Raw genomic sequence first — 57,671 nt, forward strand, 5'->3', positions numbered from 1 at the left:
TAAAAAGATCAACCAGCTGAGGGTCAAAGTGTTTTCCTGCTTGTTGTTGCATATGCTCTAGTGTTTGCTCAATGCTCCACGGCTCTTTATAAGGACGTTTTGATGTAAGTGCATCAAATACATCAGCAATCGTTACAATCCGCCCCTCAATAGAGATTTCCTCGCCTTTCAATCTATTAGGATAACCTGTGCCATCCCATTTTTCATGATGTTCAATAGCCAATACATGGGCAAGTTGCAATAAGGGGGAAGGTGAGTCGGCCAATATTTTAGCCCCTATAGCGGCATGCTCTTTCATGTGTGCAAATTCGTCGGGGGTTAATTTGCCAGGTTTTAACAGTATCGAATCAGGAATACCTATTTTTCCGACATCGTGCATTGGCGCAGCTTGGCGTAATAATTCTGCGTGTTGTTCATTCATTCCCAGTGCTAAAGCAAGTACTTTGCTGTATTGGCTCATTCGTGCAATATGCTCACCCGTATCGGTATCTTTGTACTCTGCCGCGCGACCCAATCGCTCAACTAAATCTACATGTGCTTGTTTTAGTTGTTCGGCTTGTACTAAAGAAAGATGAGTTTTTACCCTTGCCTTAACAATCGCAGGGCTAATAGGTTTGGTTATATAGTCAACCGCACCTAGCGAAAACCCTTCCGATTCATCTTGTTCTAGCGTGAGGGCAGTGACAAAAATGACCGGAATGTGTGCGGTTTTAGGATTAGCTTTTAAAATTTTGCACACTTCAAAGCCATTCATATCTGGCATCATTACATCAAGTAAAATGAGTTTTGGCGGATCGTTTTCTATTAATTGCAATGCCACAGCCCCCGATTTAGCAAACGATAAACGGTAGTTACTCGCTAAGACCTCGCGCATTACTTTTAAATTTGCAGGTTCATCATCGACGATTAATATTCGCGCCTGACTTATCGATTGATCCATCGTCATCCTCAGAAGATCTAGTTATTGAGTGTTGTTAATAATGCGTTGAGCTGTGTTTGTGCATTATCAAATTCAAAGTCATTAAACTGCTCATAAATATTCAAAATAGCAGCTTTGTATTGTTCGGGTGTTATTCTTTCAATATAACTTAATAACGTATCATCCAACTCTGCTCGTTTAGCTTGGCTGAGTAAAAGCGTTAATTGGTGAATAAATTCAGCATCTGACACGGTTTCTTTTTGTAATTCATTCTCTTTAAAAGCAATGTGTAAGTGTGATAATTCATCTGCTAGCTGCTGCCACTCTTGCTGACATTTTAATATGCACTGAGTATAACGTGTTATATCACGTTGTTTTTCAGCTTGCGCAATTAAGTAAGATAAATTATTGAGCGCTAAATTACCGGCAAGACCTTTTAAATTATGCAAAATATGAGCATGATGTTTATCGTTTAGCTTAGTGGCCGCCAAGGTTTGCATACTATTTTGATGCTGAGCTAAAAAGAGTACAACCTCTTTGAGATGTTTCTCTTTGCTGCCCCACATTTTTTCACCTTTATTAAAATCTATACGAAGTTTTGAATCTATTGGATCGTTAGTTACTAACTGGCTGATAGTAAGCCCAAGCACCCGCGCTATTTCTTGGTTGAGTTGGTTTATGTCAACGGGTTTCGTTGTAAAACCATTCATACCCGCTTGTTTGGCTGTTAGCTTATCTTGCTGCAGCACACTGGCCGTTAAGGCAATTATTGGCGTGTGCTTTAGTTGTTTTTGCTGCTCTAAAGAGCGAATTGATGCTGTGGCACTGATCCCATCACATTTAGGCATATGAATATCCATTAAGATAATATCAAAGCGATGCTGATTAAACATGTCAATGGCCTCAAAACCATTATTTGCTTTACTTACCTGATGGCCTGCTTGGGAAAGCATAATTGTGAGTAGTTCGATATTTTGTTCAATATCATCCACCACTAAGATTTTTAATGGGGGTAAGCTAAATGCGTTTTTACTAATGGCTTGCACCTGACTTTTTTCGCCTGGCTCAAGCCCAACAGTAAAGGAAAAGCAGCTACCTTGACCAAGGGTACTTTGTGCGTATATTTTGCCACCCATTAATTCAACCAGCTGCTTACTAATTGTTGTGCCAAGCCCTGTGCCACCAAATCGGCGTGTTGTGGTGGCATCTGCTTGCTCGAAGGGTTTAAAAATAGCCTCAAGGCGACCTTTTTCGATACCTATACCGCTGTCTTGTACTTCAAATAAAATGGGTTGATTGGGTTTATGAGTAACCGAAAGAGTAACATGGCCTTGCTCAGTAAACTTTATCGCATTGCCGATTAAATTGGTTAGCACTTGGCGTAAACGCGTATCATCACCAAAATAAAATGGATTTACATTGTCAGCTATTTTTAAAATGAGCTGTAAGTCTTTGCGTTTTGCATCAAGCCAAAATGTCGACACAATATTATCAAGCAATTCTTGCAAGTTAAAATGTACTTTTTGAATTTCGAGTTTACCTTTCTCTAGCTTTGCTGAGTCAAGGATATCGTTGAGTAAATGCAATAAAGAACGCGCAGCGTTATTAACGGTAATAATTTGTTTTTGTTGCTCTTTATTAAGCGGACTATCCATTAAAATATCACTAAAGCCAATAATTGCATTCATGGGGGTACGTATCTCATGGCTCATATTTGCCATAAAAGACTGTTTAGCTTGCGCGGCTGCTTCAGCCTCGTATTTGGCTTGCTTTAAGCTTTGCTCATATTCACGGCGCTTAGTTATATCAACTAAAACGCCATCAATCCAGCGTGTATCATTTTTAGAGTTAGTGATAATGCTTGCTTGATCGAGTACCCAAATAATATTGCCGTTGCGATGGCGAATGCGGTACTCAATTGAGTATTGACTGGTCGATGCAACTGCTTGATCAATGGCTAAAGAAATCGCTGCTTCATCTTCTTTAACAATAAGCTCGGCAAAGGTAATACGCTGCTCAGTAAATTCTTCAGCGCGATAACCCGTTAGTTCATAGACGCTAGGGCTGATAAACAACATACTCCAGTGTTCATCTAACAAGCAGCGAAATACCACACCGGGCATATTGTTCATCAAGGTACGGTATTGTCGCTCTTTTTCAATTAAGCTTTGTTGTAACGCTCTTTGTTCAGTTAAATCGGTAATAAAGCCCACAAACAATGTTTCAGTTTGTAATTGCTTTACTTCACCAATCCCCAAGCGAATTGGAAATTGATGACCATTTTTATGTTTTGCCCACACATCGCGATTAACACCAATAACACGTTTTACCTCATGGTTTGTTGTATTTTTTAAAAAAGCATCGTGTTGATTCGCAATATCATCAGCCATTAATATTTTTACATTCTGGCCAATGACCTCATTATCTTGCCAGCCAAAAATTGTTTCTGCGGCTTTATTAAAGCTCAAAATAGTGCCTTTAATATTGATAGTAACGATGCCGTCAATGGCAGTTGATAAAATAGCATCAAGGCGAGACTCTTCAGCTGATTTTTTCCCCAACAGCATTCTGTAACGGATCATGCCATTGATGATCACAACCACCGCTGTTAATAAAAGCGTGGCGAACGACACACTAATAGCAATAAAGGTTAGATGTGATTGGTTTGTTTGCTCGTTAATTATCGGGCTTGTTGCAATAAATCGCGTAGCGGCCATGCCCATAAAATGCATACCAGCCACGGCAAGGCCAAGAATAAGGGCACAAATAATACGATTATGCATAGGCGTTAATTTTTTAAAGTGTGCTGGTAAATGAAAACGTGCATAAAGACTTATAAAAGACAGCAGCACTGCAACAACAATTGAAGCGCCAAACCATATTAGATCATAACGAAGTAAAGGACTTAATTGCATCGCGGCCATACCGCTGTAATGCATGGTACCAACACCCGCGCCAAATAAAAGAGAGCTTAGAATTAAATTGATAATACGAGGGTGAGAGCTATATGTTTTCAAACAAGAAAAAGCAATGGTACATGCCAGTAAAGCCGGTATAAACGACACAAAAGTGAGTGTGGGGTCGTATTCAATTGTAGTGCACAAAGAAAATGCGAGCATTGCAATAAAGTGCATGCTCCAGATCCCTCCGGCAAGGACTAAGGCTGCGGTTATATTGGCTAACTTTCGATAAGATTTAAAATGTGTATTATTTGCTAAATCGAGAACGTGCAAAGAAAAATAAGCTGCAAAAATTGCGGTGAGTATAGATAGTGTCACTAAACTTGGGTCGTATACACCATTAATAATTAGGCTTGGATCTGGTTCGTTTATAAAAAAATTAGCTAACATCAATCATTCACATAATAACTCTTAAATTCAGTCTAATATAAAATACATTAATAATCACAAGGTATTGAGTTATAAATAACAAAAGTAACGTAAGTGTTTTAAGCTCTAAACCATACTATTTATTGAGTAGCACTAAATGCATTGTTATTAAAATGGCATTTAGTGGGGATTATTTATAGATTAGCCGTTATGGTACAAGGTAAAATAAAACCCAGTGGTTAATTATAAATAGGCAGCATTCATTGTTGGATTACACTTTAAAGCGTAGTAAGCGAAGAAAAACAGTGGCTATCAAAGTCGCACAACGTGAGCTTACGGTATATGCGCCCCATTTTGTAACGAAAACACAAATTAATGAATGGCTGTTAAGTAAACAGGACTGGATTGATGCTCAGTTACATAAGCAACAAATTCAAGCCGATACACGACAGTTTCCACTCAAAACCCAGAGTATTAAATTATTTAATGAAGCTGTTAATGTGCAATTTGAAAACGCAGCACGCACTCAATGGCAGCAGCACAATGAAAGCCAAACGCTGTTACTGAGTATTTCTTCACGTGTAAAGCATCAAACGCAAATGTATCAAAGTTTGCTAGAGCAGTTTTTGCATGAGAAATTAGAAAGTTATATTGAAATGCGAGTTAACGATTATTGTCAGCTGATGGGTGAAAAGCTACCGAGTAATATTCGTATTCAATTGTATAAACGTCGCTGGGGTAGTTGTAATCGCAGGCGTGAACTAACCTTCAACTTACACTTGGCAAGTGCACCGACATGGGTCATTGACTACGTGATTGTTCATGAATTAGCACATTTAAAATATTTAAATCACAGCGCTCAATTTTGGCAACGTGTGGGATTATTTTATTCAGATTATAAACAAGCAAGTAACTGGTTAAACAATCATGGTATGAGTTTACAGTGGGTATTTGAATAAAAAGAAATAATGTAGAGAAGAGAAGTGGTGGAGGGAGCTGGATTCGAACCAGCGAAGGCTGAGCCGTCAGATTTACAGTCTGATCCCTTTGGCCGCTCGGGAACCCCTCCACACTAACTGTTATTGCATTTGGCCTCACTTAACTTAGCCTAAGAAAAGTGGTGGAGGGAGCTGGATTCGAACCAGCGAAGGCTGAGCCGTCAGATTTACAGTCTGATCCCTTTGGCCGCTCGGGAACCCCTCCAATGCAACGCGGCAGATAATAGCAAACTTCTTATTTAAGTAAAGAAAAAAGCTAAAGAAAATTCAAATTTAGCCGATAAATACTTATTAATTAGTTAAATAGGCTAAAGTCTATGCAGATTGGTGATTTGTTAATCACGGAGAGCCAGTTAAAAACGAGGCTTAACGAAAGTGTGCACGAAAACCGCCGAGGCGAGTTTGCACTTTTATTAGCAATGCTCTCTCACGATGCACTCGATTTTAGTGAATTCCACCTACCCAAAAGTGACACTAAGCATTATCAAGCTGATGAAGATGCTTTGCGTAAACAATTTGGCGCAGGTCCAAAGCAGCCATTAGCGCCAGATACCTTTAATATGTTAATTGGTAAAAATAACACAGAGCTTTTAGCAAAAATGGGAAGCGCTGTAGGGATGAGTGATATAAAGTTAACTCAGTGCTTAAAGCCTGAGCCATTTAATATTCGTGATGATAAAAACCACATTCCACTGACTGTCATTGATAACTGCGAACTAGCAGTCCGTCGACGAATTCAAAATACCAACACCGAGCTATCAAACCCTCAAATGGATGCGGTGGCATTTTATGATGATTTACAAAATGAAGCTATCCACCAGCCATTACATTTGTTTAGTGCCTAATTATATGTGTTCAATTGCTGCTTTATACATGCCATTTGATTGTAATAAACTGTGTTTATAGTAGAAAGTAACTATTGATTTTATAGATGCTTTATTTTAATAACTGATTTAATATAAAAAAAGCATCCAAAATTTAAATGCAATTGCTATAATGGCGCAAATGGTATGACATTAAATGCCATTATCATTAAACCAAGGTAATTAGGAACGTAATGAAGAAAACATTCACGCTGAATCATGAGAAAATCAAATACCCTCGTATGGTTGATGCTGCAAAGCATGAAGTGAAAAAATATTTGAAAAGAGAACGTAATAAAACTTTACCTGTTGATGCCGACTACTGGGCATTTGATTGTAAGTTTGGTAACACGGTTGAAGAAGCCCAAGTGGTTCACGTTGCTGAAATTAACAATCACATCAGTGAAATTGAAAAGCAAGGTTTAACTTCTTTTTACTTAGAGATTTTAGCAAGACCTGCACAGCGTCAAGATTTCGATGAAGATGATGGCGAGTAAAACGCTAATTTGCGTTTAGTGTAGTTTTGAAAATGGGCCTTGTGGCCCATTTTTTGTAGCTGTTATTTATACACTATGACACTTTTTATACTTTTTATTACTGCCGCAAGGGCACGTATCATTGCGTTTTACTTTAATATCGGCAACCGGTGTAATCTCACCATCAAGGTATCGCCATTGTCCATCTTCTTTAATAAACCTTGAATTTTCTGCCAACTCGCAATATAAATCTTGATAAAAGTAGTGAGCTTTAAATGTAACAAACCCTGTTTCATCATTATAACCAGAGTCTAATATGGTTAAGTTTATAAAACGGCAACTATTTGCAAAATCTTTAATTTCTGAAATTGAGTTTTCAGCTTGTTTTTCTTTTGAATAACTTTCACGAACAAAAACCGCGTTTTTAACAGCATAAGCACTGTAGCGTGCACGCATAAGTTGCTCTGGTGTGTGTGGCTGTTTGGTTTTTAAATGAAAAGGCTCGCAGCAATCAGCATAAGGTTGCTGACTGCCACAAAAACATAATAGGGCGTTAGAAGTCATGATAAATGTACTGTGTATTAAAACGCTAGTTTATCAAGCTTATTGCGTAAGTGAAATCTCAGAATGAGCGCTTTTTTTGCTAAAGCAATACAACTTAGTGCGCGTATGGCTCAAGTTTAATGATAACTGCGACAGTTGTTGGTTATTTATTATGTCAGTCCAGGTGATCACCGCGGCAAAATTTCCATTGTGAAGTGCAGAATTTAAAACATACTCTAAATTAACTAAATGTTTTTGACGAATAACCAGTAATTTACTGGTATCAATTGAGCATGAATCAAGTAGCGCTTTGCTCGGTACGTTATCTGGTGCTATTAACAGTGTCCATGCGTTTAGGCTGTTGTATTGGTGTAATACTTTTAATAATTCAAACGTTGCTGAAATTTCATCTTCAATTTGTACAACGTTAACACAATCTGATTGGTCATCTTGCTGGTAACTTTTAACTGTTCTTACGGTAATTGGCTGTAACATAATCTTCTCACTCACTGGGTTTTTATACAGTACATTCATACAGTAGTTTATACAGTTGTTTGGTGCAAGTGTTTTTTTGTACAGTTATTCATCTTAAAACGCGACAGTTACTATAAATATATAAATAATCTATATATAACAATGGTTTAATTTTTATTGAAAGTTAATGCCCACAGAATTAATTTTAAGGCTGGGAACAAATAACGACAGATGAGCAGGGGGTATACAGTAGTTTAAATTAATTAAGCGTGCTTGTTTTGGCTATAAATGCTTAATTAATTTACAGATGAAATGAGTTGCTGGGCAGTGAAATTATTTTTCGCTACTAGGAGGGATCAAATGTGAGAATTGTAACTGGTGAATTTGTTCATACAGGCTGGCTGCGTAGCATTGAGCATCTTTAAGTCGTTTGGTACTAATATGTTTTCGTATATCGCTCATTGCTTTTATGGCAGGTTCATAGCCTTGACTACCGGCTAAGCTAAGCCACGCAGCACCATGAAATACACTTTGCGGCACACCTTGTCCTTTTATAAAAAACAGCCCTAAATAAAACTGCGCGCGATAATTTCCTGCCATTGCTGCCAAACGCATCCATTTTGCGGCTAAGGCGCCTTGTTCATTTTTAAGGTAATAAAGGGCTTTATTTAATGTGTCTTGATCGGTGTTTTTAGAGCTCGCAGGGAGATTTGCATCGCTTGGTTGCGTTACAAAAGAAAGAATGTTGTCTAATTGTTGCTCTAAGTCTTGGCCACTTGGTGTCGTTTTGATCATGCTACTTCGTTTGTTATTTTAATCACTTAGCTAGTTTAGTATATAGCAAGGTAAAATGTCCTGTAAAAAGTTATTTTTATGCTAAAATCTCGCCACTTTTTACAACCATAAGTTTATTATGCTCGAAGCCTTATTCAAAATCCGTGCAAATGATTCTTCGGTTCGCCGTGAATGTATTGCCGGTATGACTACATTTATTACGATGGTTTATATCGTATTCGTTAACCCAGCTATGCTTGCTGAAGCGGGTATGGACCAAGGTGCTGCCTTTGTTGCCACCTGTATTGCAGCTGCAATAGGGTGTTTTATTATGGGTTTGTGGGCCAATTACCCACTGGCATTGGCACCGGGTATGGGATTAAATGCATTTTTTACCTATGGTGTTGTATTAGGTATGGGTTATAGCTGGCAAGCTGCGTTGGGTGCGGTATTTATGTCAGGGTGTATATTTTTAATTCTAAGCTTATTTAAGGTGCGAGAGTGGATTATTAATGCAATCCCTCTGGTGCTCAAGCAAGCAATAGCAACGGGTATTGGCGCATTTTTAGCTCTCATCGCACTTAAAAGCGCCGGTATTATTGTATCAAGTCCTGCAACACTGGTGCAGTTGGGTGATATTACCTCGCCTGGTCCTTTATTGGCTATTTTCAGCTTTTTTGTTATTGCTGCACTGCTTTATCGCGATTTTAAAAGTGGCGTACTGATCAGTATTTTACTAGTCACCGCGATTGCTGTGTCTATGGGGTTAGTGGAGTATCATGGTGTTATTGCAATGCCACCTTCTATCATGCCGACCTTTATGCAACTGGACTTTAGTGCCGCGTTTGAACTGTCGATGTTGAGTGTTATTTTTGCGTTTTTATTCGTTGATTTGTTTGATACCTCAGGCACGTTAGTTGCGGTAACTCAGAAAGCTGGTTTAGCAGATAAAAACGGTAATATGCCGCGTTTAGGTCGTGCATTAAGCGCCGACAGCACAGCTACCATTGCAGGTGCAATGCTCGGTACTTCAACAACCACGTCATACATTGAGTCTGTTGCAGGTGTATCTGTTGGTGGTCGAACTGGTTTGACCGCTGTGGTTGTGGGTTGCTGCTTTTTACTGATGATGTTTTTTGCGCCTTTAGCTCAAATGGTGCCTGCATACGCAACCGCGGGAGCTATTTTATATGTATCTGTATTGATGCTACAAAACTTAAAGTTTGTAAATTGGGACGACATGACTGATGCAATTCCGGTGAGTGTTGTATTATTAATGACACCGCTGACTTTCTCAATTGCACACGGTATTGCACTTGGTTTTATTTCTTATACGGCGGTAAAAGTGCTGTGTGGCAAAAAAGATCAGGTAAGCATTAGTGTTTGGATTTTAACGGCCTTGTTTATTGTTAAGTTCGCATTTTTATCTTAATGCAGGCAGCTTGTTAGAATATGTATATGTTCTAGTATGTAAACACAAAGTGGGGCAAAATCCTATTCAAAAAAAAGCCCATGCAACTGCATGGGCTTTTTATTTAGAAAGGATGTTACCATTTCTTTTTAGGTGCAAATAATACGTCTAAATCATCTTGCTCTTGTTCGTTCTTTTTCTTCAATGATGTAGCATTTGATGCCTTGAGTTCATTACTTATCGTTTCAAGGTAGCCTTCAACTTCAGCCCGTTTTGCAGTAATGTAATCGTCATTAAATGAAACACTGTTAAGTGTGGAAGCTGCTTTTTCAAAGTACTGCCTTGCAGAGCCTATCATTCCAGCTGTTTGTGCTGCTAGACCACGTTTTATCTGGCTTTCAATGTTGATTCTTAGTTGTAGCTTTTCAAGGCGTTTGTCTTCTGCAATAAACGCTTGGCTGTCTACTTTGCCTTTATTATGCTCAGAACGAATAATAGTACGGAGCTTTTTTATACCCTGTATTAGTGATATCAGTTGCTTGTCATTACCTGGTAAAACAAAATCATCTGAACCGTCTTGAGTTGGGTTTTGTAGTCGCTCTTTTGCTTCTTTTAAGCGGTTTTTTAGTCCACTACCTCCGCTTGAAATAGGCACCATTTGACTGAGCGCATCATGAATTCGTCGTTGTAATATTCGCTGAGTTGCCTCTGAAAGTGGAATGTTGGCGCTATTCATTAATGCTTCTTCGGTTTCTTCAATGATTGCTTTTTGTTTTGTTAACTCTTTGCGTCGTTCAGCTTCTTGTTTTTCTTTGTGTTGCTGAACAGCACTAACCAATAGTGCAATGACTATAAGTGCAACAATTAATACAATTATAATGGAAACGATCATGTTATAATTCTCAAGTTCTTAACCTTATTATCTAATCTTACATTAAATATATAAAAGGTGGGAAACTTTGCTCAGATTAACTGAAAAAAGCGTCACCATAAAGCGTTTAAATCTTAATATGTTATGTTTCGATTGCTGATAATCATTGCTACCTCAAGTGTATTTATTGTGTTAACCTGAAATTTCAATATATTAATTGTTACATTGTGTAACCTTAATCAGCCTTTTATATAGCTACCTATAGTTAGGGTGCGTTTTTATCTGTCAATGTGAATTATAACGAAACTACATAGCCATGAAATTACAACAACTTAGATATATCGTAGAAGTTCAAAATCATAAATTAAATGTTTCAGCTACGGCTGAGAGTTTATTTACCTCCCAGCCTGGTATTTCTAAGCAAGTGCGTATGTTAGAAGATGAGCTCGGTGTACAAATTTTTGGCCGCAGTGGTAAGCATTTAACTCATGTTACAGGCGCTGGCGAAGAAATCATTAACATATCACGCGAAATACTCTCAAAAGTTGAGGGTATTAAAGCGGTTGCGAATGAACATACGCTGCCCGATCAAGGCAAACTTAATATTGCGACTACGCATACACAAGCACGCTATGCGTTACCAAGTGTAATTAAAGGCTTTACTCAAAAATACCCAGCAGTGTCACTACATATGCACCAAGGTACGCCTCAGCAAATATCGGATGCAGCTGCGCGCGGTGATGCAGATTTTGCGATTGCTACTGAAGCACTGCACTTATATTCAGATTTAGTTATGTTGCCTTGTTATCACTGGAATCGCAGTATTGTGGTTGCTAAAGATCATCCACTTGCGAAAAAAGCCGATAACTTAACGGTGGCAGATATAGCGCAGTATCCATTGATCACTTATGTATTTGGTTTTACTGGTCGCTCAGAGCTTGATAAAGCATTTAACGCCTACGGACTTGAGCCACATATTGTATTTACTGCCACCGATGCTGATGTTATTAAAACGTATGTGCGTTTAGGACTAGGTGTGGGTGTGGTTGCATCTATGGCAATTGATCAGGTAAACGACAGCGACTTAGTGTGCATTGATGCTAGCCATTTATTTGAGGCGAGCACGACTAAAATTGGCTTTAGAAAGGGCAGTTTTTTACGCACCTACATGTATGACTTTATCGAACGTTTTGCACCGCATTTAACTAAAGAGCGAGTAGAGCGTGCGAGTTTACTGCGTAATCAAGAAGATGTTGATAAGTTATTTGCTGATATTGAATTGCCGGTTAAGTAACCGCCATAAACAGCAATGAAAAGCCGCTTAGTTTTGCAACTAAGCGGCTTTTTTTGTGCTATGTAATTAACCTGAACTGTGGATAATAAATCCATCTCAAGCAGCTATTTTCAGCGCTAACTGCGTTGAATTTACTTGCAATAGGCGAGCTATTGACGCGTAATTTCGCCTTGTTTTCACTAAAAATCTCTAGCTAGAGAAAATAAACATAAATATCATTTTGATTCAATATGTTAGTAAATCTCTTAACCAGAGTTCAGGTTAATTAGCACTCGATAATATTAACGGCCAGTCCACCGCGAGCGGTTTCTTTGTATTTTGTTTTCATATCGTTACCCGTATCGAGCATGGTTTTTATTACTTTATCCAGCGATACTTTTTGCTCACCACTACCGCGAATAGCCAGGCGCGACGCATTAATTGCTTTAATAGCGCCCATTGCATTACGTTCAATACAGGGGACTTGCACTAAGCCGCCAACAGGGTCACAGGTTAACCCTAAGTTATGTTCCATGCCAATTTCAGCGGCATTTTCTACGTGTACAACGTTACCACCAACAATTTCAGTAAGTGCGCCTGCGGCCATTGAACAAGCAACACCGACTTCGCCTTGGCAACCCACTTCTGCACCAGAAATAGAGGCATTCTTTTTATATAAAATGCCTATTGCAGCGGCAGTTAATAAGTAGCGGGTAGCAATATCACGGTCTACTTCTTTAATAAAAGTATGATAATACATTAATACTGCAGGTAAAATTCCGGCTGCGCCATTTGTGGGGGCAGTTACTACACGTCCTCCTGCTGCATTTTCTTCGTTTACAGCTAATGCGAATAAATCAACCCAGTCCATGGCGCGCAGCGGGTCGTTACTCACTTCTACATTAAGCTTTAAATATAAGCTTGGCGCACGGCGTTTTACTTTTAATCCGCCAGGTAAAATACCTTCGGTGCGCATACCTCGCTCAATACAGGCTTTCATTACTTGCCAAATATTAAATAGCTCATCTTTAATGGCTTCTTCACTGCGTAACGTTTTTTCGTTTTTCATCATTAACGTTGATACGCTGTAACCCGACTCTTTACACATTTCGAGTAATTCTTTAGCCGTTCCAAACGGGAACGGGGCAGGGTTTTCTTCACGAATATCTAAGGCCGCTTGTTTTTCTTTTTCAAACTCTTCATCCGAAACAATAAATCCGCCACCAATAGAGTAGTAAACTTTGCTATATACTTTTTCGCCATTGTTATAGGCAATAATTTCCATTGCGTTGGAATGTTTAGGGAGTGTCTTTCTGCGATGAAAAACAATCGCGCCCTGCTTAGGGAATTTAGCTTTGTGAGTTTGGTTTAGGTAAATAACCTGTTCTTTTTCAATTTTAGCGAGTATGTCATCCACTAAATCGGCATCAATGGTTTCAGGATCATACCCTGCTAAGCCAAGTATCACTGCTTTACCAGAGCCGTGGCCAACACCTGTTTGGCCAAGCGAGCCGTAAAGCTCTACTTTTACATCGGTCACATTTGCTAATAGTTGTTGTTCATCTAGGTCATTAACAAATAAGCGTGATGCACGCATTGGGCCAACGGTATGTGACGATGAAGGGCCAATACCAATGCTAAACATATCAAATGCACTGATCATAATGTGTGTCTCTACTTAGTTTTCTCAGCATTCAGCTGTTCTTTGAACGGTCGACTATAATAACGTGGAAATGCAAGTGTGTAACCCTTATTAGCAAAGATTTAAACTGGTATGGCGAGTTGTTTTGTAAAGTTTTTAATAATGCTGGCTGTGGCACCCCACAAAAGCCCGTGAGGAGTGATAAAGCCATTTAAAGTTAGGGCTCTTCCATTACGTTCAAAGGGGATTGGTTGCCAATTAGCTTCGTTGTTCAGCGCTTTTATAGAGAGTAAAAAGCTGGCTTGTACTTCGTTATGATCGTTCTCCCATACCGTTTCTTTTTTAATTAAGCCCACAAAAGGACGTATAGTAAATCCAGTAAGGGTAGAGTATTCCGGCAGCTGGCCTAAAACTTGAACATTATGCGGGGCAATGTTTAGTTCCTCGTGTAATTCACGCAGTGCCGTGGTCCGCAGGTTAACATCATTAATTTCAAATTTACCACCTGGTAAACAAATCTCCCCAGGGTGGTGATGTAAATAGGTTGGCCGCTTACACAATAAAACATGTGCTTCATTATCTATATCAATCAAAGGTAGCATCACTGCACTGGCGCGCTTTTTTTTATTATCTTTGAGCTGATCCACAGTTAAACTGCGGTTTAATTGAAAACGAGCCGAAATGGTTTCACTATTCAAAGCGACCCTCATTTAATATAGGGAGTATTTTATTAACTTTATCGTAAGTTTCTTGATATTCCAATTCGACTTTTGAATCAGCAACAATGCCACCGCCAGCCCAGCAGTGTATTTGTTGTTGATGTGTAACTAAAGTTCTAATAGTAATACTGGTATCCATATTACCGCAGGCGCTAATATAGCCAATAGAACCACAATAAATGCTGCGTCTGTGCGGCTCCAGCTCTTCTATTATTTCCATTGCGCGCACTTTTGGTGCCCCGGTAATGGACCCTCCAGGGAATGCAGCTTCAAGTTGATCGACTGCTGTTTTTCCTTCATCAAGGATGGATGTAACTGTACTTACCAAATGGTGTACTGCCGGAAAGCTTTCAATAGCAAATAAAGAAGGTACAACAACAGAGCCCGATTTTGCGACTTTACCTAAATCATTTCGTAGCAGGTCTACTATCATTACATTTTCAGCGCGGTCTTTACTTGAATTTGCCAGTAAGGTCGCTTGTTTTGCATCCTCAAGGGCATCTTCTTTGCGAGGTAAAGTCCCTTTAATGGGTTTTGTTTCTACTTTATTGTCGTGTACTGCAATAAAACGCTCGGGTGAGATTGATAAAATAGCGCCCTGAGGATGATTAATAAAACTAGAAAAAGGCGCTTTATTAGCCTGAGTTAATTTAACATAGGCGCTCCAAGGCGAGCCTTGGTAATGTGCGCTAAAACGCTGCGCTAAGTTAATTTGATAGCAGTCACCACTTTTTAGGTATTCTTCAATCGCGGCAAACTTTTCGCTATAGCTAGTCTGACTCATATTTGACTGCCACGGTGATGTAAGCGAAAAGCTCTCGTTTTTAGGTGGTTGCGCTAAATATTGCTGATATAGCCAAAGGCGGTCTGCATTGGGCTGCGAAACATAAAACCACGTGCGCAGTTGTTTATCGTAAATCAGTGCATCAAGGTAAAGTCCAACCGCCATTTGCGGTAAATTTATGTCGTGTAAAGCGCTGCTTGGTAGTTGCTCTATAGTACGGCCTAAGTCATAGCCAAAATAACCCAGCCAGCCACCATTAAAAGGTAAGTTGTTGGCGGCTTTAGTGCTGTCTAACTTCGCCAGTTCATTATTCATTATTTCAAAGCAGCTTTTTATGTTTGGCTGGTTATTAAAAACGCTTTGATTATTTTCGACTTCAAGGGTGCTCTGGGGGGCAATCGCAATAATGTCAAAACGACTGTTTATGTGATCACTATCACCCGAATCTAATAAAATGGCGTAAGGCAAATGAGCAAAATGCGAAAATACCTCAATACAATTTTGTGATATGGCTAATTCAACACAATTTTTTTTATTGTTTAGCATTTACTACCCCTATAAGAACTGGCTCCAAACGGGCTGGGAGGGTATCATAAGTCAAATTTATTTGGCAGCGTTTAGTGAGCGCTGTAGTTGAAAACAGTTCGAACCACCGTCACGGGTTTGATATCGCTTACGTACTGCGTGAGTAACAACAACTTAAGGAACCACTATGAGTACAATACGTCAGCAAGACTTTATTGATAGCATTGAAGATGCCTTGCAATATATCTCGTTTTACCATCCTCTTGATTTTGTTCAAGCACTAGAGAAAGCGTATAACAAAGAACAAAGTAAAGCCGCTAAAGATGCGATTGCGCAAATTTTAATTAACTCGCGTATGTCGGCAGAAGGTAAGCGCCCACTGTGTCAAGATACCGGGATCATTACTTGTTTCGTAAAAGTAGGGATGGATGTTAATTGGGATAAAACCGACTTAACAGTACAACAAATGGTTGATGAAGGAACGCGTCGTGCGTACTTAAATCCAGATAACCCTTTACGTGCATCGATTGTTGCAGATCCTGCGGGAACACGTAAAAACACTAAAGATAATACGCCATCAGTGGTTCACATTGACTTAGTTGCAGGCGATAAAGTCGAAGTGATGGTCGCTGCTAAGGGCGGCGGCTCAGAAAACAAAAGTAAAATGGTGATGTTAAACCCATCTGACGATGTGGCTGAGTGGGTAGAAAAAACGCTACCAACAATGGGGGCGGGTTGGTGTCCACCTGGCATGCTAGGTATAGGTATTGGTGGCACGGCAGAAAAAGCAGCGGTAATGGCCAAAGAGTCATTAATGGATCCGGTTGATATCCATGAGCTAATTGAGCGCGGCGCAGAAACAACAGAAGAAAAACTACGTTTAGAAATTTTTGAACGTGCGAATAAATTAGGTATTGGTGCGCAAGGCCTTGGCGGTTTAACCACGGTTGTTGATATTAAAATTAAAACAGCGCCTACTCACGCAGCTTCAAAGCCAGTGGTTATGATCCCAAATTGTGCTGCTACGCGCCACGTTCACTTTACCCTTGATGGTTCAGGCCCTGCGAATTTAAAAGCACCTAAATTAGAAGATTGGCCAGAAGTGACTTTCGAAGTAGGTGAGGGTACACGCCGTGTTAATTTAGATACTCTTACTAAAGAAGACACTAAAGAATGGAAAATGGGTGAAACCGTTTTACTCTCAGGTACTATTTTAACGGGTCGAGATGCTGCTCATAAACGTCTTCAGGATATGATCAACTCAGGGGAAGGTTTACCTGAAGGTGTTGATTTTGATAACAAGTTTATTTACTACGTTGGCCCTGTGGATGCAGTAGGCGATGAAGCAGTAGGTCCAGCGGGTCCTACAACGGCAACACGTATGGATAAATTTACCGATATGATGTTAGAAAAAACCGGCATCGTGGGTATGATTGGTAAAGCTGAACGAGGCCCAGCAACGGTTGAGTCTATTAAAAAGCACCAGTCAGTGTATTTGATGGCCGTAGGCGGTGCGGCTTACTTAGTATCTAAAGCAATCAAAAAAGCACGTGTTGTTGCCTTTGAAGATTTAGGTATGGAAGCTATCTACGAATTTGAAGTAGAAGATATGCCAGTAACAGTTGCCGTAGACAGTGAAGGAGCGAATGCACACACCCAAGGCCCTGCTATTTGGAAGGCAAAAATTGAAGAGCTAGACAGCAAAATGAAGTAAATTTTTACTTAAAAAGCAATCATATAAGCGAGCACTGTGTGCTCGCTTTTTTATTTACTTTTATATTTGCAAAGACTTATACACCTCATACCAGTTTATACTGCATAGGCAATTAGTGTATAAGTCACTGTATTTTAAGGTGTAGTGTACTTTTTTAGGGTGTATGATTAAGTTTACAAATAATTGCATGGTGACGTTCACGTAAGCGTAAACTTTAATTGCAATGGTGTTTTTAGCTTTAATACTTAATCAGATGGTTATTTTTGGATTTTTTATGCTTACTTTTAACGATAAGTCGTTTTATATTTCACTTTGACGGGCTTTATCTGGTTTATCTACTCATAGTATGGCGAACCATTAACTGACGTGATAAAGTCTCGGCAATTTGTAGCGTGCTTGCCCAAAAGGGCCCATTATTTTCGGAGTATTTAAAGTGGTTGTATTTAATCAAGTTGAATTTGATAACCATGAACAAGTGGTTTTTTGTTCAGACAAAGCGTCTGGTTTGAAAGCCATTATTGCGGTACATAACACAAACTTAGGCCCTGCGGTAGGCGGTTGTAGAATGTGGGATTATGTTAACGATGAAGATGCAGTATATGATGTGCTGCGTTTATCAAAAGGGATGACCTATAAAAATGCCGTAGCAGGCTTGCCATTTGGTGGTGGTAAATCGGTTATTATTGGTAATGCCAAAGAAATCAAATCTGAGCAGTTATTTCGCGCATTTGGTCGCCAGTTAGAGCGACTAAATGGTAGCTACTACTCAGCAGAAGATGTAAACATTACCTGTGATGATGTGGCGTTAATGAACAAAGAAACAAATTACGTGCTAGGTCTTGAAGGAAAAAGTGGTAACCCTTCGCCGTTTACAGCCTATGGTACGTTTTTGGGTATGAAAGCAGCGCTTAACCATCAACGCGGTATTCAAGACTTTTCTGGTATTAAAGTTGCGGTGCAAGGTTTAGGTGCAGTAGCTTATGGATTATGTAAACATTTGTTTGAAGCTGGTGCTGAGTTATTTGTTACCGATATTAATCAAGCTGCAGTAGAACGTGTAGTAAATGATTTTGGCGCAACTGCAGTTGGTATTGATGAAATATACGACCTAGATGTGGATGTTTATGCACCCTGTGCATTAGGTGCCACTATTAATGACACAACAATCCCACGCTTAAAAGCAACGATAGTAGCAGGCTGTGCAAACAATCAACTTGCTGAATCACGCCATGGTGAAATTTTACGTGAAAAAGGTATTTTATATGCGCCTGATTATGTAATAAATGCAGGTGGTATTATTAACGTTTATTACGAAACTGCACCAGAGGGTTACAGTAAAGAGGCTTCTAATAAACACGTAGAAAGAATTTACGATACACTGAGTGAAATTTTTACCCGTAGTGAAAAAGAGCAAAAATCAACCCATTTAATTGCCGATGAACTGGCACAAGAAATTATTGAAAACGGACTTTAAGTTTCCACTCGATTTAAAATAGGAGCGAAATACGCTCCTTTTTTATACCTTATATAAGACTTTAGTATAACTACACTCAAAGCGTTATTTTAGTTAATGCGAATATAGATAAAGCACGGTAAAATTTAGTTTTACACTTTATCTATATTTTATGTCCTCTACTGATTTTTCTATTACCCCTCTTGATTTTGAGCAATGGCCTCGAAAGCAACACTTTGAGTTATTTCAGCAGTTCACTCAGCCTTATTTTAATGTGTGCGTACAACTGAATGCGAAAAAGTTATATATCGCCTGTAAACAAGCTAATATTGCTTTTTTTCATGGTTATATTTATTGCTTATTAAAAGTTTGTCATAAGTATGAGCCGATGATGCTGCGTATTATTAACCAAAAACCTTGTTACTTAAGTGCTACGCGGGCAAGTGTAGTCGAGCTTGCCGATGACGAGTCGTTTCGCTTTAGTTATTTTAAATTATACGAGTCGTTAAATGAATTTGCCCGTGAGGCGAAAGCTATTAGCAATGCCACAAAATTAAACCCACTGTTTTCTGATGCGTTTGCAGCAACTGAAGGGCAAGCAGATTTAATTCATGTTTCTGTATTACCTTGGTTAAACTTTAGCAGCTTTTCACATGCATTTACCCACGGTCAAAGTAATGGTATTCCTAAATTTGTGTTTGGCCAATACAATACTGAGACAGGTAAAATGCCGCTCGCTATTGATGTTCATCATGCGTTGTTGGATGGGCTTCATGTCGCTAAATTTGTAAAGCAATTGCAGTATACATTTAATAATTTAAGTAATAATAATTAATTAAAAAGTTGTAAGTTTTATGTTATTATTTACCAGCAGTGCTTTTAACTTAAATTGTCGCTCTAAACTTACCCAAATATAAAAATTAATAATTAATAATTATAAAGGCAATATCTGATGAATCGCTTAGTGATTTTATGTATTTTGTTGGTGATTTTTTCTGTTGACGCACAACAGCAGACTCGTTTGCCGTTACGTGATTATTTTTTTGAAACCTGGAATACACGTACGGGTCTTCCTCACAATAGCATTAATAGCCTTGCACAAACACAAGATGGATATCTATGGGTGGGTACTTGGGAAGGACTTGCCCGCTTCAATGGCCGAGAGTTTAAGTTATTTACTCGCTCCGAAATTATTGACTTGCCTGACTCAGGCGTACGTGCGCTAACCCCAACATCTGATGGCGGTTTACTTATTGCGGGAGCGCGCGGCGGTATTAGCTTATATCAACATCGCCAATGGGACACGCAACCACCTGCCCAAGCGATGGTTAATCATATATTTAAAAGTAAAAATGATAACTTGTGGCTAGCGCTTGAGAATGATGGTGTGTTTTATCGTTCAGCTAGTAGCACTCAAGACATCCCAATAATACAAAATGTCAGTGCGTATCGAATCATTGAAGACCCCAAGGGGGTTATATGGGCGGCGACCAGTGATGGCCTGTATAAAATAGTCAACTACAAACCCACTTTGATGACGCCACAACAAGGGGTACCAGATGCTCCCGTATATACCTTATTAATCACCCGTGAAGGTCGACTCATTATAGGAAGTGAAAGAGGGGCACGAATCCTTAATGGTGGGCTATTTGAATCGCCTCACCCACAACTCGAGGCGGAATCTATTTCCAGTTTGTTAGAAGATGATCATGGGGATCTGTGGTTTGGCACCATTAATAAAGGTGTTTTTAGGCTTAGCGTCGATGGTTTAGAGCAATTAGATGCTAAAAATGCTTTACCCGCTAACCGTATTCTTTCTTTGTTACAAGACAGAGAAAATAGTATTTGGGTAGGCACCAATGCTGGTGTATTTAGGTTAAGAGAAGCGCCGTTTTCATCGTGGGGCAAAAAGCGAGGCTTATCTAGCGATTATGTGCGTACGGTATTGTCACATTCTGATGGCAGTTTATGGATAGGCGGAAGCACGGGTTTAGATCGGCTGCACAATAATCAGATCAGCCATATTAAAGGCACTAAACAAGGCTCGCCATATTCAATACTAAGCTTACTAGAGCAAAACCAAGGTGATGTCTGGGTAGGCACATACACCTCGGGTGTTTTAAAAGTGGTTAATAACGAACTCGTACCTTATTTAAACCGTGATAATGGCTTAGGTAGTAATGAAGTAAGATCTTTACTTTTTGATTCAAAAAATCGCTTATGGATAGGCTCGGCCATGGGGCTGACACGCGTTAATACCGATGGTAGCTTAAACCAATTTACTAATGAAAAAGAGCTGCCGAGTGGGTTTATTTTAGCCTTGAGTGAAGACAACTCAGCTAATATTTGGGTAGGAACCGGTAATGGGGTCGTGGTTTATGACACTCAAACTGACGTGTTTAATCCTGTTGAGTTTCCTGCTGAATTTGCCGCCCAATATGCGTTTGGCTTTTACATTGATGATAAATACACGTGGATGGCTACCGATCGTGGCTTAGTCCGTTATCAGCATTCAAACGCAAAGATGACTATTTTAGGGCGTGAATTAGGTTTACCCGTTGATAAGCTTTTTCAAATTGTGCCGTTTAAAGACTCACTTTGGCTATCAAGTAACCGTGGCATTATTGAAGTCAATTATAAGCAGGTAAATGAGCTGCTTGATTCAAAATCTAACAATAGAGGTACGCTCGCCTTTCAATTATACGATGAGGCTGATGGCATGCACAGTGCACAAGCAAATGGCGGTTCAACCCCCTCTGCAACCGCTCATTCAGATGGCACAATTTGGTTTGCTACCGCAAAAGGGGTGAGTACAGTAAAACTGGAACGCTTAAAAGAAGCCACTAAAATAGCGTTACCAACGATTGTTGAAAGCTTTTCTGTTGATGGTAAACCAACGTCCTTACCTATAGACGGTGAAACTATTATTTTACCACCAGGAGTGACGCGCTTGTCATTTCAATACGCGGGACTGAGCTTTATTATGCCGCAGCGATTAAACTTTCAAACAAAATTGGAAGGCTTTAATAACGAATGGGTCAACCGTCAAAACATAGCGACTGCTGAATACACTAACTTACCTGCGGGCAAGTATTCTTTTGCTGTACGTGCAGCCTATCCAAATACTGATTGGCAGCAAAATCACAAAGTCGTTAACTTTGAAATTCAATCGCACTTTTGGCAAAAAACAAGCTTTAAGTTGTTTATGTTTTTTCTTTTTGTGGTGGTGATATATAGCGCTTATCGCTACCGCTTATATCGTTATAAACAAGTTGAAAAGGAATTAACGAGTCGAGTGGTGAAGCAAACGCAAGCACTGCAAGAGCAAGCCAGTGCCTTTGCGTATCAAGCCACACACGATCAGCTTACTGATTTACCGAATCGCCGCGCATTTGATGGCTGGCTGGCGGATAACTTTTCAGACTTTAAAGCATGTAAAAAATCACTTGCTATCGCTATTATGGATATTGATCACTTTAAACGGATTAACGATGGTTGGTCACACCTCATAGGTGATCAGGTTATATGTGAAATAGCTAACATTCTTAAAGCGCACTGCGAAGGTGAGCAAGAGGTAGCTCGCTGGGGTGGCGAAGAGTTTACTTTTGTGTTTCCCGATACGAGTGCAGTGCAGGCCCAAGAAATGTGCGAGAAGTTACGCAAATGTATTGAAAATAAAAACTTTTCAAATATCGCAGAAGGCCTCAGCGTAACCGTGAGTTTTGGTGTTTCTGACTCTGGTGATGTTGATGATTATGACCGATTATTATCACGGGCCGACCAAGCTTTGTATAAGGCAAAAAACAATGGTCGAAATCGAACTGAAGTGATGTGATTGAAAAACAGCCTCACTGCACCCATTACTATTTTAATAATACGGGCGCAGCATTTTAGCGTTAAAGCTAAATGGTTTGATTTAGGACGACCCAATGATAAATGGGCTATTAATTTTTGTTTTAATTGTATTTATTATAATGTTTTGGCGCTGGCCTGATATTCAAAATGCCGTGTGGCACCGTAAATACAGTGGTTTATTATTAAGCGAGCAACAACATACGTTGTTACTGCGTGCTATGCCCATATACAACAAAATGACCGATGCAGAGCGAGCAAAGTTAGCATCCCATATTGTGTGGTTTTTAAATGAAAAGCGTTTTGTTGGCTGCGATGGGTTGCAACTAACGGAGGCAATGAAACTCATTATTGCCGCCGATGCCTGCTTGCTGGTGCTTAACAAGCCTTGGCCTTTGTATAAAAACGTAAAAGAAATTTTACTCTACCCCAGCGCGTATTACGCGCCCCAATCAAGCCGCGATAACGCAGGCCTTGTCAGTTTTCATAATACAGTAAGGCAAGGTGAATCGTGGCCGGGGGGAACATTGGTGCTTAGCTGGCATGATGTGCTTGAGGGCAACCGCTTACCCAGTGATGGGCATAACTTAGTGTTTCATGAATTTGCACATCAACTTGATCAAGAAACCGGTAAAACCACCGGCACGCCACTACTTGCATCACAGGCAAAATACCAACAATGGGGCAGAGTATTTAGCCGAGCGTTTTCGCAGTTAAAAACCCATGTTGCTTATAGTATGCCGCATGTAATACATAGCTATGGAGCCACCAATGAGGCTGAGTTTTTTGCGGTGATCACCGAAACATTTTTAGAAAAGCCTGCCGATTTACGCCGTGAAGACCCTGAAATTTACCATTTGCTAGTGGATTTTTATCAATTTGATCCTATTGTTTGGCACTGATTTTATGCACTTCATCCTATTACGCTGGTAACTTGCTGGCGTTTTTGTTGCAATCATGTAATAGATCAACACACAGCAACAATAATAAGTGAGATAAGCATGAAAAAAATGCTGCAAACAGCACTCGCGTTATCAGTTTCATTGGCATTAGGCCACGCACACGCAGAGCAAACGGATGAAAAAAAATGGCAAGTTGATTCACCTAAAGGGCAATTTGTTGATGCATCTATTAGTGTAGAGCAAGGCACATGGATGAATGTCGATATAAGTCCTGACGGAGAAACCTTAGTATTTGATTTACTGGGCGATATTTACACCATGCCAATGAGTGGTGGTAAAGCGACTAAAATAACCTCAGACATTGCATGGCAAATGCAGCCGCGCTTTAGCCCAGATGGCAAGCACATTGCTTTTACATCAGATCAAGGCGGTGGTGACAATATTTGGATAATGGATGTTAACGGCGAAAACCAAACCGCCGTCACTGACGAAACATTTAGATTACTCAATAGCCCTGCGTGGAGCCCTGATGGTGATTATTTAGTTGCACGTAAGCATTTTACCGCCAGTCGCTCGCTAGGTGCGGGTGAAGTTTGGCTTTATCACAAAGCCGGCGGTAAAGGGGTGCAACTGACTAAACGTGAAAACGATCAAAAAGATTTAGGTGAACCCATGTTTTCACCGGATGGTCGGTATGTTTATTTTTCTCACGATGCAACCCCAGGTAAAACTTTTCATTATTCAAAAGATTCTGTTGCCGGTATTTATAAAATTAAACGTTATGACCGTGAAACAGGCGACATAGAAACCATTATAAGTGGCATGGGCGGGGCAATAAGACCGACGCCGTCGCCAGATGGTAAAAAACTAGCGTACATAAAGCGTGATGACTTTCAAACCAGCCTGTACTTATATGATTTAACCAGTGGTGAGCATACTAAGCTATACGATAAGCTAGAGCGCGATATGCAAGAAACGTGGGCGATTCATGGCGTATATCCGACTATTGCGTGGACCCCAGATAACGAAGAGCTGGTATTTTGGGCTGGTGGCACCCTTCATAAACTTAATGTAGATAATAAATCAGTCAGCGATATTGCATTTAAAGTAGACACTACGAAAAAAATTCAAAAAGCAGTGCGTTTTACTCAAAATATCGACACTGATGAGTTTGATGTAAAAATGCTGCGTAATGTGCAAATTAGCCCTGACGGTGAAACCGCACTTTTTGAAGCATTGGGCTATATTTACATGCGCGACTTAGAATCAGGAAAAATAAAGCGCTTAACTAAGCAAACCGATCATTATGAGTTATTCCCGCAGTATTCTCGTGATGGCAAAAACATTGTCTACACCACGTGGGATGATAACGAACAAGGCACCGTGCGTGTCGTCTCTGCACGCAGTGGTCGGGGAGACACTATTACACAAGAGCCGGGAAAATACGTAGAGCCAACATTTAGTCCAGACGGCAAAACCGTGGTGTATCGTAAAGCCAGCGGCGGCAACATTTTAAACCCTAAGTGGTCACTGCATCCTGGGGTATACAGTGTTAGTGCTAAAGGCGGAAAAAGTGAGCTCATTTCTAAAAGTGGCTATCAACCTCAGTTTGGCAGTGCCAACGATCGTGTTTATATTATGAGCCCATGGCCTAAGCCGACATTAAGTGTGGTAGAGCTTGAAAGTAAAAAAGTACGTAAACTGTATGAATCAGAGCACGCCACTGAATTTAGAGTCTCTCCTGATGGTGAGTATTTAGCTTTTGCTGAGCGCTTTAAAGTATTTGTTACTCCATTTGTAGAGCGCGGCAAAACGATAAATATTGGGCCCAAAGACAGTCAATTTCCAATTGAGCAGCTATCTGTACGCGCCGGTGAAAACATTAGCTGGAGTGCAAACAGCAATAAACTGTATTGGACACTGGGGCCTGAGCTTTACCATGCCAGTTTAGAGGGGATGTTTGCGATTAATAAAGCGGATGATAAAGACGTTAAAGTAAAAAGCGGTACTAACATCGGCTTTAGTAAAAAAATGGCTGAACCTCAGGGCATGATTGCATTAACTGGCGCTAAAATTATTACCATGGAGGGTGAAAAGGTCATTGAAAATGGCGTTATTGTTACCGATGGCAAACATATCAAAGCCATTGGCACTGCTGCTGATGTGAGCATTCCTAAGGGAGCAAAGGTCATTGATGTAACAGGTAAAACAATTATGCCAGGCATTGTAGATGCCCATGCTCATGGCTCACAAGCCAGTGATGAAATTATCCCGCAGCAAAATTGGAAAAACTTAGCAGGTCTTGCGCTGGGTGTTACTACTATTCATGACCCATCAAACGATACCACTGAAATATTTACCGCGAGTGAAATGCAAAAAGCGGGGATGATCGTTGGTCCGCGTATTTTCTCTACCGGTACTATTTTATACGGTGCGAATATGCCTGGGTATACCTCGCATATTGACTCATTAGATGATGCTAAATTTCATTTAGAGCGTCTTAAAAAAGTGGGTGCGTTTAGTGTTAAATCTTATAACCAACCGCGCAGAGAGCAGCGTCAGCAAGTTATAGAAGCAGGGCGAATGCTTGAAATGATGGTAGTCCCTGAAGGGGGGTCATTATTACAACATAACTTGAGCATGGTAGTCGATGGTCATACAGGTATTGAACATTCAATTCCTGTTGAACATATTTATGACGATATTAAGCAGCTATGGTCACAAAGTGATGTAGGTTACACACCTACATTGGTGGTTGCCTATGGCGGTATTTGGGGTGAAAACTACTGGTATGATAAAACGGACGTATGGAATCATCCACGTTTAAGTAAATTTGTGCCTAAAAACCAATTATTACCGCGCTCAATGCGCCGAGTTAAAGCGCCCGATCATCACTATAATCACTTTAACAATGCTCGCGTAGCGGCTGAGTTACAAGATTTAGGTGTACTTGTTAATTTGGGTGCGCATGGCCAACGTGAGGGGTTAGGTGCGCATTGGGAAATGTGGATGTTTGCCCAAGGCGGCATGACGCCACTGGAAGCAATTAGAGCATCGACACTCGATCCGGCAAAATATTTAGGCCTAGATAAAAATGTGGGTTCATTAGAGGTCGGTAAACTGGCAGATTTAATGGTTATTGATGGCGACCCACTGAAAAACATTCGTGATTCAGACAAAATTGATTACACCATGATCAACGGCCGTTTGTTCGACGCAGCCACCATGAACGAAGTAGGCAAAAAACAGCGTGAACCATTATTTTTTGAATAATGTAGCCATTTTTTAGTTAATAAGCGGCTATTTAGCCGCTTTTTTAATACTGTATTTACCTATTTAACTAACTGCTGCTACTATCGCTTTTAAAATATTATCACTAGGTGGAGTCACTGTTACATCATGCATCACCCTCGCTCTACATATATAACCTTCCTTTAAAATAAGTAAGTGTTGCGTGGCTTCAATTGCTTTTTCTCTATTGTGAGCAAATTCAGGTGTTTCTAAAAGAGCTGATAGTATGATCTCAAAGTTCGCTTGCTTGTGCTGTTTGCAAAGTTTGGCAATAGGGTCGTTCTCTATAGGGTACTCAGCTGCAGTATTAATAAAAAACAGCCATTAAAACACCCTAACTCTGAAATCTCATTATTAATCCACTTTTTCAGTCCGGCAAAAATTGTCTGTGCGACTAACATAGCACTAGGTTGTATACATATTTTTTTAAGCCAAGCGTTAAAGCAGATGTCACGTGCGACTAAACAAGCACAAATAAGCGCGTCTTTGCTTTCAAAGTGCTTATATAAGTTTTTTCTGCAATGCCCGATACAGCTAAAATTTCATTAATACCAACAGCGTGTATACCCTTTTTATAAAAAAGACTCAGCGCCGTACTGATTATTTGTTGTTGTTTATCCATGATATTCCAAATTTGAGCAGGCAATATGCATAGTGAGGAAATAAAGTCGGTATTAATCGCAGGTGTTTTTTCTACTTTTGTTTTGGGGTTTTTGGCGTGGCTAAATTATATGGGTGATTACGGTATTTGGTTAATGGCGCCATTCGGCGCAACAGCTGTACTTGTTTTTGGTATACCGCAGAGCCCGTTAGCTATGCCAAAAAAGTAATAGGGGGACATATGCTGACCGCAATGATTGGGGTTGTTTTTAGCTGATAGTGCGATTGTGGTTGGGCTGGCTGTGGGTATTACTATAACATTAATGATAATCACAAAAACTATTCACCCGGTTGCCGGCGCAACCCTATCTTAATTATTGAGTCTGGCCAAAGTTGGGATTTTTTAATAATGCCAGTACTGGCAGGAACTGTATTTATAGTTTTGTCTGGCTTTGTTGCGAGGTAGTTTATTCAATACTTGATGGATAATAAATATAAAAAAACCGCTTAACGCGGTTTCTTTTATACAAAGCACTCAGCAGATCAAACGACACCGCGAGGTAGGCGGCAATCGTGATCTTTGCGAGCAAGCTCAACTATCCAAAGCTCTTCTGCTGTGTAGCCTTCTTCGTTTTGTGTGATCACGGTGAAAGGCGCTTTTTTCTGTGCTTTTACAGGAGCAGCTTTTTTAGTTTTTTTAGCAGGTGCTTTTACTGCAGCTTTTTTTGTAGACTTACCAGAGCTTAATTCTTTAGTCAGCTCTGCTACATCAGCTAGGCGCATGTTCTTGCCGCCATCAATGCTATACCAGCCAGGTTTAGTTGTTATTTCAGGTTTTTTACCGTTGGCAGCTTCATATGCAGCTTCAAAGGCAGATAACACTTCTGTTTTGTCTAGTTTGCTCATCAGAGACCCAATACGTTGTTTACACAGATAAAGAAGAGGTATTTATACCTATTTTAGAACTGTTTTTCAATTTTTTGCGATTTTCCTTTCATTTTTAGCGCATAACCGCCAAAATTTGTACAAAATTCAGTGCAAAGTAAGGTAAGTAGTATGCAACGTAGAGAATTTAATCAATTATTAAACACCCTGTTAAAGCCAGAAACCATTAACGATTTTTGTCCAAACGGGCTTCAGGTAGAAGGTAAAGATGAGATACGTACCATAGTAACGGGTGTAACGGCAAGCCAAGCACTTATTGATGCCGCGATTGAAAATAATGCCGATGCCATTTTGGTACACCATGGCTATTTTTGGAAAGGCGAGTCACAACCTATCACTGGCATGAAAAAACGTCGTGTGGCTGCGCTTTTAGCTAACGACATCAATTTATTTGCCTATCATTTGCCGTTAGATATTCACCCTGAAATGGGTAATAACGCACAGCTGGCGCAATTGCTCGATATTGAAATTGAAGCAGGCCTTGAGCCAACTAACAACAGTGTAGCGATGAGAGGGCGTTTAAAAACGCCGCTAACGGGCAGTGAATTTGCTAAAAAAATAAGCCAAGTGCTTAAGCGCGAGCCACTAACGAGTTTAGTACGTACTGATAAAATTGAAACCATCGCTTTGTGTACTGGTGGCGGGCAAGGGTATATCGACTTAGCAGCCGAGCATGGTATTGATGCTTACATAACCGGTGAGGCATCAGAGCAAACCATACACAGCTCACGCGAGCAAAATATCGACTTTTTTGCCGCAGGTCATCACGCCACCGAGCGCTACGGTATAAAAGCATTAGGCGAATATCTTGCTAAGCAACATGGCTTTGACGTGACATTTATTGACATAGACAATCCTGTGTAAACACCTAGCTTAAAAGTAATTTTATAAATAACCTACTTGTAACGTATTTCGGGTAGGTTATTTAAATCTAGTGTTCTAAATAGCTAATTTAGCAAACAATAATAAGCCAGTATGTTGATTTTTTATATACCCGCATACCCTTTTATCTTTTTGTGAGTTAATTATTTTTGGTTTTATGCATCCCAAAAATTGAATAAACGTAATAGATATAAACCTACGCTTAAAATCATAATTACATCCATTCTTATATTGCAAAAAACACAGATCTTTCGCTGTACTTACCTCGTTTAAATTACAATGTTACTTTACTTGCTACTAAGGTAGTTACTTTAAAGGAATGAAATGGAAGGGGTATTAGCTTTAATTGAGCAGTACGGGTTGTTGGTTTATCTGTTACTTTTTGGTTATTGTGTGTTAAAAAGTGGTTGGCTACCTTTGTTCGCAGGCTATGCTGCACATACTGGCGCACTATATGTTGGTTTTGTTGCTTTGGTTACTTGGTCGATTATTTAAAACAGCCAGTGAGCGCCATGGCACAGCCTACATTTTTATATCGTTATCCTAAAGGATTACGCACGATTGGTGCCCTTCCCGTAGGGCTTACAGCAATTAGTTGGCGCCGTTTTAGTGTGTTAAATGGATGCTCTACACTGCTATGGGTTATTGTTTTAGTCGGTGGAGGCTACATTTTCGGTGCTACTTTTGATGCTTTAGGTGTTGAGAATTTAACAGCAATAAGTCTGCTACTTCTTTGCGTATTTTTAGTGACACTGTACCGGCTTTGGAATAAAACAGCTGAGGTTAAAACCCTCTAAAAATAACAAAACACCCAACGCTACTATAAACGAATATTCAGTTTGATTTTTTCATAACCCCCTGTGTAAACGCAAATAATTGCGGTTTTTTAGGGGGAGTTTATGCAGCGTAATAAGCGTTAACTTAATTAAAGTGCTTCAGGGTTAATTGTACGGCGTACATTTATCCACGCATTGCCAATAACTTCATGAGCATACTGGGTGACTACTAGTAGTGCTTTTGCATTGGGTATGAGTTGTTTATACCAAGGGAAAGTGGCAAAGTTGTGGTAATCGGTTGCGGCAGGGATAACGTTAATGCCTTGCGCATTAAATAAATTTTTTGCTCTGGGCATATGGCTTACTGAGGTGACTAAAGCGACCTTGTAATCAACGAGTTTTGAGGCTAAAAGTTTTGCCTCTTGGGCGGTATCCATTGCGTTTGGATTTTGCACAATACGATTTTTATTAATACCTAAGCTAATTGCGGTTTTATACATTAACGCGCTGTTGGTGACTTTTTCATAGCCCCCACCTGAAACAATCAGTTGCGCATGGGGATAAATGTTAGCAAGTCTCATTCCTTCCACCAAACGGGTTAACGCACAATTACCTAACTGACTGTTAGCACTCAATGCAGGGTTGGGGTTTATGTCACAGCCAAGCACCACAATTTTATCTATATTGGGGTGTTTAAGATAATTAAATGCAAATGAGGTTGGTTGGCTATTTTTAATCAGTAAGTTGGCCACCAAAGGGGTGCTGGCAAGTAGCAAAGTTACAAGGCTCATTAAAGATAAAGCGATTGCGACCTTTCGTTGTTTGAGCGCAAAAATAAGTAATATTAGGCTTACTAAACCCAACAAAGGTAACGGCATGAGCAAGCCGCCTAGTATTTTTTTTAGTTCAAACATAATGAGCAACATGGTTAAGTATATTTATTAGCATGTTACTCATAAGTTTAAGGTTTATCGACCGTTATTTAATTTACAGGTGTTTAAAAAGTGACGATAAACTGGATTATCTTTCATATCTTTTTTCATCGCTAAGTACATTGGACGCGTTAAACCAAGCGCGCCCAGTGGAATTGACTTAATTAACCCTTGGCTTTCATACGGGGTTACTAACCAATCGGGTAAGGCGGCCACACCCATACCTGCACTGACTAATTGAAATATAAGTAAACCTTGATCAACCGTTTTTAGCGTGCCGTCAAAACGCGCATTTTGGATGAAATGCTTAAATATATCCTGGCGCTCACGCGGAATAGGGTAAGAAATAATAGTTTCGCTTTTCAAATCAAGCGCAGTTACATAGGCTTTTTTCGCTAAGTCGTGATCTGGTGCCACAATCAGTTTCAGCTTAAAGTCAAACAAATGGGCGTATTCAAGTTTGTCAGGGTCGCGAATATCTGATGTAAGCACGAGATCTAATTCATCATTTAATAAGTCTGGGATAGCGTCGTAACTAAAGCCACGCTCGTAATCAATTTTTATATCAGGCCAAAAGTTATTAAATTCTTTAATGGTAGGCAATAACCAATGAAAACAGGCATGACATTCAACACTTAAACGCAGCTGCGAAATAGGCTGGTTTAGACTTTCTTTGAGTCGGCACTTGGTGGCTTCTAATTTAGGTAATATGTCGTGTGCTAATTCAAGTAATAACATACCTTGAGGTGTAAATCGGACTGGTTGAGTTTTACGCTCAAACAACTGGCAGTCTAATTTGTTTTCTAAATCTTTGATTTGATGTGATAAAGCTGACTGAGTTAAAAATAGTTCGCGGGCTGTATTGACGAGAGAACCCGTTTCCTTAAGGGTAGCAATTGTTTTTAAGTGTTTAATGTCAATCATCTTTAATAAATCTCATAGATATGGTGAGTATAGCTCAGATTCATTACATACTACGCCTTTATAAAAACCGTTTCAACGTCTGGACGGCTATAAAGTTGCACTTTAGTGTGTTTTTTACTGCGAATATTAAGTTTTTTAACTTTGCTGAGTAAAATAGTGTTTAATCTTTTATATGTTGTTGAATTTGTCTCATGTTTATTTGAGTTTTTTATTAATGATTTTTGTCCTGGTAACAGATAACTTTATTGTTATGTAACTCTCTAAAATAAGTAGGTTATAGCGCGACATTAATATTTAACCTGAACTCTGGATAATAAATCTATCTCAAGCAGCTATTTACAGCGCTAACTACGTTGAATTTACTTGCAATAGACGAGCTATTGACGCGTAATTTCGCCTTGTTTTCACTGGAAATCTCTGGCTAGAGAAAATAAATATAAATATCAATTTTGATTCAATACGTTAGTAAATCTCTTAACCAAAGTTCAGGTTATTTAGATGTTTCATAGCGAGGTTAAAATGTTAATTAAAATTTACGGCGAAGGGTTTGGCAGGCAAAAGCTCAGTAAACGCAACTCGGATTCAAAGGATACACGATTGAAAAAAGCAGCGAATGCAGGGATTTAATGATTAGCCGCTACTCATTGGCGCACATTAATACTAATTCGTATACGTCTTTAAATAATATAACGTATTAAAGCATTCTCTAATGGCGTTAAAGATTTTACTGAGAACAATGTGACATAAAACTAATTATAAGGTTTTCTACTGGTTAAATAGACCCTTACTTAAGTAAGTAGTTATAAGGCAGAGTGTAAAAAGCTGTAAAGTGACGTCGCATGAGTTAGTGTTGGCAAAATAAGTCATATAGCATTCAACAGAACAGCCAGCTAATGGGCTGGCAAAAGCGTGTAAGAAATTACTGTGATTTTTAAAAGCCAGCAACCCTGGCTTATTAATTAAAGAGGGCTATGTATTAGTAAAATAGCTTCTTTTGCTGTAACAGGTTTAGACTTTAAAAAGCCTTGGCCATAATCACATTGGGTTTTTTGCAAAATAGCGAGTTGTTCAGGGCTTTCTATCCCTTCTGCTATAACAATAAGATCTAATGAAATGGCTAAGGTTAAAATAGCATCAATCAATGGATTGGCCGTGGTTTTTAAATTATCGATAAAGCTTTTATCAATTTTAAGGACATGAATAGGCAGTTGATGCAAGTAACCAAGGGCAGAGTAACCGGTGCCAAAGTCATCTAAACAGAGCAATACTTTTAAAGGCGACAATCCTTGAATAATTTGTGTTGCTAACTCTAAATTTTCAATCAATCCCGATTCGGTTATTTCTAGACATAATGAGCCTAAAGGTAGTTGATGTTTTTTGTAGATCGCGTGAAGCTGATCTACAAACTCTAAACTTGCGAAGTGGCGAGATGAAACATTAACCGTAACGCGTAAAAAACGATGCCCTTGTTGTTGCCATAAAGCGATATGCTGTGCTGCAAGGTCGAGCAAATGCAAATCTAAATTGATAATCTGCCCCGTTTTTTCTGCAATGGGGATAAAGTCACCTGGCGATACAAACCCTTCTCGTGGGTGATGCCAACGTACTAAAGCTTCAAACCCCATAACGTCACTGCTAGTAATGTTAAAAATAGGCTGAAAATACAGTTCAAACTCATTATGCTCAATACCGTGTTGTAAATCATTTTCAAGGTCGGCATGTGTTTTTAACTTGTTACGCATGACATTATTAAAAAACTTAACTTGGCCACGCCCTGATGATTTTGCTTCGTACATAGCCGCGTCTGATTGCTGTAATAAAACAAATGCTTCATCGTTTACATTATTGCTAAATGCAATGCCAATACTGGTAGAGGGTTGCAGTAAATGACCATCAATATCAATGGGATCTGACAGGGCGGTTTTTATTCGAGCGAGGGCATCGTTTACTTGGTCACGATGACTGAGATTTTCCATAAAAATAGCAAACTCATCGCCACCTAAGCGAGAAAAGGTATCAGTATTGCGAATGGTTTGAGTAATCAATTTACAAATAGCAATTAAAAAATGGTCACCTACTTCATGGCCTAACGAATCATTAATACTTTTGAAGCGATCGAAATCAAGGTAGAGCAGAGCATGAAAAGTACCTTTTTTTGCACGATTCAAGCGTAAAATTGCATGCTTCATTCTTTCTATTAGTAACGAACGATTGGCAAGCCCTGTTAGTTCATCATGCAGTGCTTTGTGCTCGAGTTCTTGGCGGGCTAAATGCCTGTCTATAACCATACTTATTTGTCGGCTCACATACGTCAACAGCGAGCTATCATGTTCGTTGTAGTAATGTTGCTTGTCATAGCTTTGTACGACAATAACGCCACTCATGCGCTCATTAACTTTATATGGCACACCAAGCCAAGAGTCTGCTAGTTCACCGACCAATTTAAAGTGGCCTTGCTCTATATAGTGTCGGTATTGCTCTTTATTAAGCAGTAAAGGGCGCTCGTTAATTAATAAATAGTAAGAGGCTGTTTCTTTTAACTGATCTTTTGAAATAATTTTATGTGTGTTTGTTTGTACACCGCCTTCAACGGTATAGACAAAATCTAGAACATCTTCTTTTTTATCATACAAAGCAATAAAAAAGTTACTTGCATTAAGAAGGCTATCAATAATCACATGCAGCGATTTAAAAAAGGTATCTAAATTTTGTGCTTTATAGGTTAAGTTAGCTATTTGCAGTAGGCTACTTTCTAATTTTTGCGCATTATTAAGTTGCCGAACGGTATCTTGCAAGCTGTTGACAGTATTCACTTGATTTATTTTTGCGCTTAGTAAGTGGGCAACGGTAGTTAAAATTTCTAAATGTGAACTGGTAAAGTAATTTTTTATTGGGTGTTCACAGTCAATTACGCCGAGTACTTTATCTTTATATATTAAAGGCACACACAGCTCTGATTGTGCAGGGCGCTCATCAGCAATGTAGCGGCTGTCTTTAGTTACATCGCCTATTATTAACGCTTGCCCAGTTGATGCAGCATAGCCCGTTATCCCCTCATTAAAGCGGATTAACTTTCGTTCTGACTGGTAACTAGTGTGTTCGCTTTCAATACCCATAGACGCCACTTGATTTAGCGTAGATTGGCTGTCATCGGCTAAATAAATCACGCAGTCGACAAATCCAAGTCGATTAACAACTTGTGTAGTGACATAACTAAAAAGCGCTTCTAACGTATTCAGTTGCAATAAACTTGAGGAGAACTGATTTATTATACTCAATTGATCCGTTTTAGTTTCGAGCGCTTTAGTAGTATCGATAATGTTCGACATAGGCAACGAAGGTAGGCCTTATAATTATTAAAGATACATACGTTAACCTAATATTAACCTTTCTACAAAATAAAACGACAAATGAGAAGCGTGAAGTGTAAAGTTTACTTTATATATAGTATCTAAGGATTATTTTTAATAAGGTCTTTACTCGAAAACCCCATATGCCTATGATCAGTTAACTTAAGCATTAGGATTTTACGATGACGAGCAAAATGACAACTTTAACGATTACTAGACCCGATGATTGGCATGTACATTTACGCGACGGGGATCAGCTAAAAGATACAGTACGTGATATCAGTCGTTATATGGGCCGCGCGATCATTATGCCAAACCTAGTACCGCCAGCCACGTGTACTGAAACCGCATTATCGTACCGAGAGCGCATTATGGCAGCGAAACCTCAAGGGCAGTTTGAGCCACTAATGGTACTTTATCTTACTGATAAAACGACACCAGAAGAGATAAAAAAGGCAAAAGCAACGGGTAAAATATTTGCAGCTAAATTGTACCCAGCGGGTGCAACCACAAATTCAGATTCTGGCGTAACATCGGTTAAAAATATTTATCCGGTGTTAAAAGCAATGCAAGAAGTTGGCATGCTGTTACTCGTCCACGGTGAAGTAACCGACTCGTCTATTGATATATTTGACCGTGAAAAAGTGTTTTTAGAGACTATTCTAGGCGATGTTGTCGCTGACTTCCCTGAGCTTAAAATTGTTCTTGAGCACATAACAACGAAAGATGCAGTCGAGTTTGTAAAAAGTGCCTCTGATAACGTAGCAGCTACAATTACTGCGCATCATTTACTATATAACCGTAACCATATGTTAGCAGGGGGCATTCGCCCACATTATTATTGCTTACCTATATTAAAGCGAAACATTCATCAGCAAGCACTTATGGCGGCTGCAACGAGTGGCAATAAAAAATTCTTTTTAGGCACTGATTCAGCGCCACATTATAAAGATAAAAAAGAAGCTGCATGCGGTTGTGCAGGTGCTTACACTGCACATGCTGCTATTGAACTTTATGCTGAAGCTTTTGAAGAGGCTGATGCGCTTGATAAGTTAGAGGGCTTTGCAAGCCATTTTGGTCCAGATTTTTATGGCTTAGCGCGTAATACCGACACTATTACCTTAGAAAAATCGCCTTGGACAGTGCCGGCAAGCTACTCGCTAGGCGACTCTGAAGTAGTACCAATCAAAGCCGAGAGCGTTATCGACTGGCAAGTTAAATAGTTAATATTTAAACACTAAACTCTAAACCACCTTAAATTCAAGGTGGTTTTTTATTTTAAGTGGCTAAAAAACATACTGATAAAAACTATTTTAAAGCAATTGTAATCTGTTTATAAAAAATACAATGTTTTGTTTGTTATTTTCTATAAAAATTAAAAGGTTAGACCGTAGTTAGTAAAACAATGAAACTTCAAAAATAAATCCTAAATAATAGAGCTAAAAAAATTTTAATGTGTTAATCTTAATTTGCTTTGAGTTTTTGCGTATTGAATTACGGTATTGTGCTGCGTTTAAGGTTACCGGTTTGGTTATTACTTCTTCCTGTACTATCACCTCCAGTTTTTTGGGCATTGACTCAGGGAGGATATTGCCATAATTATATGGCTGAATTTTAATTATTGACTTACAGGAAAATTTAGTATGTCGGTTACTGGTAAAGTAAAATTTTTCAACGAAGCTAAAGGCTTTGGTTTCATTGAACAAGAAAATGGTCCTGACGTGTTTGTACATTTCAGCGCAATCGCTGGTTCTGGTTTTCGCACTCTTAGCGAAGGTCAAGCAGTGACTTTCAGCATCAAGCAAGGTCAAAAAGGCCCTGAAGCTGAGAACGTAGAAGTAGCATAATTTATTATGTGAACCTAAGTTCATCGTGGTGAAACACTAACCTGTTTCACCATAATTCTTAAATAATTATCAACTCTATTTTTAATCTCTCTTTATTGCCTTTCATTTCTGATATCCATTATTTATATTTTTAACTCCGATATACCAAATTAAACGTAAACCTTTATGCGCTACTCCGTAGTTGGCCAATGATCGCCTAGCGATTTAAATTTAGTCTACTGCTTGATATGAGTTTAATGATATTGAGTTCATAAAAGTGTGTAAGATTGATATTTCTCCATGGAAAAATATAAAAAATCGGCAGGATATTAATGATCAGTAGAAACAAAAAAACACAGGTGTTAATAAAAATGATTCTTTGTAATCTATTTCCCCTCCTTTGTATTGCTTTTTAGATAATCGGCACGTCCTTATTACTATGCGACGAATGCGCGAATAATAACGATTAGCTGTATTTTTAGCTTAAAAAGTCTCAAAAACCACTAAAAAAGAATATTCGGGAGAGAATATAAGCTTATTTTTAATTTTTTTTCAGCCACGATTAAGTTAATTTTAAATGTTATATTTTTGTTTACTTTAACTAGGTGGTTTATCATTATTCTTACTATATCTGGCTTTGCTGAAATTGCATTTGTCACGTTGGTTACGATAATGTTAATTTTTTTGTGTGAGCCCTTTAAATATCTTACAAACAAGCTGATTTATTTATAGGTTATGCGAAACATGAAGTTGACATGACTTAATGCATTTAGCATTATTGGTAAGTTGATATCTATTAAAAGATATCAGGGTTGTCTTCCCCTTACGGGTTGATAATTAAATTATAAAAGTAACATTACTTAATTGGTTGGGAACTATGTCTGTTAAAATCAGAAAGAGTCTTGTAGCAACTGCGTTGGTTGGCGCTTTTGCATTTGCAAGCAGCAATGTGATTGCAGATCCTTTGAATGACGTGCAAAAAGCAGGTCAAACAATTCAAAAGGCTGCGGTTAAGTCTCAAACTAAAATTGACAATGTATATGGTCAAACTCAGGAGCTAATCGCTGAGTACCGTAGCATCGTTGATGAGACTGAACTTATGAAAGTGTACAACGATCACGTAGCACGTTTGGTCGCAGACCAAAACGCGTCTATCGCATCGTTCGATCGTCAAATCGCGACTATCGATAACACTAAACAAAACGTTGTGCCTTTGATGTATCGCATGATCGATACGCTTGAGCAATTCATCAAAGCGGACGTTCCATTTAACCTTGAAACTCGTCTTGGACGTGTTGAAAGATTACGTGAGATCATGGCATCTGCATCTGTAACAACGTCTGAGAAGTTCCGTCAGGTACTTGAAGCGTACACTGTTGAAACAGCATACAGTTCAGCTGTAACTGCTTCTCAAGGTACTTTAGATGTTGATGGTCGTAGCATTAACGTAGATATTGGTCGTTTAGGTCGTATCACTTATGTTGCGCAATCATTCGATCTAAAACACGCTTGGGTGTGGGATAACAACACTAAACAGTGGAAAGAATTAGGTGAAGAATACCTAAAACCTGTTAAAGAAGTGATCCGTATGGCGCGTAAGCAAGCCACACTAGAACTTGTTAAACTACCAATTTTTGGCGCGGAGTAATCAATAATGAAGAAACTATTTAAAGGTTTTGCTGTTGCAGCAGTACTGTCTGTTTCTGCCGGTACCGCGCTTAATGCACATGCAAATACTGATGCTTTAGATAAAATTCTTGAGCAAGTAAAGCAAGAGCGTATTTCTGAAGGGAAAATCAATAAGCAACGTGAACAAGAGTTCTTATCAGATCGTGCTGATAAGCAAGCGTTACTTAACAAAGCGAAAAGCCAATTAGCTGCTGAAAAAGCACGTGGTGATCGTCTTAGCAAAGAATATGCACAAAACGAAAATACTTTAGCGGAAAAAGAGCAAGCTCTTCAAAACGCGCAAGGTACGTTAGGTGAAATGTTTGGTGTTGTTCGTCGTGCAGCAGCTGACGCGATTGGTTCAATCGAAGCATCTTTAGTAAGTGCTGAAAAACCAGGTCGTGCTGAAGTACTTCGTTCATTAGCTGCGGCTAAAGAACTTCCAACAGTTCGTGAGTTAGAAGAACTTTGGATTTCACTTCAAACAGAAATGACTGAGTCAGCTAAAGTTTCAACGTTTGAAACTGAAGTTGCAGGTCTTGACGGTAACCCGTCAATGAAAAAAGTAACACGTATCGGTAACTTCAACTTAGTTACAGACGATGGCTACTTAATCTACTCACCAGAGACTAAGTCTATACAGCCTCTAGGTAAGCAACCTGACAGCTATATCTTAAAAGGTATTTCTGATCTAGAAGGTACTTCAGCTGATAACTACGCTGGCGTATACGTGGATCCTACACGTGGTGCAATTTTGCGTATCAACACGCAGAAGAAGTCTCTTATGGAGTACTACGAGCAAGGTGCCGAAGTTGGTTACATCATCACCGTATTGCTTGCTGTAGGTCTTTTAATCTTCTTAGTACGTTTCGTTGATTTAGCGCTTACTACTTCTAAGATCAAAGCTCAGCTTAAGAACTTGTCTACACCGAATACAAACAACCCATTGGGTCGTATTCTTAAAGTGTACTCTGACAACAAAAATCAAGATGTTGAAAACCTTGAGCTTAAACTTGATGAAGCGATTCTACGTGAAACGCCACGCATCGAAGCGGGTATTAACATCATCAAGATCCTTGCTGCTATCGCACCATTACTAGGTCTACTAGGTACAGTAATCGGTATGATCCTAACGTTCCAAACAATCACATTGTTCGGTACGGGCGATCCGAAGATCATGGCTGGTAACATCTCTCTAGCACTTGTAACTACAGCGCTAGGTCTTATTGCAGCTCTACCACTTATCCTACTTCACTCTATTGTTGCAAGTCGTAGTAAGTCGGTATTACATATCCTTGATGAGCAAAGCGCGGGTATCATCGCGACTCACGCGGAGAAGGAGAAAGCCTAATGCTAGTCCTGATGGAGATATGGGAATCTATCAGGGATTTTGTTGGCACAGGCGGCCAGGTATTATACGTGGTCGCGATAGCACTCTTTCTTATGTGGGTTTTAATGATTGAGCGCTATTGGTTCCTACTTGCTGAATTTCCTCGTTTAACGAAGGAAATAGTAGCCAAGTGGGATGCCCGCCAAGACACTACGTCTTGGTACGCACACAGAATCCGTGAAGCATGGATTTCTGAAGCGTCTGAAAAATTAGATCAGCGTATGTTGTTGATTAAAACATTAGTAGCTGTATGTCCTTTAATAGGCTTACTTGGTACTGTTACGGGTATGATCGCGGTTTTTGAAACCATGGCAACCCAAGGTACAGGTAATGCACGTTTAATGGCATCAGGCATATCAATGGCAACAATCCCAACAATGGCTGGAATGGTTGCGGCACTATCTGGGGTATTCTTTAGCTCACGCCTTGAGGCAAGAGCGAGAATGGTGAAAGCCAAGCTTATAGATAGTATGCCTCATCACTAGAGAGAGAATTAAATATGGCACGTAAACAACGTTTTCGTGAAGAAGAAGAAGCAGCGGTAGATATGACGCCAATGCTTGACATCGTATTTATCATGCTTATTTTCTTTATCGTAACTACATCGTTCGTTAAAGAGGCTGGTATCGAGGTCAATAAACCAAAAGCTGCCCAAGCTACGAAGCAAAAAAATGCTAACATTTTTATTGCAATTCGCAGTGACGGTGCAATCTGGATTGATAAACAGCAAGTTGATGTTGAACGTGTTTCAGCAAAAATCGAAAGTTTATTAGCAGAACAACCTACTGATGTTGTAATTTTGCAAGCTGATAAAGAAGCAAAACACGGCACAGTGGTTAAAGTGATGGACCAGATTAAAGCGACGGGTGATAACCTGAGAATTTCAATAGCTGGAGATCAGTAATGATTCGTTTTCTGTTTTCACTGATTGCAGGTGGGGCAGTTACTTTCGGCTTGTTCTACTTCATGGCATACCTCATCTCTGGTGGGGCTGACCGTAATACGGAACAAAAAGAGCAGATCATAGTCGAAATTATGACGAATCCGCCTGAATCTAAGGTGCAGGAGAGGAAGCGTGTACCGCCTCCGCCTCCGCCACCGCCAAAGCAGCCGCCTAAACCGCAGCCGCCACAGCCGGAAAATAGCAACCCAAGTACGAGCTTGTCGTTTAATATGCCAAGTATCGATGTGGGAAGCACGGCCGGTGGACTAAGTGGTCCAGGTGCATTTGGACGAGATGGTGATGCGACACCTATCGTTCGTATTGAACCAAAATATCCAACACAAGCAGCACGTGATGGTAAAGAAGGTTGGGTTCAACTTTCGTTCACAATTGATGAGTTAGGTGGCGTGATTGACGTTGAAGTTATCGACGCAGAACCAAAACGTATCTTTGACCGTGAAGCTAAACGTGCATTGCGTAAATGGAAATACCGTCCTAAGATCATTGACGGGAAACCACAAAAACAAGTTGGTTTACAAGTTCAACTAGACTTTAAACTTAACCAAGGCAACTAAGGAGGCGAGTAATGAGAAATTTTTCTAAAGTAACTGCACTTGCAATTCTTATGTCTGTGTCAGGTGCATCATTAACTGCACCTGTTTTAGCGGCGCCAGATTACGCAAAGATTGAAGAGCGTAAGAAAGCAAAAACTAAAATCATGGGCGAACGTACTGGTAAAAAAGTAATTAAAGCGTTCGATTTGTATAACGAAGATGATGTTGATGGTGCAATAGCGTTATTGAAAGAGTTAGATCCGTCTAATGACTTTGATAAAGCAACTGTTAATCGTTACTTAGGCAGTATGTACGCTCAAAAAGAGCAATACAAAGTTGCAATTAAGTATATGAAAGCAGCGATTGCACCGGATGTATTGAACTTTGCTGATCAGGCTCAAGGTTTAAAAACCTTGGGCGATATGTATGCGGGTACTGAACAATACAGTGCTGCCAAGCAAGCATATTCTGATTGGATGGGCTTCACAGGTGAAGAGGACCCGAAAGTTTACACTCGTATTGCGCAAGCAAGCTATGAGCTTAAACAATTTGATCAGGTCCTTGAACCGGCAAACAAAGCAATTGAGTTAGCTGAAGAGCCAAATAAAGCTCCTTATCAACTTAAATTAGCTGCCTATTTTGAGAAAAAGCAATATCAAGATATGGTTAAAGTTGCAGAAGAAATTGTTCGTGTATGGCCTGAAGACAAAAAATCTTGGGTAGGCTTAGGTAAGTATTATTTACAAACCGAAGACTACCAAAAAGGTCTAGCAACTATGGAAGTTGCATACAAGAATGGTTACTTCGAAAACGAAGTTGAATACAAAGTACTAGCTAACTTTTATTCTTTAAACGAAATTCCTTACAAAGCAGCAGTAACGCTTGAAAAGGCTGTTAAAGAAGAGAAAGTAAAACGCACTAAGCAAAATATTAGCGCGATTGCTAGTAACTACCATCGTTCGAAAGATATAGAGAAAGCTGCTAAGTATTACGAAGAAGCTGCTAAATTTGATGACGACGCTGAGCTCTACCGCAAAGCAGGTTCATTACTTTTACAATCTGAAAAATTCAGCGCTGCTGTTGTTCGTTTGAACAAAGCATTAGAGCTTGGCTCTGATAAAAAAGGCACTATTTATTCAGATTTAGCTGAAGCGTTTTACTACCAAGGTAAGTATAAGCAAGCTTATGCTGCTATTACTAAAGCCATGGACGACCCAAGCACACGTAGGTTTGCTAAAGGTTGGGCTACATATATTAAAGATAAAGCCGCTCGCAACGGTGTTAAAATTTAGTATTTAATGTACTCTAGTATTTTTAAAAAGCCCCAATGGGGCTTTTTTTATTGGAATTGACATGAAAAAAACGCCTATTATTTCACTGCTATTTTGTTTGCTTTTAGCATCATGCTCAAAGCCAGCTGACTTATTTTCATCTTATGAAGAAGCGCAAAGCGCGTTAATATCACTTAATACGGCTTTAAGTGCGCAGCCTAATTCACAGGTTACACAGCTCAGTAATGAGCAGCTCCCTTTTACAGATGCTTATTTAGAGCGTCGCCACGCTATTTATCAGCAGCTAATGCAAATGCAGTTATCAGCAGAGCAAACCAATCAGGTTAATTATTTAGTTATTGCTGAGCGATTCCCAGAGCGCTATTTTGCATGGCCTGCACAAACAAATGTTTTGGCTATTATGCTCACTATGGCGAAAAATGATGCCCAATATAAAAATATTGAGCAATGGTTAAGGTTTGTAAAATCTCAGCTAGAAGCTGCCGAGCAAAGTAATTTAAAGCTAAATAAAGTTGAACATAGTTATTTAAAAAAGTACGTGCAACAAGCCATAAATCGCACTAACACACCGGTTGAACTTAATGCAGCGTTGAGTGAGTTAAACAATTATTTGGCGCACTATAAGCCAAGAGGCAGCATTGGTTTATCAGGCCTTGCTAATGGCAGTCAGTGGTATCAAAGTAAATTAAATTATTTTGCAAATGCTGTGCTCTCACCGCTTGAGTGGCTAAGTCGTATTGATAGCAAATTCAAATCAATGCAGAGTCAAAAACAGCAAACAACGGTAGAAGCCTCAAATGCCTCACAGCTTACCACATTACTTTTAACTGATTCGAAAATAGCGGGTTTAGACTGGTTAACGGGTTATACGCTATTACCTCTGAGGGCTAACGCTTTACAATTAGAACCAGCCGATGAACTGCTCTATATGGCTATGATGGAGACTGATCTAGGGGTGCATTATCACGCTTGGACATTGTCACAAGCACGCTTAAATTTACTTAAACGATTAAACATAAGTGAAGAGGAAGCGACTTTATTAGTTGAAGATATTCTTTTTTATCCAGGGCAAGCGTTTAGTTTTGCTCCACAACTACTTAATTAAACTTTAGTGCGCTATTAACTAGCGCACTGATCACATCGCTGCGCTGCAGGGTCTTGCTCTAAGCGCTGCGCTGATATTTTTTCCTCACAGTCACAACAGTAACCATACTGGCCAATGTCAATTTGGCTTATTGCCGCTTCAAGCTTATTCATACGCTCAATCAAGGGGTTGTACTCGGTGCCTAATTGCTGAGCTGCCATATCAAGCCACTCTTCATTTGAGGTACGAGTTAGTATACAAAGCAAATTTTGATGTGTAGGGTGAGTCGATTGTGACAGCAAGCCTAATATAGTCGCTTTAACACTTTCAATTTCATCGTTTAGTCGTTGCTGATGATGCATTAGCAGTATAACCCTTAAATTAGTCCTCAGTGATATTGCTATTATCTAGTTAGATTATCTTAGATGTTATGATTTGTATCAAATTGTGGCGCTTTCGCATACTTTTTTAATACCTCTGCCACTTCATCTTTGGCTTTTAAACGACGTATTTCGTCAAATAATAGTCCTGCTTGTGGGTACTGACGTTTTAAATAACCAAGCCATTGTTTTGTGCGTGAGGCAAAGTACTTGGTATCTTTACTGGCGGTTTGGTGCATGGATGAGTAAATAATATGGTGTAAAATATTTTCCCATGTTAACTCACTATAATCTTCATTATTAATATGAGCTTTAATTTTACGAGCTAAATCAGGATGTGAAAGGGCGCCACGGCCAATCATTAAGTCAGTGCAACCGCTGCGCTTTTGGCATAAAAGGGCATCTTCTACCTGCCAAATCTCCCCATTGGCGACCACCGCAATTTGTTTATCTTTAACTAGAGGAGGGATTTTTTCCCAATAGGCAGGCGGGTTATAGCCATCGCGTTTAGTTCGCGCATGAATGGCGATACTGCTCGCACCAGCGCTAACAACGGCATCGACAATTTCTTGGCTATTACTATCATCATCAAAACCTAAGCGAATTTTAGCACTTACCTCATTTTCACTGCTTACGGCATCTCTTACAGTTTTAATTATTGAATACATATGCTCAGGGTCTTTGAGTAAAACAGCGCCCCCTTTGCTTTTATTCACCGTTTTTGCCGGGCAGCCAAAGTTTAAGTCAACACCATGAGAGCCCAAACTAACCGCTTTTACTGCATTTGCAGCAAGGGTGTCAGGCACTTGGCCCAATAACTGAATTCGAACTGGCGTGCCACTACGAGTGAGCCCCGCATTTTTAAGTTCAGGGCAATAACGGTGAAATACTTTATCTGGAAGGCAAGTATCTACAACACGGATAAATTCGGTCACACAAAGATCGAAGCCACCTATGTCGGTGAGTAGTTGGCGCATTTTAAAGTCAACGACACCTTCCATCGGTGCTAAAACAAGTTTCATAGTGTGATTAATTTATTACTGAAAAAGAGCGCCAGTTTACCTGTAAATTATAAATTGATAAAACGCTTATTAGGGTTCATAGTTAGTTTACTAAGTTATTTTAGAAAAAATAGATAATGTGAAAGTTTTTAGTTTTATGCAGGTCTACTTGTATAATGATATCTGACAAGTTTAGAAGGTAATAAAAAATGAATACTATAAAGAAAAACTCAATTGCATTAACATTAGGCGCAGTGGTTGTTGGCAGCGCAAGTATGGCCAGTACTGATGTTCAAGCTAATCCATTTGAATTTCAGCAAATGGTAGCTGGTTACCAGTTAGACGCTGGTGAAGGCAAGTGCGGCGAAGGTAAATGCGGCGGCGACGCTAAAGCGAAAAAAGAAGGCAAGTGCGGCGAAGGTAAATGCGGCGGTGATGCTAAGGCTAAAAAAGAAGGCAAGTGCGGCGAAGGTAAATGTGGTGGCGATGCTAAGGCCAAAAAAGAAGGCAAATGCGGCGAAGGTAAATGCGGTGGTCACTAAACTTTTCTTTTAATTACGTTAAGCTATAGGGCCTATTAGGCCCTTTTTATTTAATATGAGGTATTATTATGGCCCACATTCCAACACCTGACTTTGGCATGGTTGGCTTAGGCCTACGCAGGGAAATGCTAGGTGAGCTAGACGGTGCTGCACCAAAACAAATTGAGTTTATGGAAGTGGCCCCAGAGAACTGGTTAAAGCTAGGTGGGCGCTTTGAAAAGCAGTTTAAACAGTTAACCAATACTAATCACTTTGTTTGCCATGGTTTGTCACTTTCCATTGGCTCGCCTGAGCCACTAGACCTTGAATTTGTAAAGTCGTTAAAACCGTTTTTTGATACTCATAATATTAAAGTATACAGCGAGCATTTAAGTTATTGTTCAGGAAAAGGACACATGTATGACTTAATGCCAATTCCTTTTACTGAAGAAGCGATTAAACATGTCGTTTCTCGGGTTAAACAGGTGCAAGATATATTAGAGCGACCACTTGCGCTGGAAAATGTGTCTTATTATGGCGCGCCTGGACAACAGTTAACTGAGCTTGAATTTACAAACGCTATTTTAGAACAGGCTGATTGCCAGTTACTACTAGATGTAAATAATATCTATGTTAATTCAGTTAATCATGGTTACGATGCACATGCCTTTTTAGCTGCATTGCCAGCTAACCGAATTGCTTATGCCCATGTTGCAGGGCATTACAACGAAGCCGAGGACTTGATTATAGATACTCATGGCGCCGATGTTATTGATCCCGTATGGCAGTTGCTCGATAGCGCTTATGAAACACATGGTGTATTTCCGACGCTGTTAGAGCGGGACTTTAATATTCCACCTATTAACGTGTTAACCAAAGAGCTGGATATAATTCATCAATTACAAGCAAAGCACCTGCGGCTGTTATCCACTGAGCAAAGTGCTTAAACAGTCCTATGCAGCTATTAATAACAACAGCATGGTTTTAAAAGAGTATTAACAATGAGTTTTATCGATATTCAAAATGAGTTTATGGCTCATATTCGCCAGCCCAACACGAACCCTTGCCCAGCAGATGTTGAAGACAGACGTATGGCTATTTATCGGGAGCTTTTTTTTAATAATATTAATGGGTTTGTTTCATCAGCATTTCCAGTTTTAAAAACACTCTATAGTGAGCAACAGTGGCTATTACTGGTTCGTCAATTTTTTAGTGAACATGATTGCCAGTCTCCTTACTTTTTAGATATTGCTGAAGAGTTTATAACGTATTTAATGACAAGTTATGTGCCCAAAGAGTGCGACCCTGTGTTTATGCTAGCGCTGGCGCATTATGAATGGATTGAGCTTGATGTATCGGTAACTCAGGCTGACTTGAATGAGAGCGAACTGGTAACGAATCAATTAACCCAAAGCCCTTTATATTTATCTAAAACGGCACGTAACTTAAGCTATGAATTCCCCGTACAACATATTAGCGAAGCGTTTCAACCGCAACAGCCCTCTGAGCAGCCACATTATTTTGTGGTGTACAGAGATAAAGACGATGAAGTACAATTTTTAGCAACTAATGCGATGACCGCTATGCTGTTGTCTATTATTGACAATAACGCAGGAAGCACATTTGCGCATGTTTGCCAGCAAGTCAGTGAAAATGCACCTCAATTTAGCCTTGAGCAAATAACTCAAGGCGCATTAAGTACCTTAACGGCTATGGCACAGCGTCAAATTATAGTGACAAAAAATCAAGATTAAGCTCTTTATAGATTATTTCACATCGTCTATTATAACGCCTTTATTTGTTGTGCTTAATAAAAGGTTGTACCGATGTCAGATGATAAAGAGTTTAAAGACCCGTTTAATGCGGCTTACTTTTTTGCATTTTTAGCCGTGTTTGCTGGAATAGGGTGTTTAAATGCTATTTTAGGTTGGATCACCAGCTTGACGTAATTTTTGCTTTATTTCATAAGGCTGTTGTTTTCATCAGCCTTATATTTTTTTATCTTGTTTACCCTTCCTGAATTTTTATAACTACCGCAAACTCGCAATTTACGCTCACTTAAGGTTATAATCACCTGCTTTGTAATATGAACCATTGAGCAGTTAAAATTATGACTCAAGTAACACCAGCAATTATCAAAAACAGCATTACTACAATTGCTGATTACCCTAAAGCGGGCATTATGTTTCGCGATGTAACAACCCTAATGGCAAACCCTGAAGCGTTTAAAGCAACCATAGATGCATTTATTAACGCCTATAAAGATCAAGGTTTTACTAAAATTATTGGCACAGAATCGCGTGGCTTTATTTTTGGTGCACCGCTATCTTATGCCTTGGGAATTCCTTTTATCCCTGTTCGCAAACCTGGTAAATTACCGCGCGAAGTTATTCGCCAAGATTACCAACTCGAATATGGTGAAGATACATTAGAGCTTCATACTGATGCAATTGTAGCCGGTGACAAAGTATTGCTAGTTGATGACTTGTTGGCGACCGGTGGTACAATTGAAGCAACAGCCAAGTTGGTTGCAAAATTAGGCGGCAACGCCACAGATGCAGCATTCGTTGTATCGTTACCTGAACTAGGTGGGGAGCAGCGTGTTGAAAAAATGGGTATTAAAATCCTAAAATTGGTTGAATTCGAAGGCGAATAATCGATGAGTTATCAGGTTCTAGCGAGAAAATGGCGTCCTCAAACCTTTCATGAATTGGTTGGGCAGTCTCATGTTAAACAAGCGCTGGTTAATGCGCTGAATCAAAATAGACTGCATCACGCTTATTTATTCACTGGAACCCGTGGTGTTGGTAAAACGACCATTGCGCGTATTTTTGCTAAAAGCTTAAATTGTGATGAGGGCATTTCTGCCACACCATGTGGTCAATGTAGTAGCTGTGTTGATATAGAAGCAGGGCGCTACATTGATTTACTCGAAATAGATGCGGCCTCACGCACAAAAGTTGAAGATACTCGCGAAATACTCGATAACGTTCAATATGCGCCAACCCGCGGACGCTATAAAGTGTACTTAATTGATGAAGTACACATGTTGTCAAAGCACAGCTTTAATGCCTTATTAAAAACGCTCGAAGAGCCACCTGAGCATGTAAAGTTTTTACTGGCGACCACCGATCCACAAAAATTACCGGTAACTATTTTATCGCGCTGCTTACAGTTTAATTTAAATGCCTTGTCGCAAGCTGAAATTAAGCAACAGCTTGAGCATGTTCTTACGCAAGAGCAGCTCAATTTTGATAATAATGCCCTAAGCATTATTGCTAAAGCAGCCGATGGCAGTATGCGAGATGCGCTGAGCCTGACCGATCAGGCTATTGCTCAAACAAATGGCGATATTAATAATCAAGCTGTTCAAGCCATGCTTGGTTTAATGGATACCCATTATAGTCAGAGTTTACTCGCTGCATTACTCGCGCAGGATGGCGCAGCCTTAATGGCTGAAGTTGCCCAAGTCGCGAGCAGAAATCCGAATTACATTGCACTACTTGATGACTTAATTGCACTTACGCATATTATTCAATTAAGCCAATTAGTGCCTGAAGCGGCAGCACTTGATAGCAATAATGCTGACTACATTAAGCATGTTGCAGCGCACACTCATGCTCAGCAAATTCAAGTGTATTATCAGTTATTACTGAATGGCAAAAAAGATTTACAGTGGGCGCCTGAGCCACGCTTAGGGTTTGAGATGATTATGCTACGATTGTTAGCATTTCAACCTGAGCAGTCACAAACGACGCATTCAGCGCCTAGCTCGCAACCCGCGCCAGAGCAAAATGCCGCAGGGCGTACCAATGCATTGCGTGATATTTTAAATAAAAATAAACCAGCGCAGAGCAATAGCACTGAAAGTCAGCCATCAATACATAATGCACAGCCAACAGAGGCCGCTGAGCCTGAGGTTTCGCGCTCTGATAATAGCCTGACTCACATTGAGCAAGAGTCAACACAAAGTCAGCCAAACGTGTCTGATACAACGCCAATGAGCGATGAACAAGCGCAGCGTCAAAGCGAAGATGATGCCTACATGCAGCACAGCGATGTAGAACAAACCATTGCAGCGCAATACGATGATGTAATGAGTAGCGCGGTTGATCAAGGATTTAATCCTGAGCTATCAAACGCACCTAGTAGCACTGAGCATTCAGCGCCAACAATGGGCGAGCAAGAAGCACGTGCACAGTCTGCAATAGCGCGTATTTTACGTGACAGAAATATTTCCGGTGCGGGTAAACTGTCAAGCGCAGCAACCGAAAAACCTGTTGTGCCAAAATCGACCCCTGCTAGGCCCGTCGATAAACCTATTAGCAATACACCTCAAACTGTAGCGCAGGAGCCGCCTCCATGGGATAGTGAGGCGGGTCATGAGTTACCAAAAAAGCCAGCGCTCCCCATGTCAGGGAGCAAGCCACAGGTAAGCACTAAACCTGCAAATAAAGTTGACTTTAAAGCAAAGCATCAAACAATTACCGAAAATCTTGCACCTGAGCTATTAGAGCAAATTAATCCGCAAAAACCGGCTCCTGCTGTTGAACAAGCACCAAGTATTCCGGTACCGGATGATTTTCAAAGCCCCATCAGTGAAATTAGATTTGCCCATCAACAAGATGAATGGGCTTATTTAATTAAGCGAATGGGGCTTGGCGGGCGTATGCGCCAGTTTGCCTTGCATTCAATTTTTACCAAGCAAGATAATCATTTTCATATTGAAGTGGATGAATCGCAAAAGCATTTAGATACGCCTATGCTGCGCCAAAAGTTAAATGTGGCGTTATCTGCTATTTATGGGCATAACGTTGAGCTAAATATCGACTTTGCCAGTGGGGTGATTGACTCGCCTTATCTGATTCAACAAAAAATTGATGCAGGTCGTCACCAGCAAGCGATTGATGTGATCACAAGCGATGAAAATATAGTACAATTTCAACAGCTATTTAGCGCTGAAATTGACGAAAACAGTATTCAGGCATTGTAATTAACTATCAGTGCCCTTATTTATACTTCAGTTAATGTATTAAAAGAAAGAGAGACGATTATGTTTAAAGGTGGAATGGGTAACATGATGAAGCAAGCGCAGCAAATGCAAGAGCGCATGCAAAAAGCCCAAGAAGAAATCGCAACAATGGAAGTCGTTGGTGAAGCTGGTGCAGGTTTAGTTAAAGTAACCATGCTTGGTAACCACAACGTGCGCCGTGTTGAGCTTGATGAGAGCTTAATGGAAGACGACAAAGACATGATTGAAGATTTATTAGCTGCAGCATGTAACGATGCTGTGCGCCGTGTTGCCGACGAAACGCAAGAGCGCATGGGCAAAGTAACAGGCGGTATGCAATTACCACCTGGTATGAAAATGCCGTTCTAAGCAACTATGCAACTTTCAGATAGTTTAACATCGCTTATTGAAGCACTGCGTTGTCAGCCCGGCATTGGTCCGAAGTCTGCTCAGCGTATTGCGTTTCATTTGTTAGAGCGCGACCGTAAAGGCGGTGCTCAACTTGGTAATGCCCTGACTAAAGCAATGAATGCTGTAGGTCATTGCCAATCGTGCCGCACATTTACCGAGCAAGCGCATTGTGATATTTGCTTAAGCACTAAACGCCAAGACAGTGGTATTTTATGTGTTGTTGAATCGCCAACGGATGTACTGGCCATTGAGCAAACAGGTCAATACAAAGGGCTTTACTTTGTATTAATGGGGCATTTATCACCGATTGATGGCATAGGGCCTAAAGAAATTGGCCTTGATGTACTTGAGCAAAAGCTCGCGCAAGGCGGTATTAATGAAGTCATTTTAGCCACAAATCCTTCGGTTGAAGGCGAAACAACGGCGCATTATATTGCTCAGCTTTGCCACAAAAACAATGTGGGTGCATCGCGTATTGCTCATGGTATTCCTGTTGGTGGTGAGCTTGATTTAGTCGATGGAATGACGCTTATGCATGCATTTAGTGGTCGGCGCTTAGTCAGCCATGAATAGTTTATTTTAAGCTTAACTATTTGAACTTATTTTAAAAGCCTACATACATCTTGTAGGCTTTTTTATTGCCTTTGATGCAATATAAATAACAACTTAAGGATGGTATGGCTGCAATAACTCAAAGTGCTAATGTGATTGTTGATGATTTTATCGCACCTGTTTGCCATGAACACACAGAAATCATTTATCAAGATGATGATATTTTGTTGATCAATAAACCTAGCGGTTTGTTGAGTTTATCGGGTAAAAACCCTCTTAACTGGGATTCGGTTCACTATAGGCTTGTTAATGGTCAACAAGGCGTTACCGCAGCGTTTCCTAAAGCCATATTACCCCACCGTTTAGATTTGGGTACCTCCGGAGTGATGGTGGTAGCACTTAACGCGCAAGCAGCTAAAGCACTGAATCTGCAATTTCAATACCGAAGTGTTAAAAAACAATACCGCGCAATGCTCTCAGGGTTGGTTGCTGTGTCTCAAGGAGTGATTACTGCGCCTATAGCAAAAGATAAAATGCTATTTCCGAAAGTGAAAATTTGCCACCACAGCGGCAAACCCGCGCAAACCGAATTTAAAGTGGTTAAACGTTTTCACAAAGAGCAAAAAACCTTAGTCGAATTTACTCCTATAACTGGACGCACTCATCAACTTAGAATACATAGCCTAACGTTTGGCCACCCTATACTAGGGGGTGATTTATATACAAATGATTGCAGTGAGCAGAGAACTCAACGGTTATTATTACATGCCAGCGACTTATTTTTTGTGCATCCACGCACTGATAAGCTAATGTACGGGCATGCCGCAACGCCTTTTTAGTTGATTAAGCCTTTTAAAGTGTCTTTGAATGGGGTTTTTTATATTTTTTTACTTGAAGTTCTCACACCTCCCCCCATATTAAGTGCATAACGCAGACACTTTGCAAATTGGAGATACATAAATGACTGCAGCACAAAAAGAAACATTAGGCTTTCAAACAGAAGTAAAACAATTATTAAACTTAATGATTCATTCACTTTATTCTAATAAAGAAATATTTTTACGTGAGCTTGTATCAAATGCATCTGATGCAGCCGATAAATTACGCTTTTTAGCGTTATCAAACGGCGACTTATATCAAGGTGATGCTGATTTACGTGTACGTATTAGTGCTGATAAAGAAGCGAATACGGTAACCATTTCTGATAATGGTATTGGTATGACACGTGATGAAGTGATCAGCTCTTTAGGTACAATTGCAAAGTCGGGTACCGCAGAATTTTTCAAAAACTTAACGGGCGACCAAAGCAAAGATTCACAACTTATTGGTCAATTTGGTGTGGGCTTTTACTCAGCGTTTATTGTGGCTGATGAAGTGACAGTGCGTACCCGTAAAGCAGGGGAGACAACAGCTGTAGAGTGGCAATCAAAAGGTGAAGGTGAATACACGCTGCAAGAAATTGAAAAACAAGGCCGTGGTACAGACATTATTCTACACCTACGTGAAGAAGAAAAAGAGTACGCAGACGAATGGCGCCTTCGTAGTATCGTGACTAAATACTCTGATCATATTTCTACACCAGTACAAATGTACAAAGCAGAAGTACCAGAGTCTGAAGGCGAAAACGGTGAGAAAATTCCAGCAGTTCCTGGTGAGTGGGAAAGCATAAACCGTGCTACGGCATTGTGGACGCGTGATAAGTCTGAAATCTCTGAAGATGAATACAAAGAATTTTACAAACATGTAAGCCATGACTGGGAAGATCCACTTAGTTGGGGGCATAACAAAGTTGAAGGTAAAACTGAATACACCAGTTTGTTATACATTCCGAAAAAAGCGCCGTTTGATTTATGGAACCGTGAGCGCCAAAGTGGCTTAAAATTATACGTGCAACGTGTATTTATTATGGATGATGCTGAGCAGTTTATGCCAAGCTACCTGCGTTTCGTTAAAGGTTTATTAGATTCAAATGATTTACCACTGAACGTATCGCGTGAAATACTTCAAGATAACAAAGTGACCCAAGCTATCCGTAAGGGGTGTACGTCGCGTATTATTAAAATGCTTGAGCGTATGGCGAAAAACAAAGCCGATGATTACCAAACGTTTTGGAATGAATTTGGTCAAGTAATGAAAGAAGGCCCAGCAGAAGATGCGGCTAACAAAGAGAGCATTGCTAAGCTGTTACGTTTTGCTTCAACGCATACCGATTCAGACACTCAAGATGTATCGCTTGAACAATACATTGAGCGTATGAAAGACAGCCAAGATAAAATTTACTATGTTGTTGCTGACTCATTTATTGCAGCTAAAAACTCACCGCATTTAGAAATTTTCCGCAAAAAAGGCATTGAAGTTTTACTACTAAGTGACCGTGTTGATGAGTGGATGATGAGCCACTTAACTGAATTTGCAGACAAGCAATTTCAATCAATTACTCGCGGTGATTTAGATTTAGGTGACTTAGACGACGAAGAAACGAAAAAAGCACAAGAAGAGTCTGAAAAAGAAGTTGCAGGCCTTATTGAGCGTATTAAAACCGCATTAGGTGATGATGTTAAAGAAGTACGCTTTACACATCGTTTAACCGATTCGCCAGCCTGTGTGGTGAGCGACGACAACGACATGAGCTCGCAAATGCAAAAGCTGATGGAGTCAGTAGGTCAAGCAGTGCCAGAAGCTAAACCTGTGTTTGAGCTAAACCCTGAACACCAGATTGTTAAGCATTTAAATGATGAGCAAGACGAAGATAAATTTGCGCAGTGGTCACATGTATTGCTAGATCAAGCATTACTAGCTGAGCGCGGTACGCTTAAAGATCCAACTGGATTTGTCACTCGCTTAAATAAACTTATGCTTGATTTGAGCAAATAAGTATTAAAAATCAATGATTGAGTAAAAAGGGAACGTTTGTTCCCTTTTTTATGCGCTGGAGCATAGAGTTTATTGATTTGTAAAGGTTAAATTTTCTGCATAGGCGCTGCCCGAAAGGGTCTGTCTGCCTAAATGGGGGGTGGCAAATGGCGTGAGCAGGACGCAGAAGCTTTGCTCGATTTTTACACAGCCTACTAGGTTGCAAAGCTTGTGCCGCTATTAAAGTGCCCCTGGTTTGCACAAATATTAATCCGCAAAGGCCAACAGACTCTAGACAATTAGTATAAGTTACTTGAGTATCTGCGGCGCTTGTGGAAGAATTCAGACTTTAAAATAAACTCTCATATTAGGGGACAATGATATGCGCATTATTCTTTTGGGCGCGCCGGGTGCAGGTAAAGGTACTCAAGCTCAGTTTTTAATGGATAGATACGGTATTCCACAAATTTCTACCGGTGATATGCTACGAGCTGCAATTAAAGAGGGCACACCACTTGGCCTTGAAGCAAAAAAAGTAATGGACGCAGGTCAGTTAATTTCTGATGACATCATCATTGGCCTTGTTAAAGAGCGCATTGCAAAACCTGATTGTGAGAAAGGCTTTTTACTTGATGGCTTTCCACGTACCATTCCACAAGCTGATGCAATGAAAGACAATGGCGTTGTCGTTGATCATGTTATTGAGTTTGATGTTGCTGATGAAGTAATTGTTGAGCGTATGGGTGGCCGTCGTGTTCATCCTGGTTCTGGTCGTGTTTATCATGTTGTTTACAATCCACCAAAAGAGGAAGGTAAAGACAACGAAACAGGCGAAGAGCTTATTATCCGTGAGGATGACACAGAAGAGACAGTTCGTAAACGCTTAGGCATTTACCATGAGCAAACAATGCCACTGGTTGACTACTATCAAGCAGAAGCGCAAGCGGGTAATACGCAGTACCATAAATTAGACGGTACTCAAGCGGTTGAAGCTGTAAGCAAGCAACTAGCTGAGCTTTTAGGTTAATTTTTATCTAAAATTAAAGCATAATTAAAAAAACCGCTTTATAGCGGTTTTTTATTATCTGAAATTTGACCTTTAAAGCGTTTTAAGCTTTTCAATAACGCTATCGTATTCAGGCTCGGTTGATAAGCTACTAACTAATTGTTTATATATAACTTTATGGCTTTTATCGAGAATAAAAACAGCGCGAGTAAGTAACCCCATATCTTTAATTATTAACCCATACTTTTGGCCAAAATCACGCCATACAGAATCAGAAAGTGTCGTAACTTTATCGATATTTTCTGCTTTGCAAAAACGTTTTTGTGCAAAAGGTAGGTCGGCACTAATCGTCAACATGGCTACGCTAGGAAACTGTTGCGCTACTTTTTCATTAAAATGTTTTGTTTGCAGGCTACAAATACCAGTATCTAAGCTTGGTACTACGCTGATCAATATAGCCTGTCCTTGGTAATTTTCTAATGTAATGGCAGTAAAGCTGTCGTCGACCACTTTAAAATTTGGCGCATCAGCACCGACTTTAAGGCCTTGGCCTAGTAACGTAACAGGTTTACCTTGCGCTGTTACTTTTCCTGCATCTAAGGTGTTTTCAGGTAACTCTGATGCAAAACTAGTGCAACAAAACAGGCTTAATGCAAAAGCTAATGAACGACGCATGGGTTTTTTCCTTTTAAGAATTAACGTAATAGTGGTGAGTGTATTATACAGTGACGGAGTTACCAAGCAGAATAATTGACGCGTTTATTTTTCCCTAAAATTGTAAATAAGCAATACTTTGATTAATATGTATATATAATAAATAGGTAATGATTAATAATATCCGTGCCTTTATTTTTTGCGGTGTCAGCGTACAACAAGTTTTAAAATAGAGAGATAATATGTCAACATCGGTTTTAATTTGTGATGATTCAAAATTAGCTAGACGTCAATTAGCTCGCTCTTTACCCGATGATTGGGATATTAAAGTTGAATTTGCATGTGACGGTGTAGACTGCATAAAACAAATAACTAAAGCCCAGCCTGAAATTCTTTTACTTGATCTAAATATGCCAGAAATGGACGGTTATGGCGTGCTTGCTGCAATGAAAGAGCAAGGACTCGACGTTCTCACTGTTGTGGTATCAGGCGATATTCAACCGAGTGCGCATCAACGTGTGCTTGAGCTTGGCGCCATAGATTTTATTCAAAAACCGTGTTCCCCCGAAAAGCTTGCTGCCATTATTGAACATCATGGTATTAGAGATAGAGCACTGCGTGAACGCATGTCTCACTCGTTAGGTGAACAAGTTGACCCTGATGTTCGTGATATATATCAAGAGCTGACTAATGTTGCCATGGGTCAGGCGGGAGATTTACTAGCAAGACTGCTTAATGTATTTGTTAAGTTACCCATTCCTAATGTTAATGTTTTAGAAGTCAGTGAGCTCAACATGGCGTTAAGCTATGTTGATACCAATGACACTACATCGGGTATTTGCCAAGGCTTTATAGGCGGCGGGGTATCTGGCGAGGCATTATTACTTTTAAATGACTCTAGTTTTAAAGAAATAGCCTCACTGATGAATTACGAAGGTGAACTAAACGACAAGGTTGAGTTAGAGTTGCTAATGGATGTAAGTAACATTTTAATTGGCGCTATTTTAACCGGCTTGTCAAAACAGCTCGACATGACCTTTAGCCAAGGGCATCCAATAGTTTTGGGGCAGCATCGGGACGTTTCTGAACTTGTTCAATCGAATAAGTCGCGCTGGCAAAGGACTCTAGCCATAGAAATAAGTTACGGTATTGAAAATCATGATATTAGTTGTGATTTAATGTTGCTCTTTACTGAAGATTCACTGAAAACTTTGAAATACAAAGTTGCTCATCTACTAGAAGATTAAATATTTATGCCAGCTGATTTAGATGTGAATGAAATCCATTGGTTAATGGATATGTT

General features: G+C 39.8%; 52 protein-coding genes, 2 tRNA genes and 2 pseudogenes (2 of these 56 cut by a window edge). 37 read left to right on the forward strand and 19 right to left on the reverse strand.

Features of this window, described 5'->3' with window-relative positions; genetic code table 11:
• Both BG00_RS09860 and BG00_RS09865 read right to left on the reverse strand, forming a co-directional pair.
• Positions 1-940, reverse strand: the 5' portion of a protein-coding gene (locus BG00_RS09860) for a response regulator (protein ID WP_036982248.1). 56 nt of this gene lie to the left of the window's left edge; only the first 940 of its 996 coding nucleotides appear in the window; it begins with the start codon at positions 938-940; its stop codon lies off the left edge, out of view.
• 17 nt (positions 941-957) lie between these two features.
• Positions 958-4,269 carry a PAS domain S-box protein gene (locus tag BG00_RS09865; RefSeq protein ID WP_036982250.1) on the reverse strand — a complete coding sequence of 1,104 codons (3,312 nt, stop codon included), beginning with the start codon at positions 4,267-4,269 and terminating at the stop codon, positions 958-960.
• 245 nt (positions 4,270-4,514) lie between these two features.
• Between BG00_RS09865 and BG00_RS09870 the strand changes: the two genes are divergently transcribed.
• A complete protein-coding gene (locus BG00_RS09870; RefSeq protein WP_013465231.1) occupies positions 4,515-5,207 on the forward strand; it encodes a M48 family metallopeptidase in 693 nt (230 codons plus the stop codon).
• Positions 5,208-5,232: 25 nt separating this feature from the next.
• Here the strand turns inward: BG00_RS09870 and BG00_RS09875 are convergent.
• Both BG00_RS09875 and BG00_RS09880 read right to left on the reverse strand, forming a co-directional pair.
• Positions 5,233-5,317: transfer RNA gene (locus BG00_RS09875), tRNA-Tyr, on the reverse strand.
• A 49-nt stretch (positions 5,318-5,366) separates the two neighbouring features.
• Positions 5,367-5,451, reverse strand: a tRNA-Tyr gene (locus BG00_RS09880).
• A gap of 112 nt (positions 5,452-5,563) precedes the next feature.
• Between BG00_RS09880 and BG00_RS09885 the strand changes: the two genes are divergently transcribed.
• Positions 5,564-6,091: a VC2046/SO_2500 family protein gene (locus BG00_RS09885; protein ID WP_036982252.1), complete on the forward strand. Its 528-nt coding sequence runs from the start codon at positions 5,564-5,566 to the stop codon at positions 6,089-6,091.
• Positions 6,092-6,303: 212 nt separating this feature from the next.
• A complete protein-coding gene (locus BG00_RS09890; RefSeq protein WP_036982253.1) occupies positions 6,304-6,606 on the forward strand; it encodes a DUF6172 family protein in 303 nt (100 codons plus the stop codon).
• Positions 6,607-6,672: 66 nt separating this feature from the next.
• On the opposite strand, the gene BG00_RS09895 is transcribed toward BG00_RS09890, so the two are convergent.
• From BG00_RS09895 to BG00_RS09905, 3 genes are all read right to left on the reverse strand, one after another.
• The gene (locus tag BG00_RS09895) at positions 6,673-7,149 is read right to left on the reverse strand and encodes a YchJ family protein (protein WP_036982256.1); all 477 of its coding nucleotides are present in this window, start codon (positions 7,147-7,149) and stop codon (positions 6,673-6,675) included.
• A 39-nt stretch (positions 7,150-7,188) separates the two neighbouring features.
• Positions 7,189-7,623, reverse strand: coding sequence for a SulA-like leucine-rich domain-containing protein (locus tag BG00_RS09900; RefSeq protein WP_036982260.1), 435 nt, complete (start codon positions 7,621-7,623; stop codon positions 7,189-7,191).
• Positions 7,624-7,935: 312 nt separating this feature from the next.
• Positions 7,936-8,397, reverse strand: coding sequence for a tetratricopeptide repeat protein (locus BG00_RS09905; RefSeq protein ID WP_036982263.1), 462 nt, complete (start codon positions 8,395-8,397; stop codon positions 7,936-7,938).
• Between the two features lie 118 nt (positions 8,398-8,515).
• Between BG00_RS09905 and BG00_RS09910 the strand changes: the two genes are divergently transcribed.
• Entirely contained in the window at positions 8,516-9,808 is a 1,293-nt protein-coding gene (locus tag BG00_RS09910) for an NCS2 family permease (protein ID WP_008113045.1), read from the forward strand.
• A 115-nt stretch (positions 9,809-9,923) separates the two neighbouring features.
• Here the strand turns inward: BG00_RS09910 and BG00_RS09915 are convergent, their stop codons facing one another.
• A complete protein-coding gene (locus BG00_RS09915; protein ID WP_036982266.1) occupies positions 9,924-10,679 on the reverse strand; it encodes a hypothetical protein in 756 nt (251 codons plus the stop codon).
• Positions 10,680-10,974: 295 nt separating this feature from the next.
• On the opposite strand from BG00_RS09915, the gene cysB reads away from it, so the two are divergent.
• Complete coding sequence (gene cysB / locus BG00_RS09920; protein ID WP_036982269.1) at positions 10,975-11,952, forward strand: HTH-type transcriptional regulator CysB; 978 nt, start codon at positions 10,975-10,977, stop codon at positions 11,950-11,952.
• 265 nt (positions 11,953-12,217) lie between these two features.
• On the opposite strand, the gene BG00_RS09925 is transcribed toward cysB, so the two are convergent.
• The 3 genes from BG00_RS09925 to pabB form a co-directional block, all read right to left on the reverse strand.
• Positions 12,218-13,594, reverse strand: coding sequence for an L-serine ammonia-lyase (locus BG00_RS09925; RefSeq protein WP_036982272.1), 1,377 nt, complete (start codon positions 13,592-13,594; stop codon positions 12,218-12,220).
• 101 nt (positions 13,595-13,695) lie between these two features.
• On the reverse strand, positions 13,696-14,271 hold the full coding sequence (locus BG00_RS09930; protein WP_036982274.1) for an NUDIX hydrolase: 576 nt from the start codon (positions 14,269-14,271) through the stop codon (positions 13,696-13,698).
• On the reverse strand, positions 14,264-15,622 hold the full coding sequence (gene pabB, locus BG00_RS09935; protein WP_036982276.1) for an aminodeoxychorismate synthase component I: 1,359 nt from the start codon (positions 15,620-15,622) through the stop codon (positions 14,264-14,266). The genes BG00_RS09930 and pabB overlap by 8 nt, the downstream gene beginning before the upstream one ends.
• Before the next feature lie 166 nt (positions 15,623-15,788).
• Here pabB and BG00_RS09940 point away from each other — a divergent pair, with 166 nt between their 5' ends.
• The 6 genes from BG00_RS09940 to BG00_RS09965 all read left to right on the forward strand — a co-directional run bounded on the left by BG00_RS09940 (position 15,789) and on the right by BG00_RS09965 (position 26,795).
• Entirely contained in the window at positions 15,789-17,315 is a 1,527-nt protein-coding gene (locus BG00_RS09940) for a fumarate hydratase (protein ID WP_008112774.1), read from the forward strand.
• A gap of 433 nt (positions 17,316-17,748) precedes the next feature.
• Entirely contained in the window at positions 17,749-18,789 is a 1,041-nt protein-coding gene (locus BG00_RS09945) for a Leu/Phe/Val dehydrogenase (protein ID WP_036982280.1), read from the forward strand.
• Between the two features lie 151 nt (positions 18,790-18,940).
• Positions 18,941-19,603, forward strand: coding sequence for a CatA-like O-acetyltransferase (locus BG00_RS09950; protein ID WP_036982282.1), 663 nt, complete (start codon positions 18,941-18,943; stop codon positions 19,601-19,603).
• A gap of 117 nt (positions 19,604-19,720) precedes the next feature.
• A complete protein-coding gene (locus BG00_RS09955) occupies positions 19,721-22,603 on the forward strand; it encodes a ligand-binding sensor domain-containing diguanylate cyclase (protein WP_036982285.1) in 2,883 nt (960 codons plus the stop codon).
• Between the two features lie 94 nt (positions 22,604-22,697).
• Positions 22,698-23,522, forward strand: a complete 825-nt coding sequence (locus BG00_RS09960; RefSeq protein ID WP_008114265.1) for a M90 family metallopeptidase — start codon at positions 22,698-22,700, stop codon at positions 23,520-23,522.
• Positions 23,523-23,621: 99 nt separating this feature from the next.
• On the forward strand, positions 23,622-26,795 hold the full coding sequence (locus BG00_RS09965; RefSeq protein WP_036982287.1) for an amidohydrolase family protein: 3,174 nt from the start codon (positions 23,622-23,624) through the stop codon (positions 26,793-26,795).
• Positions 26,796-27,273: 478 nt separating this feature from the next.
• Here BG00_RS09965 and BG00_RS18085 read toward each other — a convergent pair whose 3' ends face one another.
• Positions 27,274-27,435 (reverse strand): TetR family transcriptional regulator, encoded by a 162-nt coding sequence (locus tag BG00_RS18085; RefSeq protein WP_252729978.1) that lies wholly within the window; start codon positions 27,433-27,435, stop codon positions 27,274-27,276.
• A gap of 25 nt (positions 27,436-27,460) precedes the next feature.
• On the opposite strand from BG00_RS18085, the pseudogene BG00_RS18545 reads away from it, so the two are divergent.
• Positions 27,461-27,787, forward strand: a pseudogene (locus tag BG00_RS18545) (HPP family protein).
• Positions 27,788-27,956: 169 nt separating this feature from the next.
• Here BG00_RS18545 and BG00_RS09980 read toward each other — a convergent pair.
• Entirely contained in the window at positions 27,957-28,319 is a 363-nt protein-coding gene (locus BG00_RS09980) for a hypothetical protein (protein ID WP_008114254.1), read from the reverse strand.
• Between the two features lie 150 nt (positions 28,320-28,469).
• Here BG00_RS09980 and BG00_RS09985 point away from each other — a divergent pair, with 150 nt between their 5' ends.
• The 3 genes from BG00_RS09985 (at position 28,470) to BG00_RS18105 (ending at position 30,037) form a co-directional block, all read left to right on the forward strand.
• On the forward strand, positions 28,470-29,222 hold the full coding sequence (locus tag BG00_RS09985; RefSeq protein ID WP_036982289.1) for a Nif3-like dinuclear metal center hexameric protein: 753 nt from the start codon (positions 28,470-28,472) through the stop codon (positions 29,220-29,222).
• A gap of 342 nt (positions 29,223-29,564) precedes the next feature.
• The gene (locus tag BG00_RS18100) at positions 29,565-29,735 is read left to right on the forward strand and encodes a hypothetical protein (RefSeq protein ID WP_253861375.1); all 171 of its coding nucleotides are present in this window, start codon (positions 29,565-29,567) and stop codon (positions 29,733-29,735) included.
• Between the two features lie 17 nt (positions 29,736-29,752).
• A complete protein-coding gene (locus tag BG00_RS18105) occupies positions 29,753-30,037 on the forward strand; it encodes a DedA family protein (protein ID WP_253861376.1) in 285 nt (94 codons plus the stop codon).
• Positions 30,038-30,165: 128 nt separating this feature from the next.
• Here the strand turns inward: BG00_RS18105 and BG00_RS09995 are convergent, their stop codons facing one another.
• The 3 genes from BG00_RS09995 to BG00_RS10005 all read right to left on the reverse strand — a co-directional run bounded on the left by BG00_RS09995 (position 30,166) and on the right by BG00_RS10005 (position 35,201).
• Positions 30,166-30,930 (reverse strand): YdcF family protein, encoded by a 765-nt coding sequence (locus tag BG00_RS09995; RefSeq protein ID WP_036983438.1) that lies wholly within the window; start codon positions 30,928-30,930, stop codon positions 30,166-30,168.
• A 54-nt stretch (positions 30,931-30,984) separates the two neighbouring features.
• Entirely contained in the window at positions 30,985-31,872 is an 888-nt protein-coding gene (locus BG00_RS10000; RefSeq protein ID WP_036982291.1) for a LysR family transcriptional regulator, read from the reverse strand.
• Positions 31,873-32,831: 959 nt separating this feature from the next.
• Positions 32,832-35,201 (reverse strand): bifunctional diguanylate cyclase/phosphodiesterase, encoded by a 2,370-nt coding sequence (locus BG00_RS10005; protein ID WP_036982293.1) that lies wholly within the window; start codon positions 35,199-35,201, stop codon positions 32,832-32,834.
• Between the two features lie 203 nt (positions 35,202-35,404).
• Between BG00_RS10005 and pyrC the strand changes: the two genes are divergently transcribed.
• The 9 genes from pyrC to BG00_RS10050 all read left to right on the forward strand — a co-directional run bounded on the left by pyrC (position 35,405) and on the right by BG00_RS10050 (position 44,000).
• On the forward strand, positions 35,405-36,445 hold the full coding sequence (gene pyrC, locus BG00_RS10010; RefSeq protein WP_024602973.1) for a dihydroorotase: 1,041 nt from the start codon (positions 35,405-35,407) through the stop codon (positions 36,443-36,445).
• Between the two features lie 420 nt (positions 36,446-36,865).
• Complete coding sequence (locus BG00_RS10015) at positions 36,866-37,069, forward strand: cold-shock protein (protein WP_036982297.1); 204 nt, start codon at positions 36,866-36,868, stop codon at positions 37,067-37,069.
• Positions 37,070-37,925: 856 nt separating this feature from the next.
• Positions 37,926-38,696: a DUF3450 domain-containing protein gene (locus BG00_RS10020; protein WP_013465204.1), complete on the forward strand. Its 771-nt coding sequence runs from the start codon at positions 37,926-37,928 to the stop codon at positions 38,694-38,696.
• A gap of 6 nt (positions 38,697-38,702) precedes the next feature.
• Entirely contained in the window at positions 38,703-40,067 is a 1,365-nt protein-coding gene (locus BG00_RS10025; protein ID WP_036982301.1) for a MotA/TolQ/ExbB proton channel family protein, read from the forward strand.
• Positions 40,067-40,591 (forward strand): MotA/TolQ/ExbB proton channel family protein, encoded by a 525-nt coding sequence (locus tag BG00_RS10030; protein WP_036982306.1) that lies wholly within the window; start codon positions 40,067-40,069, stop codon positions 40,589-40,591. The genes BG00_RS10025 and BG00_RS10030 overlap by 1 nt, the downstream gene beginning before the upstream one ends.
• Positions 40,592-40,605: 14 nt before the next feature.
• Positions 40,606-41,010, forward strand: coding sequence for an ExbD/TolR family protein (locus BG00_RS10035; RefSeq protein WP_006792384.1), 405 nt, complete (start codon positions 40,606-40,608; stop codon positions 41,008-41,010).
• The gene (locus BG00_RS10040) at positions 41,010-41,624 is read left to right on the forward strand and encodes an energy transducer TonB (RefSeq protein ID WP_036982309.1); all 615 of its coding nucleotides are present in this window, start codon (positions 41,010-41,012) and stop codon (positions 41,622-41,624) included. The genes BG00_RS10035 and BG00_RS10040 overlap by 1 nt, the downstream gene beginning before the upstream one ends.
• A gap of 11 nt (positions 41,625-41,635) precedes the next feature.
• Entirely contained in the window at positions 41,636-42,895 is a 1,260-nt protein-coding gene (locus BG00_RS10045) for a tetratricopeptide repeat protein (protein WP_036982311.1), read from the forward strand.
• A 61-nt stretch (positions 42,896-42,956) separates the two neighbouring features.
• Positions 42,957-44,000 (forward strand): hypothetical protein, encoded by a 1,044-nt coding sequence (locus BG00_RS10050; RefSeq protein ID WP_036982313.1) that lies wholly within the window; start codon positions 42,957-42,959, stop codon positions 43,998-44,000.
• A 14-nt stretch (positions 44,001-44,014) separates the two neighbouring features.
• Here the strand turns inward: BG00_RS10050 and BG00_RS10055 are convergent, their stop codons facing one another.
• The gene (locus BG00_RS10055) at positions 44,015-44,341 is read right to left on the reverse strand and encodes a TraR/DksA family transcriptional regulator (protein WP_036982316.1); all 327 of its coding nucleotides are present in this window, start codon (positions 44,339-44,341) and stop codon (positions 44,015-44,017) included.
• A gap of 59 nt (positions 44,342-44,400) precedes the next feature.
• A complete protein-coding gene (locus BG00_RS10060; protein WP_036982319.1) occupies positions 44,401-45,381 on the reverse strand; it encodes a tRNA-dihydrouridine synthase in 981 nt (326 codons plus the stop codon).
• Positions 45,382-45,569: 188 nt separating this feature from the next.
• Between BG00_RS10060 and BG00_RS10065 the strand changes: the two are divergent.
• From BG00_RS10065 to adk, 11 genes and pseudogenes are all read left to right on the forward strand, one after another.
• Positions 45,570-45,896: pseudogene (locus tag BG00_RS10065) on the forward strand (HvfA family oxazolone/thioamide-modified RiPP metallophore); the annotation flags it as partial.
• A gap of 74 nt (positions 45,897-45,970) precedes the next feature.
• Complete coding sequence (locus BG00_RS10070; RefSeq protein WP_036982324.1) at positions 45,971-46,828, forward strand: HvfB family MNIO-type RiPP peptide maturase; 858 nt, start codon at positions 45,971-45,973, stop codon at positions 46,826-46,828.
• Between the two features lie 54 nt (positions 46,829-46,882).
• On the forward strand, positions 46,883-47,635 hold the full coding sequence (locus BG00_RS10075; protein WP_036982327.1) for an HvfC family RiPP maturation protein: 753 nt from the start codon (positions 46,883-46,885) through the stop codon (positions 47,633-47,635).
• Between the two features lie 72 nt (positions 47,636-47,707).
• Positions 47,708-47,830 (forward strand): hypothetical protein, encoded by a 123-nt coding sequence (locus tag BG00_RS18420; protein WP_255314607.1) that lies wholly within the window; start codon positions 47,708-47,710, stop codon positions 47,828-47,830.
• Positions 47,831-47,991: 161 nt separating this feature from the next.
• Positions 47,992-48,537, forward strand: coding sequence for an adenine phosphoribosyltransferase (gene apt / locus BG00_RS10080; RefSeq protein WP_013465193.1), 546 nt, complete (start codon positions 47,992-47,994; stop codon positions 48,535-48,537).
• Between the two features lie 3 nt (positions 48,538-48,540).
• Entirely contained in the window at positions 48,541-50,874 is a 2,334-nt protein-coding gene (dnaX, locus tag BG00_RS10085; RefSeq protein WP_036982330.1) for a DNA polymerase III subunit gamma/tau, read from the forward strand.
• Positions 50,875-50,934: 60 nt separating this feature from the next.
• The gene (locus BG00_RS10090; protein WP_013465191.1) at positions 50,935-51,261 is read left to right on the forward strand and encodes a YbaB/EbfC family nucleoid-associated protein; all 327 of its coding nucleotides are present in this window, start codon (positions 50,935-50,937) and stop codon (positions 51,259-51,261) included.
• Positions 51,262-51,267: 6 nt separating this feature from the next.
• On the forward strand, positions 51,268-51,876 hold the full coding sequence (recR, locus tag BG00_RS10095; RefSeq protein ID WP_036982332.1) for a recombination mediator RecR: 609 nt from the start codon (positions 51,268-51,270) through the stop codon (positions 51,874-51,876).
• A 104-nt stretch (positions 51,877-51,980) separates the two neighbouring features.
• Entirely contained in the window at positions 51,981-52,694 is a 714-nt protein-coding gene (locus BG00_RS10100) for an RluA family pseudouridine synthase (protein WP_036982334.1), read from the forward strand.
• A 121-nt stretch (positions 52,695-52,815) separates the two neighbouring features.
• Complete coding sequence (gene htpG / locus BG00_RS10105; RefSeq protein WP_036982337.1) at positions 52,816-54,729, forward strand: molecular chaperone HtpG; 1,914 nt, start codon at positions 52,816-52,818, stop codon at positions 54,727-54,729.
• 361 nt (positions 54,730-55,090) lie between these two features.
• Positions 55,091-55,735 (forward strand): adenylate kinase, encoded by a 645-nt coding sequence (gene adk, locus BG00_RS10110; protein ID WP_036982340.1) that lies wholly within the window; start codon positions 55,091-55,093, stop codon positions 55,733-55,735.
• A 72-nt stretch (positions 55,736-55,807) separates the two neighbouring features.
• On the opposite strand, the gene tpx is transcribed toward adk, so the two are convergent.
• Positions 55,808-56,389, reverse strand: coding sequence for a thiol peroxidase (tpx, locus tag BG00_RS10115; protein ID WP_036982343.1), 582 nt, complete (start codon positions 56,387-56,389; stop codon positions 55,808-55,810).
• A 221-nt stretch (positions 56,390-56,610) separates the two neighbouring features.
• Between tpx and BG00_RS10120 the strand changes: the two genes are divergently transcribed.
• Together BG00_RS10120 and BG00_RS10125 are read left to right on the forward strand one after the other, a co-directional pair.
• Positions 56,611-57,615 carry a response regulator gene (locus BG00_RS10120; protein ID WP_036982347.1) on the forward strand — a complete coding sequence of 335 codons (1,005 nt, stop codon included), beginning with the start codon at positions 56,611-56,613 and terminating at the stop codon, positions 57,613-57,615.
• Positions 57,616-57,621: 6 nt separating this feature from the next.
• On the forward strand, positions 57,622-57,671 hold the 5' portion of the coding sequence (locus tag BG00_RS10125; RefSeq protein ID WP_036982349.1) for a sensor domain-containing diguanylate cyclase. The gene runs 922 nt beyond the window's last position; 50 of the gene's 972 nt are visible here — the first part of the coding sequence; its start codon is at positions 57,622-57,624; its stop codon lies off the right edge, out of view.

Source organism: Pseudoalteromonas sp. SCSIO_11900 (genome assembly GCF_000576475.1).
GTDB classification, from domain to species: domain Bacteria; phylum Pseudomonadota; class Gammaproteobacteria; order Enterobacterales; family Alteromonadaceae; genus Pseudoalteromonas; species Pseudoalteromonas tetraodonis.

Coding starts and splice junctions, on each gene's coding strand:
- BG00_RS09865 (WP_036982250.1), bottom strand. CDS start 4,269: ATGTTAGCTAATTTTTTTATAAACGAACCAGATCCAAGCCTAATTATT.
- BG00_RS09885 (WP_036982252.1), top strand. CDS start 5,564: ATGCAGATTGGTGATTTGTTAATCACGGAGAGCCAGTTAAAAACGAGG.
- BG00_RS09890 (WP_036982253.1), top strand. CDS start 6,304: ATGAAGAAAACATTCACGCTGAATCATGAGAAAATCAAATACCCTCGT.
- BG00_RS09895 (WP_036982256.1), bottom strand. CDS start 7,149: ATGACTTCTAACGCCCTATTATGTTTTTGTGGCAGTCAGCAACCTTAT.
- BG00_RS09900 (WP_036982260.1), bottom strand. CDS start 7,623: ATGTTACAGCCAATTACCGTAAGAACAGTTAAAAGTTACCAGCAAGAT.
- BG00_RS09905 (WP_036982263.1), bottom strand. CDS start 8,397: ATGATCAAAACGACACCAAGTGGCCAAGACTTAGAGCAACAATTAGAC.
- BG00_RS09910 (WP_008113045.1), top strand. CDS start 8,516: ATGCTCGAAGCCTTATTCAAAATCCGTGCAAATGATTCTTCGGTTCGC.
- BG00_RS09915 (WP_036982266.1), bottom strand. CDS start 10,679: ATGATCGTTTCCATTATAATTGTATTAATTGTTGCACTTATAGTCATT.
- cysB (WP_036982269.1), top strand. CDS start 10,975: ATGAAATTACAACAACTTAGATATATCGTAGAAGTTCAAAATCATAAA.
- BG00_RS09925 (WP_036982272.1), bottom strand. CDS start 13,594: ATGATCAGTGCATTTGATATGTTTAGCATTGGTATTGGCCCTTCATCG.
- pabB (WP_036982276.1), bottom strand. CDS start 15,622: ATGCTAAACAATAAAAAAAATTGTGTTGAATTAGCCATATCACAAAAT.
- BG00_RS09940 (WP_008112774.1), top strand. CDS start 15,789: ATGAGTACAATACGTCAGCAAGACTTTATTGATAGCATTGAAGATGCC.
- BG00_RS09950 (WP_036982282.1), top strand. CDS start 18,941: ATGTCCTCTACTGATTTTTCTATTACCCCTCTTGATTTTGAGCAATGG.
- BG00_RS09955 (WP_036982285.1), top strand. CDS start 19,721: ATGAATCGCTTAGTGATTTTATGTATTTTGTTGGTGATTTTTTCTGTT.
- BG00_RS09960 (WP_008114265.1), top strand. CDS start 22,698: ATGATAAATGGGCTATTAATTTTTGTTTTAATTGTATTTATTATAATG.
- BG00_RS09965 (WP_036982287.1), top strand. CDS start 23,622: ATGAAAAAAATGCTGCAAACAGCACTCGCGTTATCAGTTTCATTGGCA.
- BG00_RS18085 (WP_252729978.1), bottom strand. CDS start 27,435: ATGGATAAACAACAACAAATAATCAGTACGGCGCTGAGTCTTTTTTAT.
- BG00_RS09980 (WP_008114254.1), bottom strand. CDS start 28,319: ATGAGCAAACTAGACAAAACAGAAGTGTTATCTGCCTTTGAAGCTGCA.
- BG00_RS09985 (WP_036982289.1), top strand. CDS start 28,470: ATGCAACGTAGAGAATTTAATCAATTATTAAACACCCTGTTAAAGCCA.
- BG00_RS18100 (WP_253861375.1), top strand. CDS start 29,565: ATGGAAGGGGTATTAGCTTTAATTGAGCAGTACGGGTTGTTGGTTTAT.
- BG00_RS18105 (WP_253861376.1), top strand. CDS start 29,753: ATGGCACAGCCTACATTTTTATATCGTTATCCTAAAGGATTACGCACG.
- BG00_RS09995 (WP_036983438.1), bottom strand. CDS start 30,930: ATGTTTGAACTAAAAAAAATACTAGGCGGCTTGCTCATGCCGTTACCT.
- BG00_RS10000 (WP_036982291.1), bottom strand. CDS start 31,872: ATGATTGACATTAAACACTTAAAAACAATTGCTACCCTTAAGGAAACG.
- BG00_RS10005 (WP_036982293.1), bottom strand. CDS start 35,201: ATGTCGAACATTATCGATACTACTAAAGCGCTCGAAACTAAAACGGAT.
- pyrC (WP_024602973.1), top strand. CDS start 35,405: ATGACGAGCAAAATGACAACTTTAACGATTACTAGACCCGATGATTGG.
- BG00_RS10015 (WP_036982297.1), top strand. CDS start 36,866: ATGTCGGTTACTGGTAAAGTAAAATTTTTCAACGAAGCTAAAGGCTTT.
- BG00_RS10020 (WP_013465204.1), top strand. CDS start 37,926: ATGTCTGTTAAAATCAGAAAGAGTCTTGTAGCAACTGCGTTGGTTGGC.
- BG00_RS10025 (WP_036982301.1), top strand. CDS start 38,703: ATGAAGAAACTATTTAAAGGTTTTGCTGTTGCAGCAGTACTGTCTGTT.
- BG00_RS10030 (WP_036982306.1), top strand. CDS start 40,067: ATGCTAGTCCTGATGGAGATATGGGAATCTATCAGGGATTTTGTTGGC.
- BG00_RS10035 (WP_006792384.1), top strand. CDS start 40,606: ATGGCACGTAAACAACGTTTTCGTGAAGAAGAAGAAGCAGCGGTAGAT.
- BG00_RS10040 (WP_036982309.1), top strand. CDS start 41,010: ATGATTCGTTTTCTGTTTTCACTGATTGCAGGTGGGGCAGTTACTTTC.
- BG00_RS10045 (WP_036982311.1), top strand. CDS start 41,636: ATGAGAAATTTTTCTAAAGTAACTGCACTTGCAATTCTTATGTCTGTG.
- BG00_RS10050 (WP_036982313.1), top strand. CDS start 42,957: ATGAAAAAAACGCCTATTATTTCACTGCTATTTTGTTTGCTTTTAGCA.
- BG00_RS10055 (WP_036982316.1), bottom strand. CDS start 44,341: ATGCATCATCAGCAACGACTAAACGATGAAATTGAAAGTGTTAAAGCG.
- BG00_RS10060 (WP_036982319.1), bottom strand. CDS start 45,381: ATGAAACTTGTTTTAGCACCGATGGAAGGTGTCGTTGACTTTAAAATG.
- BG00_RS10070 (WP_036982324.1), top strand. CDS start 45,971: ATGGCCCACATTCCAACACCTGACTTTGGCATGGTTGGCTTAGGCCTA.
- BG00_RS10075 (WP_036982327.1), top strand. CDS start 46,883: ATGAGTTTTATCGATATTCAAAATGAGTTTATGGCTCATATTCGCCAG.
- BG00_RS18420 (WP_255314607.1), top strand. CDS start 47,708: ATGTCAGATGATAAAGAGTTTAAAGACCCGTTTAATGCGGCTTACTTT.
- apt (WP_013465193.1), top strand. CDS start 47,992: ATGACTCAAGTAACACCAGCAATTATCAAAAACAGCATTACTACAATT.
- dnaX (WP_036982330.1), top strand. CDS start 48,541: ATGAGTTATCAGGTTCTAGCGAGAAAATGGCGTCCTCAAACCTTTCAT.
- BG00_RS10090 (WP_013465191.1), top strand. CDS start 50,935: ATGTTTAAAGGTGGAATGGGTAACATGATGAAGCAAGCGCAGCAAATG.
- recR (WP_036982332.1), top strand. CDS start 51,268: ATGCAACTTTCAGATAGTTTAACATCGCTTATTGAAGCACTGCGTTGT.
- BG00_RS10100 (WP_036982334.1), top strand. CDS start 51,981: ATGGCTGCAATAACTCAAAGTGCTAATGTGATTGTTGATGATTTTATC.
- htpG (WP_036982337.1), top strand. CDS start 52,816: ATGACTGCAGCACAAAAAGAAACATTAGGCTTTCAAACAGAAGTAAAA.
- adk (WP_036982340.1), top strand. CDS start 55,091: ATGCGCATTATTCTTTTGGGCGCGCCGGGTGCAGGTAAAGGTACTCAA.
- tpx (WP_036982343.1), bottom strand. CDS start 56,389: ATGCGTCGTTCATTAGCTTTTGCATTAAGCCTGTTTTGTTGCACTAGT.
- BG00_RS10120 (WP_036982347.1), top strand. CDS start 56,611: ATGTCAACATCGGTTTTAATTTGTGATGATTCAAAATTAGCTAGACGT.